Consider the following 57,013-nt stretch of genomic DNA (forward strand, 5'->3'; position numbering starts at 1 on the left):
AATAGATCCTGAAACCGTATGCGTACAAGCAGTGGGAGCCCACTTTGTTGGGTGACTGCGTACCTTTTGTATAATGGGTCAGCGACTTATTTTCAGTGGCGAGCTTAACCGAATAGGGGAGGCGTAGCGAAAGCGAGTCTTAATAGGGCGTCTAGTCGCTGGGAATAGACCCGAAACCGGGCGATCTATCCATGGGCAGGTTGAAGGTTGGGTAACACTAACTGGAGGACCGAACCGACTACCGTTGAAAAGTTAGCGGATGACCTGTGGATCGGAGTGAAAGGCTAATCAAGCTCGGAGATAGCTGGTTCTCCTCGAAAGCTATTTAGGTAGCGCCTCATGTATCACTGTAGGGGGTAGAGCACTGTTTCGGCTAGGGGGTCATCCCGACTTACCAAACCGATGCAAACTCCGAATACCTACAAGTGCCGAGCATGGGAGACACACGGCGGGTGCTAACGTCCGTCGTGAAAAGGGAAACAACCCAGACCGTCAGCTAAGGTCCCAAAGTCATGGTTAAGTGGGAAACGATGTGGGAAGGCTTAGACAGCTAGGAGGTTGGCTTAGAAGCAGCCACCCTTTAAAGAAAGCGTAATAGCTCACTAGTCGAGTCGGCCTGCGCGGAAGATGTAACGGGGCTCAAACCATGCACCGAAGCTACGGGTATCATCTTTTGATGATGCGGTAGAGGAGCGTTCTGTAAGCCTGTGAAGGTGAGTTGAGAAGCTTGCTGGAGGTATCAGAAGTGCGAATGCTGACATGAGTAACGACAATGGGTGTGAAAAACACCCACGCCGAAAGACCAAGGTTTCCTGCGCAACGTTAATCGACGCAGGGTTAGTCGGTCCCTAAGGCGAGGCTGAAAAGCGTAGTCGATGGAAAACAGGTTAATATTCCTGTACTTCTGGTTATTGCGATGGAGGGACGGAGAAGGCTAGGCCAGCCTGGCGTTGGTAGTCCAGGTTTAAGGTGGTAGGCTGAGATCTTAGGTAAATCCGGGATCTTAAGGCCGAGAGCTGATGACGAGTGTTCTTTTAGAACACGAAGTGGTTGATGCCATGCTTCCAAGAAAAGCTTCTAAGCTTCAGGTAACCAGGAACCGTACCCCAAACCGACACAGGTGGTTGGGTAGAGAATACCAAGGCGCTTGAGAGAACTCGGGTGAAGGAACTAGGCAAAATGGCACCGTAACTTCGGGAGAAGGTGCGCCGGTGGAGGTGAAGCATTTACTGCGTAAGCCCCTGCCGGTCGAAGATACCAGGCCGCTGCGACTGTTTATTAAAAACACAGCACTCTGCAAACACGAAAGTGGACGTATAGGGTGTGACGCCTGCCCGGTGCCGGAAGGTTAATTGATGGGGTTAGCGCAAGCGAAGCTCTTGATCGAAGCCCCGGTAAACGGCGGCCGTAACTATAACGGTCCTAAGGTAGCGAAATTCCTTGTCGGGTAAGTTCCGACCTGCACGAATGGCGTAACGATGGCGGCGCTGTCTCCACCCGAGACTCAGTGAAATTGAAATCGCTGTGAAGATGCAGTGTATCCGCGGCTAGACGGAAAGACCCCGTGAACCTTTACTATAGCTTTGCACTGGACTTTGAATTTGCTTGTGTAGGATAGGTGGGAGGCTTTGAAGCGTGGACGCCAGTTCGCGTGGAGCCAACCTTGAAATACCACCCTGGCAACTTTGAGGTTCTAACTCAGGTCCGTTATCCGGATCGAGGACAGTGTATGGTGGGTAGTTTGACTGGGGCGGTCTCCTCCTAAAGAGTAACGGAGGAGTACGAAGGTGCGCTCAGACCGGTCGGAAATCGGTCGTAGAGTATAAAGGCAAAAGCGCGCTTGACTGCGAGACAGACACGTCGAGCAGGTACGAAAGTAGGTCTTAGTGATCCGGTGGTTCTGTATGGAAGGGCCATCGCTCAACGGATAAAAGGTACTCCGGGGATAACAGGCTGATACCGCCCAAGAGTTCATATCGACGGCGGTGTTTGGCACCTCGATGTCGGCTCATCACATCCTGGGGCTGAAGCCGGTCCCAAGGGTATGGCTGTTCGCCATTTAAAGTGGTACGCGAGCTGGGTTTAGAACGTCGTGAGACAGTTCGGTTCCTATCTGCCGTGGACGTTTGAGATTTGAGAGGGGCTGCTCCTAGTACGAGAGGACCGGAGTGGACGAACCTCTGGTGTTCCGGTTGTCACGCCAGTGGCATTGCCGGGTAGCTATGTTCGGAAAAGATAACCGCTGAAAGCATCTAAGCGGGAAACTTGCCTCAAGATGAGATCTCACTGGAACCTTGAGTTCCCTAAAGGGCCGTCGAAGACTACGACGTTGATAGGTTGGGTGTGTAAGCGCTGTGAGGCGTTGAGCTAACCAATACTAATTGCCCGTGAGGCTTGACCATATAACACCCAAGCAATTTGCGTCGAATGACCAGATTGCGGTGACTGTGAAGACGACACGAACCGAAAGTTTGCGTCACGAACGACACCTGAATCGACCATCACATACCCGATTTGCTGAAGCGCGCCGCACGGCACGATTCGGTACCCGAATTTCTTGACGACCATAGAGCATTGGAACCACCTGATCCCATCCCGAACTCAGTAGTGAAACGATGTATCGCCGATGGTAGTGTGGGGTTTCCGCATGTGAGAGTAGGTCATCGTCAAGATTGAATTCCAGAAACCCTCTTCGCTTACGCGTTGAGGGTTTTTGTTTGTCTAGTGCCTGCAAAAACCAGCGTGAGAACACGTCATTCAACATGTACTTCCGATCGACAGGCACAAAAAAACCACCGGCAAGGTGGTTTTTTATTTTCAGGGCAATCAATCCCCGCGGTATTCACATCCGCTGGTGCACGTCTCGTGAATACGGACGGCCGACAGTTCCGGCAGCAGAGGTTTCAACTCATTCCAGATCCATTTCGCCAGGTTTTCGCTGGTTGGATTCTCCAGGCCCGGGATGTCATTCAGGTAGTTATGATCAAGGCGTTCGTACAGCGGTTTGAAAATCGCCTTGATCTCCGAAAAGTCCCGGATCCATCCGGTATGCGGATCAACCTTTCCGGCCAGATGAATGCCGACACGAAACGAATGGCCGTGCAGACGTCCACACTTGTGCCCCTCTGGAACGTGGGGGAGGCGGTGTGCTGACTCGAAGGTAAATTCTTTGAAAATTTCCACTGTGTATTGGCCCCGGAAAAATGGCGATCGCTGACGCGATAAATGCAATCTGCGAGTTTAACAGCAATGGCCTGAAACTCCATGCAAGGGTGAACCTGTCAGAGTGTTTGATGGCACTCGGCCAGATCTATTCAGTTTGAGTTAAGTTGTACCGGTTAAGGTGGGCGCCATAGAAGCACCGATCGTTATGGATACCCTCTATGAAAACGCTGACTACCCTGCTGGCGGCCCTCACATTGGTTTTGACGTCCTGTTTCATTCAGGCGTGCGGCGTCGACCCGCAGGAAGTGCTGCGCCTCAGTGATGCAGGTACGCTTCATTCGGCTGAGAAACTAGACGCCAAAGCGCTGAGCAAACACCCCGATGCCAGTATTATCGGCACGCAGTTCAAGAACATATACGGCAGGTACGTTTACAATGTCGAGCTGCGTGACAAACAGGGTATTGAGTGGGTCCTCGAAATAGACGCCGCCACGGGCCAGGTCTACAGGAATCATCAGGATAACTAATGAATGTCGACAAGCGTCTCTGTGTCATCCTTGGTTTGAGCCTGACCTGCTCTTTTGTGTATGCCAGAGATCTGAATCAGGATGAAGCGCTCAGTTTGCGTCAGCGCGGGGTCATCCTGCCTCTCGAACAGTTCATCGAGCGCGCGATGGGCCTTCATCCGGGCTCTCGTCTGCTCGAGGCCGAGCTAGAGGAAAAGAATAATGTGTACGTGTATGAGTTTGAATTGCTGACCCCTGAGGGCGTTGTCCGCGAGCTCAAGTTCGATGCGCGTGATAGCCGATTGCTGAAAGACGAGGACGATGACTGATGCGCCTGCTACTGGTTGAAGACCATGTTCCCCTTGCCGATGAGCTGCTCGCTGCGCTGGGGCGTCAAGGCTACGCGGTCGACTGGCTGGCCGACGGGCGCGATGCGGTTCATCAAGGCGCAAGCGAGCCGTATGACCTGATCGTTCTGGATCTGGGGCTGCCTGGCATGCCAGGGCTTGAGGTTCTCCAGCAGTGGCGCAGCAAAGGTCTGGCGACCCCCGTGTTGATTCTGACCGCGCGCGGCTCCTGGTCAGAGCGCATAGAAGGCTTGAAGGCAGGTGCCGATGATTACCTGACCAAGCCTTTTCATCCTGAAGAACTGCAACTGCGTATTCAGGCATTGCTGCGACGTTCGCACGGGCTGGCCAACCAGCCCACGCTGGAATCCGCCGGTCTTAATCTGGATGAAGGCCGTCAATGCGTCAGCCGGGACGGCGTGGATATCCAGCTCACCTCGGCAGAGTTTCGTCTGCTGCGTTATTTCATGTTGCACCCTGGACAGATTCTCTCGAAAAGCCATCTGTCAGAGCATTTGTACGATGGCGAAAACGAGCGTGATTCCAATGTCATCGAAGTCCATGTCAATCACCTGAGGCGCAAGTTGGGCCGCGCAGTCGTCGAGACACGCCGCGGTCAGGGCTATCTGTACGGCGGAGCCGGCGGTTGAAATCCATACAGCGACGTCTGAGTCTGGGGCTGATCGCCGTCATGGTCGTTGTCGGTCTGGTGATGGCGCAGACCAGTCTCTGGCTGTTCGAAGTGGGCCTGCAGCGCTACCTGGAGTCAGGTCTGCGCAACGAGAGTGAAAACCTGCTGGTAGCGCTGGTGCGAGGTCCTGCCGGGCTGCAACTGGATGACCATCGCTTGTCCGGTGCCTATCAGCGTCCACTGTCCGGCCATTACTTCCGTATGGACTTGCCGCAGGGGCACTGGCGCTCCCGTTCCCTGTGGGATTTCGAGTTGCCCCAGCCCGGGGTAGGTTTGCATGCCAATCTTGAGCTCGGCAAGACCGGGCAATCGCTGTTGATGCTGACCAGCGAATACCGCAAGTTCGGCAAAGAGGTTTCAATCACCGTCGCACAGGATTACACACCGGTCAGGGCGAGTTTTCGCCTCATGCAGCAGATCGGGCTGGGACTTGGGCTGGCCGCGCTGATCCTGGTGCTGGTATTGCAACGCATCACCGTGCGAAGAGCGCTTCGCCCGCTTGAAACCGTTCGCGAGCAGATTTTTCAGCTCCAGCAGGGCCAGCGTTCACAACTGGACAACCAGGTTCCCCTCGAACTCGAGCCGCTGGTGGCGCAGATCAACCACTTGCTTGCGCATACCGAGGACAGCCTGAAACGCTCACGTAACGCACTGGGTAATCTGGGACATGCCTTGAAGACACCGCTCGCGGTCTTGCTCAGCCTGGCCCTCAGCGGACAATTGGACGCCAACCCTGGATTGCGCAGGACCTTGCAGGAGCAGCTGGAAAATATCCGCCTGCGTCTGGAGCGCGAGCTCAATCGCGCACGTCTCTCCGGTGACGCTCTACCGGGAGCCCGCTTCGATTGTGACGCCGAACTGCCCGGGCTTTTCTCCACGCTGGGCATGATCCATGGTGCTCATCTCCAATTGATCAACGATGTGGAGGCGGGCACGTATCTGCCGTGGGATCGGGAGGACATTCTCGAGCTGCTCGGCAACCTGCTGGACAATGCCTGCAAATGGGCCGACAGCGAGGTGCGTCTGGACATTCTCAGTCAGGATCAGGGCTTCTGCCTGTTGGTGGATGACGATGGACCCGGTATTCCGGAGGCGCAACGCGCAGAAGTGTTCAGCCGTGGCGCTCGTCTTGACGAGCAGATTACCGGCCACGGGCTGGGGCTGGGTATCGTGCGCGATATCGTCGAGGCATGGGGCGGTCAACTGCAACTGCAGGAGAGCCCGGCAGGTGGGCTTCGGGTACGCATCGACCTGCCCGAGCGGACTGCCCCCTAGGGCGTCAGCCAGTATCGTTCAGCGTCTTCATACAAAAGGCACGACAGGTCTTAATGTCCATCGGAGAGTGCCGATAACCTGATTGGGCACCTCTGACTTATAAAAATAACCATAAGGCCAATCCTATGCGTCTCAGTCTGAAAGCCAAGGTTCTGTCGCTGGCAGTCCTGCCGGTTCTGATGTTTGCGCTGGTGATCAGCGCTACGACCGTATTCATGCTGCATCGGCAGGCCGAGCGAGAGGTCAGCGATACGCGAGAGCGCTTACTCAACGAGGCCAAGGCAACGTTGCAAAACTACGTTGCTATCGCCATGACCGCCATCAAACCACTTTACGATGCCGCCGCGCCCGGCGACGACGCTGCGCGTGCCAACGCTATCAAGCTGCTTTCCTCGGTCAGTTACGGCAAGGATGGTTACATCTTTGGCTACGACTCTCAGGTGATCCGGATTTTCAGAAGCAACAGCCCTGACGGTGTGGGCAAAAGTTTTGCTGATGCCCGTGATGCGAACGGCGTCTATATCAATCGCGAGTTGGTGGCGGTCGGCAAGGCGGGCACCCACTATGTAATGTACTCGTCGGCCCTGCCTGGCAAGACTGAACCGGTCCCCAAGATCGGCTATACGGATTATCTGCCGAAATGGGATCTGGTCATCGGCTCTGCCGTCAATATCGATGGCATCGATGCTCAGGTCGCCGTGGTCAGGCAGGGTGTCGAGGCACGCTTGAAGGAGATGCTCTACAGCATTCTCGGCATTACTGTTCTGGTCCTGGTCATTATCGGCATCATCGGAATAGTGCTGACAGGCACTTTGCTGCGCCCGCTCGGCCTGATGAAAAACAGTCTGGATGACATCGCGGCAGGTGAAGGCGACCTGACTCGTCGGCTGGTGATTACCAGCAATGACGAGCTCGGTGATCTGGCAGGCTCGTTCAACAGGTTTGTCGACAAGATTCATGGCATGGTTCGTCAAATCAGTGAAATGACCGGGCAGCTCAATGGCCTGGTCGGCGAAGTCAGCTCGCAGGCACAGCGCTCGGAAACGGCCATGGACCGGCAGCGTCACGAAACCGATCAGGTGGCTACTGCAATCAATCAGATGTCGGCTGCTGCTCAAGAGGTTGCCAAGAGCGCACAGGGTGCGTCCGTTGCTGCTCAGCAGACCGACGAGCAAGGGCGAGCCGCCAAGCGCGTGGTGGATGGCAGCATTCGGCAGATTCACGCGCTGGTCGATGACATCCGCAAAAGCGGCTCTTCACTGGACGTCTTGCAGAAGGATGTTTCTTCCATTGTCAGTGTGCTGGGCGTCATTCGCTCGATCGCCGAACAGACCAACCTGCTGGCACTCAATGCTGCCATCGAGGCCGCCAGGGCAGGGGAGGCAGGACGCGGTTTTGCCGTGGTCGCCGACGAAGTACGGGCACTGGCCAGCCGGACACAGCAGAGCACGCAGGAGATCCAGGGCATGATCGACCGCTTGCAGCAGGGCACTCAGGAGGCGGTGACAGCCATGCGCCGTTCCAGCGAAGCAGGCGACGGCACCTCGGCGCAGGCCAACGAAGCCGGTACATCGCTGGTGAGCATCGGCGAGCTGATCGCGACCATCAATTCGATGAACGCGCAGATCGCCAGTGCCGCAGAAGAGCAGACGGCGGTTGCCGAGGAAATCAATCGCAGCGTCCATCAGATCGCGGGTGCAGTCGAGAGTGTCGCCGATGAAACCCGGCAAAGCGCCCAGACATCACGCAGCCTGGCCGAACTCGGCGCACGCCTGGACGGTCTGGTCGGTCAGTTCAGGGTCTGATACCTCTCCGGCAGGGGTGTAAACCCCTGCCACAGCCTGTACCCGGCATCGCCGTCATATTGCCGTCATGGAAGATGGCACTCGTGCGCTCGTGTGCTGACTAAGCTCTAGACCGGGCGCGATGCGCGGTCTAATGACATGGACAGGACATGAACGAAACCACGCTGCAATACAAAACCCTCATTCTGCTACTGGTACTGGTGACCATTGCCTTCATATGGATTCTGCTGCCGTTTTATGGCGCAGTGTTCTGGGCGGTCATCCTCGGGATCATCTTCGCGCCTGTGCAGCGCAAGTTGCAGATCAAGTTCAACTGGTCACGCAATCTCACCTCCCTGTGCACCCTGACGATCTGTCTGGTCATCGCGATTCTGCCGGTGATCGTGATCAGTGCCTTGTTGGTTCAGGAGGGCACCACGCTGTACAAGAACGTCGAGACCGGGCAACTGGATATTGCCGGCTATCTGGCCGAGTTCAAGGACCTGCTGCCGCACTCCATTCAGGCGCTGCTTGATCGTCTGGGCATGGGCGACCTGGAAGGGTTGCGCGACAAAATCGCCAAGGGTGCGATGCAGGGCAGTCAGTACCTGGCGACGCAGGCATTCAGCTTTGGGCAGGGCACATTCGACTTTGTCGTCAGCGTCTTCATCATGCTCTACCTGCTGTACTTTTTTCTGCGCGACGGACAGGAACTGGTGCGCAAGATCCGCACGGCCTTCCCGTTGGGCGAACAGCAGAAGCGTCGTCTGCAGCTCAAGTTCACCCGAGTGGTACGTGCCACGGTCAAAGGCAACGTGGTGGTCGCGGTGACGCAAGGTGCGCTGGGTGGCTTCATCTTCTGGGTGCTGGACATCCCGAGTGCGCTGCTGTGGGCGGTGATCATGGCGTTCCTGTCGCTGTTGCCTGCGGTAGGGGCCGGGATTGTCTGGGCGCCAGTGGCGGTCTACTTCCTGCTCAGCGGCATGATCTGGCAAGGCGTGGTGCTGGGCTTGTTTGGCGTCTTCGTGATCGGTCTGGTGGATAACGTACTGCGCCCCATCCTGGTGGGCAAAGACACCAAAATGCCGGACTACCTGATCCTTATTTCCACGCTTGGCGGCATGTCGGTCTTTGGTCTGAACGGCTTTGTGATCGGACCCCTGGTGGCTGCGCTGTTCATCTCCAGTTGGGGATTGTTCAGCGGCTCCGGCTCCAAGAAACCCGTGAGACTGCCAGGCTGACATTGGCAGGTCGCGTGGTCGACACAGACCCGCGCATGAGAGCAGGTCTCATTCTGAGCTTTTTGCCGCGATCGCAGCCGAGTCCATGAAGGCGGCCAGATCGGTATTGAAGCGCGATGCTTCTTCCAAAAATGGCGCGTGGCCTGAGTTTTCGTACACCTTCGATTGAATTCGAGGATTGAGCTGCCGAGCGCGTGCGATGCTGGGCTGAAGGTTGACCAGTTCATCCTTGCCGCCATACAGCATCAATACCGGCACCTTTGCCTTGGGCAGGCCTTCGGCCACATCGACAGTCATTGCAGGCGTAGCACGGGTCATTGCCCACGATGCCATCGCAGCACTCGACACCAGCCGCTCGAAAGTCGGTGCGTCCGGTTGTGTGTGGAAGCACAGTCCGAGAAAGGTACGTACTGCATCAAGGTGGGTTTTCAGGTCCTCTGAACTCAGGCCGGCATATAGATGAGGGTGGGCTGTAATCAGGGCCGCGTTAAGCTCGATGACACCATCAACATACACAACGCCGCCGATCTTCGCGTCACCATAGGCGGCGAGGTAGTTGGACATGACCACGCCGCCCAATGACCAGCCGACCAATACCGGACGCTTGCTTGTAGTGGCTTCAAGTACCGCTGCCAGGTCGTCCGCATAGCGACGCCCGTTACGGTACGCCTCGACACTGTCGGGCTTGTCGGAAAGCCCGTGACCGCGCAGGTCATAGGTAATCATTCGGTAGCGCTGCAGTTGGGGACTGGCGATCTGCTTTTCCCAATTGAGGCGACTGCCCAGCAGACCGTGAATGAAAATCAGGGCCGGGCCGTTCGGATCGCCTGATTCCTGCACAGCGAGTTTGACGCCGTCAGGGGCTGTGACGGTGTAGTGTTTGTCTACTGCCAGGGCCAGTGACGATAGTCCGGTCAGCAGCGCAGCAAGCAAGGTATTGCGCAGCAGGTGAACGAAGCGAATGTGATTCATGAGGCTATTTCCACGCGGTAGAAGTGATGGGCGCACTGTAGGTCGATGACGCAGGACGGTCTATGACGTAAAATCCTGATAAATTGATTGATCGTCCTGAACTCGAAGTGGCCTCTCTCCATGCAAGCCCCGTCAAATGACCCCATCAGCGAGCTGCTGCTCGGTATGCGTCTTTTCGGCGTTCAATTCCGCAGGCTGGAAGTTGTGCCGCCTCTGGGTGTTGGCTTCACTAACGCAATCGGACGAGCGCAGTTTCATTTCGTCGGGCGTGGGCCGGTCTGGCTACGCAGCGCTGAGAGCGTTCTGTACAGGCTCGATACCGGCGACGCGGTTCTTATTCCGCGCGGTGGGCACCACGCTGTGTTGACGGCCGAAGACACGGCTGCAAGCGATGTACAGCTGTTTGATCCGTCTACCGGCATCAGCGATGGCGTTCACGATCGGGCTGATGCCGAGGAGGGCGGAGCGGTTGATCGGGCGATTATCTTCAGCTGTTGCATGGAGTTGGAACTGGGCGGCATGCAGCCGCTTGTTGCCGCCATGCCGGATGTCATGCAGGTCAGTACTCTGCTGGAAACGTGCCCCGAGCTGCGGCCCATGCTCGCGGCAATGGAGCGTGAAGCCTTGATGCTACAGGCCGGGCACGCAGGCATTCTGGCACGTCTTGCTGAAGTCGTGGCCGCGCTGCTGGTGCGTGGCTGGGTCGCGGGTGGCTGTGGGAATGCCACAGGCTGGCTCGGTGCTTTGCAAGACCCTCGGCTGAGTCGCGCCATCGTCATGATGCACCAGCGTCCAGGCAGACGCTGGACGGTGGCCACGCTTGCCCATGAGGCCAGGCATTCCCGCTCTGTGTTCGCACAGCGCTTTCTCGAGGCAACGGGTATGCCGCCATTGCAGTACCTGACGGAGCTGAGAATGCGCCTGGCGTTTCACCGCCTGAGCCGCGAACACTGTTCTCTGGAGGCTGTTGCCAGTCAACTGGGTTACGGTTCATTGGCCGCCTTCAGCCGTGCATTCAAAAGAACGGTGGGCCTATCCCCAGGCGCTGTGCGTTCCGCGAAAAGCGTTGCCGGGTAGCCGTTCCAGCCGTTTTCGGAGACAAAAAAAGCCCTGCTCAAGAGCAGGGCTTTGCGTTTGCGCAGGATCAGCCTGCTACGTGCAGACCGGCATTGACCACCAGATCGAGCAGCGGTTGCGGGTAAACACCCAGCACGAAGGTCAGGATCGCAACGGCCAGCAGCATCACACCACCTGTGCGCTGAGCCCAGTTGATGGCTGCGTCGTGGCGAGGAAGCTTGTTGTCGACCAGATACATGGTGACCATCACACGCAGGTAATAGAACACGCCGATGGCGCTACCGATGACCAACGCCCCGATCAGCCACCACAGCTGCGATTCGACACCGGTGGCGATGATATAGAACTTGCCGATGAAACCAGCGGTAAGCGGGATACCTGCCAGCGACAGCATCATCAGGGTCATGACTGCCGTCAGGTAAGGGCGACGCCAGAACAGACCGCGGTATTCGAACATCGCGTCGGCATCACGTCCGCTGTAAGGCGAAGACATCATGGTGATCACGCCGAAGCTGCCCAGCGAAGTGAGGACGTAAGTTGCCAGATAGACACCAATCGCCTCGACCGCCATGCCTTTGCTGGCCACCAGCGCAATCATCAGGTAACCGAAGTGAGCGATGGAGGAGTAGCCCAGCAGACGCTTGAGGTTGGTCTGAGTCAGCGCAAGCAGGTTGCCGACCAGGATCGACGCTACGGCGATGACTGCCAGTACGTCATGCAGGACACCGCTGCTGGCTGCCGGTGAAATCTGGAACAGACGCACCAGTACCGCAAATACCGCCACCTTGCTGGCGGTTGCCAGGAAGGCCGCGACCGGCGCAGGGGCGCCTTCGTAAACGTCCGGGGTCCACAGGTGGAAAGGTACCAGTGACAACTTGAAGGCCAGGCCGACTACCATCATGCCCAGACCCAGGCTGGCAATCGGGCTCGGCATACCGGTCGCTGCGATGGCCTTGCCGATACCGTCGAAGCTCAGCGAACCTGCCTCTGCGTACAGCAGCGCCATACCGAAGAGCAGGAACGCGGACCCTGCGGCCGACAGGACCATGTACTTGATGCCGCCTTCCAGCGAGCGCTTATTGAAGAAGGCATAAGCCACCAGCCCGTAGACCGGCACCGACAGCAGTTCCAGGCCGATGAACAGGCCCGCCAGATGCCGAGCACTGACCAGCACCAGCCCACCGGCCGCTGCCAGCAGGATCAGCAGGTAAAGCTCTTCGCGATTGCCCGGATACCCGGCCTTGCCGTCACCCAGATAGGCGTGCGCCATGGTCACGCAAGCGAGGGTAGAGGCGAGGATGATCGCCATGTACAGGCAGGCAAAGTTGTCGATATGCAGCAGTGGCGTCACGACCAGAGGGGCAACTTTCAGTGCTGGATAGATCGACAGCAGGGCCAGGTTGAGGCCTGCTACCGAAAGCAGGAACGTTTGCGAGTGATTGCGGCGCCATGCGATCGCCAGCATCACCACGACAATGGTGAGGCTGGTGATCAGCAGTGGCGCAAGCGCAATAAAGTGTTGAATCGTCAGGTCCATAGCGCTCTTACCGGGCCGAAGCGAGTTGAGTGAAGGCAGTGCCTAGCCATTGCTGCACGCCGTGCATGGTCGCTGCCGAAGTGTCGAGGAACGGCTGCGGGAACACCCCGAGCACGACCAGCAACACGGCAAGGCCCAGCACCATGATCATTTCCCGTCCGTCCATGCCCTTCAGAACCTCGTCGGACTTCGACGGGCCGAAGTAGGCGCGGTGGATCATGATCAGCGAGTAGACAGAACCAAATACCAGACCGGAGGTGGCGATCGCCGTGATCCATGGTGAGCTGGCGAAGCTGCCCAGCAGAATCAGGAACTCGCCGACGAAGTTGCCAGTGCCCGGCAGACCCAGAGAGGCGGCGGCAAAGAACAGGCTGATGGCCGGGATGTAAGCGATGCGTGACCACAGGCCGCCCATCTCACGCATGTCGCGGGTGTGCAGGCGCTCGTACAGCTGACCACTGAGAATGAACAGTGCCGCAGCCGAAAGACCGTGGGCGATCATCTGGATCAGTACGCCTTGCAGCGCTTGCTGGCTGCCCGAGTAGATACCGATCAGTACGAAGCCCATGTGCGAAACGCTGGAGAACGCGATCAGGCGCTTGATGTCAGTCTGGGCAAATGCCAGGAATGCGCCGTAGAAGATACCGACCAGCCCCAGCGTCATGGCAATCGGTGCGAACTCGGCCGATGCGTTGGGGAACAGCGGCAGGGCAAAGCGCAGCAGGCCGTAAGCCGCCGTCTTCAGCAGGATACCCGCCAGGTCGACGGAGCCTGCAGTCGGTGCCTGGGCATGCGCATCCGGCAGCCAGGAGTGCAACGGCACCACCGGCAGCTTGACGGCGAAGGCAATGAAGAAGCCCAGCATCAGGATGTACTCGGTGCCCGGTGCCAGTTTGGTCTTCAGCAGGTCGGCGTAGGCAAAGGTGATCACGCCGGTCTGATTGAAGTGCACCAGCACCAGACCCAGGATCGCCACCAGCATGATCAGGCCGCTGGCCTGAGTGAAGATGAAGAACTTGGTGGCTGCGTAGATACGGGTTTTCTTCCCATCCGAAGAACTGTGACCCCAGAGCGCGATGAGGAAATACATCGGCACCAGCATCATTTCCCAGAAGAAGAAGAACATGAACAGGTCGATGGCCAGGAACACGCCGACGACACCGCCCAGGATCCACATCAGGTTAAGGTAGAAGAAACCGACCTTGCGCTGGATTTCCTTCCACGAGCACAGCACCGACAGCACACCCAGAAGGCCGGTCAGCAGGATCATCAGCAGCGACAGGCCATCGAGTGCCAGATGCACGTCGCTGCCGAAGCGGGTGATCCACGGATGGTGGAATTCCAGGGTCCAGGTCGGATCGGCACCCGGCACCGGCGCGTAGCCGAAGTTGCCGGTAGCCCACAGCCAGAGGCCGAGAACCAGTTCCAGGGTCATTGTCAGCAACGCAATCCAGCGCGGCAGGGTAGAGCCGAAGCGCTCACCCAGCCAGCACAGCAGGCCGCCGATGAAGGGGATCAGGATTAGCCAGGGCAGAATCATGACGGGCTCAATTCCTTTCGCAAATTCGCAAGGTTCATATCAGATCGCAACCAGAACGACGGCACCGAGTACCAGAACGGCACCCACGGCGATCGAGGCAGCATACCAACGCAACTGGCCGGTCTCGGTGCGGCTCATGGTGTCATGACCGCCTTTGACCAGACGTGGGATCAAGCCGATGGTGCGGTCGAACGGATCACTACGCAGTACATGGCTGATTGCCAGATACGGCTTGACGAACAGCTTGTCGTAGATCCAGTCGAAGCCCCATGCCGCGAACCACCAGGCCGAGAGGAAACGGCCCGGAGCGCTGTTGGCGATAGCCGTCGCCAGGCGGCGCTTGCCGAGGAACAGCAATGCTGCCAGCAGGATACCGGCCAGCGCGATGGCGCCAGAGGCGATCTCCAGGCTGTGCTTGGCTTCGCCACCGGCATGGCCGACGCTCTGCGGCAGCACACCGGCCAGGGGCGGAGTGATCCACGCGCCGATGAACGTCGACAGTACGATCAGCACCGACAGTGGCAGCCAGTGAGCGATACCGTGACCTGCGTGTGCTTCGGTCTTGGCTTCACCGTGGAACGCGATGAAGATCAGACGGAAGGTGTACAGCGACGTCATGAACGCGCCCACCAGACCGGCATACAACAAGCCATTGTTACCGCTGGCAAATGCTTCCCAGAGAATTTCGTCCTTGGAGTAGAAGCCCGCCGTCAGCAGCGGCAGGGCGGAAAGAGCAGCGCCACCGACGATGAAGCTGGCGTAGGCCAATGGCAGTTTCTTCCACAGGCCGCCCATCTTGAAGATGTTCTGCTCGTGGTGGCAGGCAACGATCACCGCACCGGAAGCAAGGAACAGCAGCGCCTTGAAGAAGGCGTGGGTCATCAGGTGGAAGATCGCGCCTTCCCAGGCGCCAACGCCCAGTGCCAGGAACATGTAACCGATCTGGCTCATGGTCGAGTAGGCGAGGATACGCTTGATGTCGGTCTGCACCAGTGCGGCGAACCCCGCCAGAACCAGCGTGACGCCGCCGACAATGCCGACCAGATGCAGGATGTCAGGTGCCAGTGCGAACAGGCCATGAGTACGCGCAATCAGGTAGACGCCCGCCGTGACCATGGTCGCTGCGTGGATCAGCGCCGAAACAGGAGTAGGACCGGCCATCGCATCCGCCAGCCAGGTTTGCAGTGGCAGCTGTGCAGATTTACCGACCGCACCGCCCAACAGCATCAAGGTCGCCAGCACGATCCAGAAATCGCCGACCTTGAAGTGTTCCGGCGCCCGGACCAGCAGTTCCTGCACATTGAGCGTGCCCAATTGCTGGAACAGGATGAACAAGCCGATAGCCATGAACACGTCACCGATACGTGTGACGATGAACGCTTTGAGGGCTGCGTTGCCGTTGTTGCGGTTGCTGTAATAGAAACCGATCAACAGATAGCTGCACAGGCCCACGCCTTCCCAACCGAAGTAGATGAACAGCAGGTTGTCGCCCAGGATCAGGAACAGCATGCTGGCAATGAACAGGTTGGTGTAGGAGAAGAAGCGCGAGTAGCCCGCTTCACCGCGCATGTACCAGGACGCGAACAGGTGGATCAGGAAGCCGACACCAACCACGACGCCCAGCATCGTGACGGACAGCCCGTCCAGATACAGCGCGAAGTTGGGCTGGAAGCCATCGACGTCCATCCAGCGCCACAGCACCTGCGTGTAGTGACCGCCTTCAGGTGGTGCCACGTTGAACTGCCAGATGACCCAGGCCGTGACGATGGCTGACAGGCCGATGGAGCCGACACCGATCAGCGCAGCGAGGTTTTCCGAGATGCGTCCACGGGAGAACGACAGCAGCAGAAAACCGATGAGGGGGAATACGAAAGTCAGAAAGAGAAGGTTCATCCGCGCATCTCGCTGGCAGCATCGATATCGAGAGTGTGGAAGCGGCGATACAGTTGCATCAGGATCGCCAGGCCGATACTGGCCTCGGCTGCCGCAAGGCTGATCACCAGGATGAACATCACCTGCCCGTCCGGTTGCCCCCAACGGCTGCCGGCCACAACGAACGCCAGTGCAGCGGCGTTCATCATGATTTCCAGGCTCATCAACACGAAGAGAATGTTACGGCGCACCATCAGGCCGACCAGACCCAGGCAGAACAGGACCCCGGCGACCGCCAGACCGTGCTCAAGAGGGATAGCATTCATTGGCTTGGCTCCTTGGCCTCGTTGCGGCCCAGATGGAAGGCCGTGATGGCTGCTGCAAGCAACAGCATCGAGGCGAGTTCCACCACCAGCAGATAGGGCCCGAACAGGCTGATGCCGACTGCCTTGGCGTCGACCGTGGTGTGACCGACACCAGCGCCGGTCGGGTTGGCGAACAGCACATACAGCAACTCGGCCAGCAACAGCGCGCCGAGAATGACCGGGCCGATCCAGATGCCGGGTTTTAGCCAGGCACGTTCCTGCTGAACCGAGGCCGGGCCGAGGTTCAGCATCATCACCACAAACACGAACAGGACCATGATTGCGCCCGCGTAGGCAATGACTTCCAGCACGCCGGCGAACGGAGCGCCGAGGCTGAAGAACGTCATTGCTACGGCGATCAGCGAGATGATCAGGTAGAGCAGGGCGTGCACCGGATTCGTGTTGGTGATCACCCGCAGGGTGGACACAACAGCGATACCGGATGCGAAGTAGAAAGCGAATTCCATCTTTACTTCCTTAAGGCAGCAAGCTCTTGACGTTGATCGGCTCGGCTTCGTTCTGTGCGGAGCCCTTGGGCTTGCCGCCGATGGCCATACCGGCAACGCGATAGAAGTTGTAGTCAGGGTTCTTGCCGGGTCCGGAGATCAGCAGGTCTTCCTTCTCGTACACCAGATCCTGACGCTTGAAGTCGGCCATCTCGAAGTCCGGCGTGAGCTGGATCGCGGTTGTCGGGCAGGCTTCTTCGCACAGGCCGCAGAAGATGCAGCGCGAAAAGTTGATGCGGAAGAAGTCGGGGTACCAGCGTCCGTCCTCTGTTTCTGCCTTCTGCAGCGAAATGCAGCCGACGGGGCAGGCTACTGCACACAGGTTGCATGCCACGCAGCGCTCTTCACCATCGGGGTCGCGGGTCAGGACGATGCGGCCGCGATAGCGGGGCGGAAGATAAACCTGCTCTTCGGGGTATTGCAGGGTGTCGCGCTTGCGAAAGCCGTGGCCGAAGACCATGACCAGGCTGCGCAACTGGGTACCCGTACCCTTAACGATGTCACCAATATATTTGAACATGGGTCAAATCCTCACTGAACCGAGCCTGCCGGTGTGTTCAACAACACAATCGCAGCAGTCACCAGCAAATTGATCAGGGTCAGCGGCAAACAGAACTTCCAGCTGAAATCCATGACCTGGTCATAACGCGGGCGCGGGATGGAGGCGCGCAGCAGGATGAACAGCATGATGAAAAACGCGGTTTTCAAGGCGAACCAGAAGAATGCCAGCGATGGCAGAATGTCGAACGGGCCGTGCCAGCCACCGAAGAACAGCGTCACCAGCAGCGCCGAGATCAAGATGATCCCGATGTATTCGCCCACGAAGAACATGCCCCATTTCATGCCGGCATATTCAATGTGGTAGCCGTCAGCCAGTTCCTGCTCGGCTTCCGGTTGGTCGAACGGGTGGCGGTGAGTGACCGCGACGCCTGCGATGAAGAACGTACAGAAGCCGAAGAACTGCGGAATGATGAACCACAGGTTCTGCGCCTGATACTCAACAATGTCGCGCATGTTGAACGAGCCTACCTGAACCACGATGCCCATCAGCGCAAGGCCCATGAACACTTCGTAGGACACGGTTTGTGCCGAAGCACGCAGGCTGCCCAGCAGGGCGAACTTGTTGTTGCTCGACCAGCCGGCGAACAGCACCGCATACACGGACAGACCGGCCATGGCGAAGAAGAACAACAGACCGATGTTCAGATCCGCGACGCCCCAGGTCGGGGTGATCGGGATGACCGCAAAGGCGATCAGCAGGGCGCTCATGGCAACCACCGGCGCCAGGGTGAATATCACCTTGTCGGCGAACGGTGGGGTCCAGTCTTCCTTGAAGAACATCTTCAGCATGTCGGCTGCGATCTGGAACATGCCGAACGGACCCACACGGTTCGGACCATAACGGTCCTGCCACCAACCCAGCAGACGACGTTCGATGAAGCTCAGCAGGGCACCACAAACCACGACCGCCAGCAACACCACGATGGCCTTGACCACTGCAATGATTGCGTCGATCACATCAGGGGTAAACCAGGTCATTGCGCTGCCTCCTGCAGACCGTCAACGGATTTGCCGAAGAGTGCTGGCGGAATGCCAGGCAGTCCTGCCGGCAATGCCACAAGGCCTGCGCCCAGTTCTTCGCTGATGCGCAACGGCAAGGTCAGCGTTTCACCGCTGATGCTCAAGGAGAGCAGGGCACCGTTGTTGACGCCGAGACGATCGGCTTCGGACTTGGCCACTGCGACATAGGCCTGCGGGATGCGTTCCTGAACCGGCGCGGCCAGAGACGAGGTTTCGTCGCTGCCAAACAGGTGGAAGAACGGCACGACCTGCCAGGTGCCGCGCTCTGGAGAGAACGCACGTGGCACGCTGGAGAACCACGACAGACCATCGCCCTGGCTTTCGATCAGGCGAGTGCCCGGGTCGCCGGCGCGCAAGTGACCGCCGACTTCGTCCTGAAACTTGTTCCAGGCCTGCGGCGAGTTCCAGCCCGGCGACCAGGCGAATGGCACCTGCTGACGAGGCTCGGCCGAGCCCGAGTAGCCTTCCATGGAGAAGGAGAACGCTGTGTCGATGTCTTGCGAGGTGCGCGGCTCATGCACGCTGATATTGGCTCGCATCGCGGTACGGCCGCTATAACGCAGCGGTTCGCGAGCCAGTTTCAGGCCTTTGATGCGGAACGACGCAGACGGCGCGGCGTTGACGATACCCGCCAGTTGCGGGGTGCTGCTGGCGCAGGCCTCGGTGACGTGGTCGAGTTGCGTCCAGTCAACCGGCTTGTTCAGCAAGGTGGCACGCAGGGCATGCAACCAGCGCCAGCCTTCGTGGACCAGGATGCTGGCATCCAGATAGGTCGGATCGAAGACCTGGAAGAAGCGCTGGGCACGGCCTTCCTGGCTGACCAGTGTGCCGTCGCCTTCAGCGAAGCTGGCAGCTGGCAGGACCAGGTGGGCGCGGTCGCTGGTCGGGGTTTTCTGATGGTCAGCGACGATCACGACCTTCGCAGCGCTCAGTGCGGCGTCGACGATCTTGGCGTCCACACGACGATACAAATCGTTTTCCAGCACCACGATGGCGTCGGCCTTGCCGGAGATCACCGCTTGCAGCGCGGCATCTACGGACTCGCCGCCGAACATCGCCAAGCCCATGCTGTTGGCTTCAGGCACGATCAGGCTGATGGAACCCTGCTTGTCGCGCAGCTTCAAGGCCTTGGCGATGTTGGCAGCAGCTTCGATCAGCGCTGTCGAACCCAGCGAACTGCCGGAAATGATCAGCGGTCGTTTGGCAGCCAGCAGCGCATCGGCAATGCGTTGCGCCAGTTCCAGCGCCTCGCTGTCCAGACCATCGACGGCAGGTGCGCTGGCGTCCAGGGCATGAGCCACGGCAAAACCGATACGCGCCAGATCATCGGGCGCTGCATGTACGCATTCTTCTGCAACATCGTCGAGACGGGTTTCGGCGAGGCTGGCGATGAACAGCGGATTGAGCTCGTGCTGACCGATGTTCTTCACGGCCGCGTCGAGCCACGGCTGGACTTTCATCGCCGCAGCCATGTCTTCAGCCTTGCCTTTGACGGCCTGGCGCAAGCCCAGGGCCATACGTGCCGCCGTTTGGGTCAGGTCTTCGCCGAGGACGAAGATGGCATCGTGATCTTCGATATCGCGCAGGGTCGGGATCGGCAGCGGGCTGTCGTTCAGGACCTTGAGCATAAGTCTGATACGCTCCAGCTCACCGGCTTCGATACCGCTGTAGAAATGCTCGGCCCCCACCAGCTCACGCAGCGCATAGTTGCTTTCGAGGCTGGCGCGAGGAGAGCCGATACCGACGATGTTACGGCCGCGCAGCAGGTCCGCCGCCTTGTCCAGCGCCTCGTCCAGGCTCAGTTTGACCTGGCCGTCGACAAGCAATGGTTGGCGCGGGCGATCCTTGCGATTGACGTAGCCGTAGCCGAAACGTCCGCGGTCGCAGAGGAAGTACTGGTTGACCGAGCCGTTGTAACGGTTTTCGATGCGGCGCAATTCACCGTAGCGTTCACCCGGGCTGATGTTGCAGCCGCTGGAGCAACCGTGGCAGATGCTTGGTGAGAACTGCATGTCCCACTTGCGGTTGTAGCGCTCGGAGTGGGTCTTGTCCGTGAACACACCGGTCGGGCAGACCTCGGTGAGGTTGCCGGAGAACTCGCTTTCCAGCGTGCCGTCTTCAACGCGACCGAAGTACACGTTGTCATGGGCACCGTAGACGCCCAGGTCGGTGCCGCCCGCGTAGTCTTTATAAAAGCGTACACAGCGATAACAGGCGATGCAGCGGTTCATCTCGTGCGCGATGAAAGGCCCCAGCTCCTGATTCTGGTGGGTACGTTTGGTGAAGCGATAACGGCGCTCGTTGTGGCCGGTCATCACGGTCATGTCCTGCAGGTGGCAGTGACCGCCTTCCTCGCAGACCGGGCAGTCATGCGGGTGGTTGGTCATCAGCCATTCGACGACACTGGCCCGGAAGGCCTTGGACTCATCGTCTTCGATGGAAATCCAGGTGTTGTCGGTGGCTGGCGTCATGCAGGACATGACGATACGACCGCGTGTGTCGTTCTCGTCGGTGTACTGCTTGACCGCGCACTGGCGACAGGCGCCAACGCTGCCAAGGGCAGGGTGCCAGCAGAAATAAGGGATATCGAGGCCCAGCGACAGACATGCCTGTAACAGGTTGTCTGCACCATCGACTTCGAGCGCTTTGCCGTCTACGTGAATAGTAGCCATGGTTCAAAGGTCTTCGTTGGCCCGTTGTCAGCGGGCGTGGCTAATGGAATCTCGGTAGTACCCGTATCGTTCAGCCCGGAGGGCGTCAGCAGGTACGAGGACGGCAGCCCGAACAGCCGCCGACCGTTGTGTCTTGTTATGCGCCGACCACTGTCGGACTTTTGCCCGGAACGAGCGTGGCTGCGCTGGCTGGCGCGATACCGGCTTCGAACTCTGAACGGAAATACTTGATCGCACTGCCCAAGGGTTCAACGGCGCCCGGTGCATGGGCACAGAAGGTCTTGCCAGGGCCGAGGAAATTGACCAGACCCAGCAGGGTTTCGATATCACCCGGCTGACCCTGACCGTTCTCGATGGCGCGAAGCATTTTCACGCTCCATGGCAAACCGTCGCGGCATGGCGTGCAGAAGCCACAGGACTCCTGAGCGAAAAACTCTTCCATGTTGCGCAGCAGCGAGACCATGTTGACCGAATCGTCGACCGCCATCGCCAGACCCGTACCCATCCGGGTGCCGACCTTGGCGATACCGCCTGCATACATCTGGGCGTCCAGATGCTCAGGCAGCAGGAACCCCGTACCGGCGCCTCCGGGTTGCCAGCACTTGAGCTTGAAGCCATCGCGCATGCCGCCGGCGTAGTCTTCGAACAGTTCGCGAGCCTGTACGCCGAAAGGCAGCTCCCACAAACCGGGGCTTTTGACCTTGCCGGAGAAGCCCATCAGCTTGGTGCCGTGGTCTTCACTGCCTTCGCGAGCCAGCGACTTGTACCAGTCGTTGCCGTTGTTGACGATGGCAGGCACGTTGCACAGGGTCTCGACGTTGTTCACACAGGTCGGCTTGCCCCAAACGCCTACTGCAGCAGGGAAGGGCGGCTTGGAGCGCGGGTTGGCGCGGCGGCCTTCCAGCGAGTTGATCAGTGCGGTTTCTTCACCGCAAATGTAGCGACCGGCACCGGTGTGCACGAACAGTTCGAAGTCGAACCCGGTGCCGAGAATGTTCTTGCCCAGCAAACCGGCGGCCTTGGCTTCCGCCACTGCGCGATTGAGGTGCTTGGCCGCAGTGACGTATTCGCCGCGCAGGAAGATATAGCCGCGATAGGCTTTCAGCGCGCGGGCACTGATCAGCATGCCCTCGACCAGCAGATGGGGCAGTTGCTCCATCAGCATGCGGTCTTTCCAGGTGTTGGGCTCCATCTCGTCCGCGTTGCACAGCAAGTAGCGGATGTTCATGGATTCGTCTTTGGGCATCAGGCCCCATTTCACACCGGTGGGGAAGCCTGCGCCACCGCGGCCCTTGAGGCCCGAGTCCTTGACCGACTGGACGATATCGTCAGGCGCCTGTTGCGTCAGCGCCTTGCGCGCTGCGGCATAGCCGTCCTTGGCCTGGTACTCGTCGAGCCAGACCGGTTCGCCGTCGTCGCGCAGACGCCAGGTCAGCGGATGGGTTTCTGCCGTGCGCGCAATGCGGTTGGCAGGGCCGAAGGAAGTGATGGTCATAGGTAACCCTCCAGCATCTTGGCAACGCCAGCAGGCTGTACATCGCCGAAAGTGTCGTCGTCGACCATCACGGCCGGCGCCTTGTCACAGTTGCCGAGGCAGCAGACCGGCAGCAGTGTGAAACGACCGTCGGCGGTGGTCTGACCCAGGCCGATGCCCAGTGACCTCTTGATCTCGTCGACCACGTTTTCGTGGCCGCCGATGAAGCACACCATGCTGTTGCAGACGCGAATGATGTGATGCCCGACCGGCTGGCGAAAGATCTGGCTGTAGAAGGTGGCAACGCCTTCGACGTCGCTGGCGGGAATGCCCAGCAGGTCGCCGATCGCGTAAATCGCGCCGTCGGGCACCCAGCCACGTTCCTTCTGAACAATTTTCAGGGCTTCGATGGACGCCGCGCGCGGGTCCTCGTAGTGATGCATCTCATGCTCGATGGCCGAGCGCTCGGTTTCGCTCAGCGCGAAACGGTCTGTCTGGATTAGCGGGCTATTCATGCTTAGCGGTCCACGTCGGCCATAACGAAATCGATACTACCCAGGTACGCGATCAAGTCCGCGACCATGCTGCCTTTGATCACCGAAGGGATCTGCTGCAGGTGCGGGTAACTCGGGGTGCGGATCCGGGTACGGTAGCTCATGGTGCCGCCGTCGCTCGTCAGGTAATAGCTGTTGATACCCTTGGTCGCTTCGATCATCTGGAAGGACTCGTTGGCCGGCATGACCGGGCCCCACGAAACCTGCAGGAAGTGCGTGATCAGGGTTTCGATGTGCTGCAGGGTGCGCTCTTTCGGCGGCGGCGTGGTCAGCGGGTGATCCGCCTTGTACGGGCCTTCCGGCATGTTGCGCATGCACTGGTCGATGATCTTGATGCTCTGGCGCATCTCTTCGACGCGGACCATGCAGCGGTCATAGGCATCGCCATTGGCGGCCAGCGGCACTTCGAATTCGAAGTTCTCGTAGCCCGAGTAAGGGCGCGCCTTGCGCAGGTCGAAATCGCAACCGGTGGAGCGCAGGCCTGCACCGGTGACGCCCCATTCGAGGGCTTCCTTGGTGTTGTAGGCGGCGACGCCGACGGTACGACCCTTGAGAATGCTGTTCTGCAGGGCAGCCTTGGTGTATTCGTCCAGGCGCTTGGGCAGCCAGTCGACGAAGTCCTTGACCAGTTTTTCCCAGCCACGCGGCAGGTCGTGAGCGACCCCACCAATGCGGTACCAGGCAGGGTGCAGACGGAAGCCGGTAATCGCTTCGATCACGGTGTAGGCTTTCTGGCGGTCGGTGAACGTGAAGAACACCGGTGTCATGGCGCCCACGTCCTGAATGTAGGTACCCAGGAACAGCAGGTGACTGGTGATACGGAAGAACTCGGCCATCATGATGCGGATGACGTCGACCTTTTCCGGCACCTTGATGCCTGCCAGCTTCTCGACCGAGAGCACATAAGGCAGGTTGTTCATCACCCCGCCCAGGTAATCGATACGGTCGGTGTAGGGAATGAAGCTGTGCCATGACTGGCGTTCGGCCATTTTCTCGGCACCACGGTGGTGGTAGCCGATGTCCGGAACGCAGTCGACGATCTCTTCGCCGTCCAGTTGCAGAATGATACGGAACGCGCCGTGAGCAGAAGGGTGGTTCGGCCCCAGGTTGAGGAACATGTAGTCCTCGTTGGCACCAGAGCGTTTCATGCCCCAGTCTTCCGGACGGAAGCGTGCGGCTTCCTCTTCCAGTTGCTGTTTGGCGAGGGTCAGGCTGTACGGGTCGAATTCCGTTGCACGGGCAGGGAAGTCCTTGCGCAGCGGATGACCTTCCCAGGTCGGCGGCATCATGATGCGGCTCAGGTGCGGGTGGCCTGGGAAGTCGATGCCGAACATGTCCCACACTTCACGCTCGTACCAGTTGGCGTTCGGCCAGATGCTGGTAATCGTCGGTACGCTCAGGTCGCTTTCGGAAAGCGCTACCTTGATCATCACGTCGCTGTTTCGCTCGATCGACAGCAGGTGATAGAACACGGTGAAGTCTGCACCGGGCAGACCACGACGGTTTGTGCGCAGACGCTCGTCCACGCCATGCAGGTCATAGAGCATGGAGTAGGGCTTGGGCACGTTGCGCAGGAACGTCAGAATTTCAAACAGTCGGGCGCGCTCGACCCACAGCACGGGCATGCCGGTGCGAGTCGGCTGGGCAGTGAAAGCCTCGGCACCAAAACGGTTGTTCAGTTCAACGACGACATCTTGGTCGTCAGCCTTGTAAGGCGGGATGTACAGAGCGTTGTCTGCAGTCATAGGTCTCAATCACTTCGGTCAACGTACAGAATCAACCCCGGTTCTTGTCTTTTTTATAAGAAGAACGGGCTGGATCAGACTTCGTCGGGGCTGCGCAGGTTGGTCACCTGAATACGCTGTTCGCGGCGCTGTTCCTTTTGCGATGGCATCTCGGCGCGATACACGCCTTGATCGCCAACGACCCAGGAAAGAGGGCGACGCTCCTTGCCGATGGATTCCTGCAACAGCATCAAGCCTTGCAGAAACGCTTCGGGGCGGGGCGGGCAGCCGGGCACGTAGACATCCACGGGAAGGAATTTGTCCACCCCCTGGACCACTGAGTAGATGTCGTACATGCCACCGGAGTTGGCACACGAACCCATGGAAATGACCCACTTGGGTTCGAGCATTTGCTCGTAGAGACGCTGGATGATCGGCGCCATCTTGATGAAGCAGGTACCGGCAATGACCATGAAATCCGCCTGTCGTGGCGACGCCCGGATCACTTCAGCGCCAAAGCGCGCGATGTCGTGGGGTGCCGTGAAGGCGGTGGTCATTTCCACATAGCAGCACGACAGGCCGAAGTTGTAGGGCCACAGGGAGTTTTTACGTCCCCAGTTGACCGCACCGTTCAGCACGTCTTCCAGCTTGCCCATGTAGATGTTTTTGTGGACTTGATCTTCTAACGGATCGGAAACGGTTTCCCGTTTGCCGATGGGGTACTGCTCGTTAGGAGCGTCCGGGTCGATCCTGGTGAGATTATATTGCATCGCCAAAGCCTCATTGTTTCAGCTTCGCTTGCCGATTACGGCGACCTTCAGGAGCCCAGTCAAGAGCACCAACCCGCCATAGGTAGACAAGACCTGCCAACAGAATTGCTATGAAAACGAGAGCTTCGACGAATCCGGTCCAGCCGCTTTCGCGGACGGACACAGACCAGGCAAAGAGAAAGAGGGCTTCGATGTCAAAGATCACGAAAAGCATCGCGACCAGATAGAATTTTGCGGAGAGACGCAGGCGCGCACTGCCGGTAGGCAGCATGCCGGATTCGAAAGGTTCGTTCTTGCTGCGGCCCCAGGCCTTGCTTCCGAGCAGGCTGGAAAGACCGAGCATGAAGGCGCAAAGGCCGACAACACCCAAAAGGAAAATGGCGAAGCCCCAGTTATGGGCAATCAGACCTGTCGATTCGGGCATGCTGTCAGTCCTTGTTAGAGAGCAAAGGTCTCTGTGCTTGATAAAGAGTCGAGGCAGTGACGAAATGTCGCAGTGCGGTCAACGGATTGATTTTATGTGCAAACAGTTGGCAAGTAAATTTTCTACATCAAATTTATTTACGGAATTAATTGCCCAAGGCCTTTCAGGGAGGCTGCAGGGCCTGCCGGGCGGGCATCAGCGGGGATTTCGTTAATTATGTTTCTTGACCGAGAAAAGCAGGAAAACGCAATTTGAATGATAATTAATATCATTTGAAGCGGTCTTGATAGTTCAGCGTTCGGTAGTCGGCGCATAGTGGGTAACGGTACTGCTTATAAAGTACGCCTTTTGTAGCATTCGCCCGGCAACTGCATATTGTCCGAAATCAATACCGGCACCTTCTGACACAAAAGACAGACCGCCCTGACGGACGGCCTGTGTTTTCAACGCGTTGCGCGGTGTATCAGTGGAATTGCTCTTCTTCGGTCGAGCCGGTGAGTGCGGTTACCGACGATACGCCGCCCTGAATTACGGTCGTCATGTCGTCGAAATAGCCGGTACCCACTTCCTGCTGGTGAGCCACGAAGGTGTAACCCTTGGCAGCGTTGGCGAATTCCTGTTCCTGCAGCTTCACGTAGGCGGTCATGTCGTTGCGGGCGTAGTCATGCGCCAGATTGAACATGCTGTGCCACATGTTGTGAATGCCTGCCAGGGTAATGAACTGGTGCTTGTAGCCCATGGCCGAAAGCTCGCGCTGAAACTTGGCGATGGTTGCGTCGTCGAGGTTTTTCTTCCAGTTGAAGGACGGCGAGCAGTTGTAGGAAAGCAACTGGTCCGGGTACTCCTTCTTGATTGCTTCGGCGAAGCGGCGTGCCTCGTCCAGATCCGGCCTGGCGGTTTCGCACCAGATCAGATCGGCATAAGGCGCGTAGGCGAGGCCGCGCGAGATTGCCTGATCCAGACCAGCACGTACTTTGTAGAACCCCTCATGGGTACGTTCGCCGGTCACGAATGGCTTGTCGTACGGATCGCAATCGGATGTCAGCAAGTCGGCAGCGTTGGCATCAGTCCGGGCCAGAATGATGGTCGGTACACCGGCCACGTCGGCGGCCAGGCGTGCAGCGACCAGTTTCTGTATGGCTTCCTGAGTCGGGACCAGCACTTTGCCGCCCATGTGGCCACATTTCTTCACTGAAGCCAGTTGATCTTCGAAGTGCACCCCGGCGGCACCGGCCTCGATCATGCTTTTCATCAGCTCATAGGCATTGAGTACACCGCCGAATCCGGCTTCCGCGTCTGCCACGATCGGAGCGAAGTAGTCGATGTAGCCTTCGTCGCCCGGCGCCTTGCCGGCTTTCCACTGGATCTGATCGGCACGGCGGAACGAGTTGTTGATGCGCTTGACCACGGTAGGCACCGAGTCAACCGGGTACAGCGACTGATCCGGGTACATGGACTCGGCAGAGTTGTTGTCGGCGGCGACCTGCCAGCCGGAAAGGTAGATGGCCTGAATGCCGGCCTTGACCTGCTGCACAGCCTGGCCGCCCGTGAGGGCGCCCATGCAATTGACGAAATCCTTGTCCGGCCGAAAGAACGGTTTGGCACCCTGGGTCACCAAATTCCACAGCTTGTCCGCGCCCAGCCGTGCAAAGGTGTGTTCGGGTTGAACCGAGCCGCGCAGGCGGACCACATCTGCAGCGGAATAAGTACGGGTCACGTTTTTCCAGCGCGGATTTTCAGCCCAGTCTTTCTCGAGAGCCGCTATTTGTTGTTCGCGTGTCAGTGCCATGGTGATAAACCTCTAGAAGTAGGTCTCGTTGGAAAGTCCTGCTCCGCCAAAACGCCTCGTTTATCGAAGGCACGGTAGATGGCTGCTCGCTGATCCGGGGTTTTGCCTGAAGCCGCACGTTATGAGTGGCGCGACGGGTGAACGAGGTGCTCGAGGGGAGAGCGGGCGTCCGGACATGAGGCTGTCAGGTGGACAGTCGGGCCTGCAGTGGCGTTGTGCATCACCGTCGGCCTTGCCGGGTTACCGTTTACGCTTCCGTCCCTCGGGACAACTTCGTTCCAGTCGCAACCTCGTCAAACTGCCCTGTGGGCGATGCGGACACGAATCGGCTCTGCGGGTGTGTGAGAGCGGCGACTCGAAGGCTTTTTGCAAAGCCTCTGATTAGCGGGAGCGAGGCAATCATGCCTCGCACTTCAGGGGGCGTCAAACGTTTTGTAGTGCTTTTTTTAAATCACTACATGTTCGTGAAAAGTAGACCGGGCAGTCATCAAAAGGCCCGTAAGTATTGGGTTTTCAGCCCGTGCAGGCTATTCGAGGGTTTCGACCTTTACACGCAAAATCATATCGTCACGACCCTGTGTGGAATAGCGTTGCGCCAGGCCACTTTGATCCGCGACGGATTCATTGCTGTTGCTCGCCAGTGTGATCCATTCTCCCAGCCGTCCGCTGACCTGGCTGTCAGTACTCTGCACCTTGATAGCGTCGGGTCGCTCCTGGCTCATGCGGTCATGATTGGTGCTGATACTCAGGTGAACCGTGTCGCCGGTCACGCTGGCCGTGACGTAAAACCCTTGGGTTACATTGCGGTACTCGGTGTCGCTTCGGGAATATCCGTACGCGTCCGTGGATGAGGAGGTCAGCGGCACACTCTGGCCAACCTGTATGAGTGCAGGGGTGCCCTCGCTGGTCTGCACTTGTTGCACGCCGCCTTCACGGCTGGCGGTACCGTACTGAATAACCCGCGAGCCACTGCTGCTGCGGGTCGCGCTGTCGCTGGTGTCGACGCTGATCAGCAAGCGTTTCGGTGCCGTATCGAGCTGCGAGATCAAGGCGCGAAGTTCTTCGATCTTGCGTGACTCTGCATTCACGATCAGTTGATTGCCGTAGGCGCTGACGGTGCCTTCGTCCCCCAGAAAGGATTTGGCGACCGGCAACAGATCGGCACTGGTGCGGTAGTTGAGCGGGACGACTTCGGTCGCCGCGAAGACCTGAGCGCTGAAGACGATCAGCATCGAGGTGAGCGCTGCATTGAGCAAGTTGCGTACTGACATGTTCATTCTCCGCGGTGAGCGCGTAAAGCATGATTGTGCCACTGTGTCGGCTGCAGGCAATCAAGCTGAATGGTCAGGCATAAAAATGCCCTGCGGCTTTTCGCTTCGACCTTGAGGGGGCGAGCGAAAAAGAGCAGGGCGATCATCATGTAGTGCCGCTGCAAGCGCCTACATAACGGCGTTGATCACGCTTCGCGGAGCATATCAACGTGTGGCAGGCCGGCTTCGAGAAACTCGTCGCTGATAACCGAAAAGCCGAAGCGCTGATAAAACTCGACGGCCTGCACCTGAGCGCTCAGCTTGAGCGGCTTGAGCCCACGCTGTTCGGCTTCATGGATCACTGCACCCAGCAGAGCCTCGCCGACCTTCAGGCCACGCCAGTCTCTCAGGACTGACAGGCGACCGATCTCGCCATCGGGCAGCAGTCGGGCAGTGCCCACCGCATATTCACCCTCGTGCGCAAGAAAATGCACGGCACCTGCGTCTTCGGCATCCCACTCCAGTTCCGGCGGCACCGATTGTTCGGCAATGAATACCGAATCGCGTATGCGCCGGATATAGGCGTTGTTCTTCTGCCATTGGGCGACAGTTACAGTGACTTTATTCATCGGCAAATCCCAGGCTTCCTTGTTTTACGAGTTCGCAAAGCAAATTGCGCCCCTCGTCATCGGCCAACCATTGGCCAAGGTTTTCGCTGTGCAATGCATCGGCGGCACAGATCAGTTTGAGCAGGTCACGCAGGCTGCCCGGCAGCAGGCGGCTCTGGCCACTGGCAAACAGTAGCAGATCGTCATCGACTTCAGACCACGCCAGCCGTGCGCTCGGGTTACGAATCAGCACCGCCCCCTGCTCAAGGCTGTCGAGCAGGTCCTGTTCGTCGAGCTCTGGGCCGGTCACCAGTTCCGGGTAGCGCGGTTCGGTCATGAACTGGCCGAACCAGGTCAGCAGCAGGCGTTCGTCACTCATGTGCTCGGCCAGCAGCGTTTTCAGGCGATCAAGCGCTTCATGCTGGATCTGATGAGGATCGCTGACCGGCTGGGCGTCAGCATCGGTGTAGCGCTCTTCGTCCGGTATGAACTGGCTGAGGAAGTCGGTGAAGTGAGTCAGGACTTCGGCGGCGCTTGGTGCACGGAAACCGACCGAGTAGGTCAGGCAGTCGTCGACGGCGACGCCGCAGTGCGCCAGGCGCGGCGGTAGATAAAGCATGTCGCCCGGTTCCAGCGTCCACTCTTCGGTCTTCTCGAATTCGGCAAGGATGCGCAGGTCGGCATGCTGCAGCAGCGGGCTTTCCGCATCGCACATCTGGCCGATCTGCCAGTGGCGTTTGCCATGCCCCTGAAGCAGGAACACATCATAGTTGTCGAAGTGCGGACCGACGCTGCCGCCAGGGGCTGCGTAGCTGATCATCACATCGTCAATCCGCCAGCTGGGCAGAAAGCGGAAGTTTTCCAGCAACTCGCTGACTTCCGGAACGAATTGGTCCACGGCCTGGACCAGCAGCGTCCAGTCGCGCTCGGGCAGTTTGCTGAATTCGTCTTCAGCGAACGGGCCACGACGCAGCTCCCACGGGCGCTCGCCGTTTTCGATGACCAGGCGCGACTCCACTTCTTCTTCCAGGGCGAGGCCGGCAAGCTCGTCCGCGTCGATCGGGCTTTGAAAGTCCGGCAGAGCCTGGCGGATCAGCAGCGGTTTTTTCTGCCAGTAGTCACGCAGGAAAACGCGAGCAGTGATGCCGCCCAGAAGTTGTAGAGGAATATCAGGATTCATGTGTAAGCCCTTGAAATGAAAACGCCCGGCACAGCCGGGCGTGTGCAATTTTTTTGCGTGTCAGATGCGCTTGGCCTGAGCGGCTGCGTTACCGATGTAATTGGCAGGCGTGAGCTTCTTGAGCTCGGCCTTGGCTTCGGCAGGCATGTCCAGGCCGTCGATGAAAGTCTGCAGCGCTTCAGGGCCGATGCCCTTACCGCGTGTCAGCTCTTTCAGTTTTTCGTACGGGTTTTCGATGTTGTAACGACGCATGACGGTTTGAATCGGCTCTGCCAGAACTTCCCAGCAAGCGTCCAGATCGGCGGCAATGCGCTGCTCGTTCAGTTCCAGCTTGCTGATGCCCTTGAGGCTGGCTTCGTAGGCAATGACGCTATGGGCAAAGCCGACGCCCAGGTTGCGCAGTACGGTGGAGTCGGTCAGATCACGCTGCCAGCGGGACACAGGCAGCTTGCTCGCCAGATGCTGGAACAGTGCGTTGGCGATGCCCAGGTTGCCTTCGGAGTTTTCGAAGTCGATCGGGTTGACCTTGTGCGGCATGGTCGAGGAGCCGATTTCGCCAGCAATGGTGCGCTGCTTGAAATAGCCCAGCGAGATGTAGCCCCAGATGTCGCGGTCGAAGTCGATCAGGATGGTGTTGAAGCGGGCAATGGCATCGAACAGCTCGGCAATGTAGTCGTGCGGTTCGATCTGCGTGGTGTAGGGGTTGAAACCCAGGCCCAGCTCGTCTTCGATGAAGGCCCGCGCATTGGCTTCCCAGTCGATGTCTGCATAGGCAGAGAGGTGGGCATTGTAGTTGCCGACTGCGCCGTTGATTTTGCCGAGCAGCGGGACTGCTGCGATCTGACTGATCTGGCGCTCGAGGCGGTAAACGACGTTTGCCAACTCCTTGCCCAGTGTGGTCGGGGAGGCGGGCTGGCCGTGAGTGCGGGACAGCATCGGCACGTCTGCAAAGCGAATCGCCAGCTCGCGGATGGCGTCGGCGATCTGGCGCATCAGTGGCAGCACTACGGTGTCGCGACCCTCGCGCAGCATCAGTGCGTGAGACAGGTTGTTGATGTCTTCGCTGGTGCAGGCGAAGTGGATGAACTCGCTGACCTTTTCCAGCTCTGGCAATTTGGCAGCCTGCTCCTTGAGCAGATACTCCACAGCCTTCACGTCATGATTGGTGGTGCGCTCGATTTCCTTGACGCGCTCGGCATGTTCCACGGAGAAGTCTTCAGCCAGGGCATCCAGGATGGCATTGGCTTGCGCGGAGAAGGCCGGGACTTCGGTGATTTGCGGGTGAGCCGCAAGACGCTGGAGCCAGCGAACTTCAACCATCACGCGGAAACGGATCAGGCCGTATTCGCTGAAAATAGGGCGCAAGGCCTGGGTTTTGCCGGCGTAGCGGCCATCAACAGGGGAAACCGCAGTGAGCGAAGAAAGCTGCATGGGATGCTCTCGGACAGTCGGGCGACGAAAAGGGCGCATATCATACATGAAAAGTCAGTCGGACCGGAGCCCGCCGACCAGCGTAGACAGCGTCGTGCCTTGGGGTGGTGAAGGTCATTGGCGCGCGGCGGGTCAGCCGTGCAGCAATGGGTAGAGTTCTTTCAACAACTTGCGGCGGCTGAACACCAGTTGCCAGCGATGACCGCCAACTTGCCGCCACAGGCGGGCAGAGCGAATACCGGCCAGCAGAATGCCGCGAATCTTCGAGGCATTGTTCGGCTGCTGCAGGTTACGCATGTCGCCTTGTACCTGAATGCGCTGGCGCAAGGTACTCAGGGTGTCCTGGTACAGCGCGCCGGTCGCGGCAATCACGTTCTCGTGGGCGATGCCAAAATGCTCGACCTGGGACTGAATCACCGGAATGCGTTTGCCGATCACTTCAAGCAGGTCATCGCGCTTGGCCAGCTGGCGCTCGAGGCCGAGCATCGACAGGGCGTAGCGCAACGGTTCGCGTTGCAAGGTTGCCGGGTCACGTTCCAGGGCGCTGGCCATGGCGCGATAGCCTTCGTGCAGGTTGAGATCGTCGCCGCCGTAAACGTCCAGCGTATCCTTGGGGTCGACCACCAGCAGGCTGCCGAGCATGCAGCTCAGGGCTGCTTCGCTGATCTGACCGGTCTTGGCGATCCGGTCGACCAGCACGGCGGCCTGGAATACACCGCCCAGAGCGATCAGTTGTTCCTGAGTCGGGCTCATCAACGCTTGTCCTTGCTGGTCCAGGGTTCGGCAATTTCGATCACGCCGCCGCCCAGACAGATTTCGCCGTCGTAGAACACCACGGACTGGCCGGGGGTGACGGCGCGCTGCGGGTCATCGAATGTGGCGCGGTAACCGTCAGCGGTCTTTTCCAGCGTGCACGGCTGGTCGCCTTGACGATAACGGACCTTAGCGGTGAGCTTGCGCGGGCTGCTCAGGTCGATCGGGTTGACCCAATAGATTTCCGAAGAAACCAGCGCACGGGAAAACAGCCAGGGGTGATCATTGCCCTGACCGACAATCAGTTCATTGTTGTCCAGGTCCTTGACCAGCACGTACCACGGATCATCACTGGCGTCCTTGAGGCCGCCGATGCCCAGGCCCTGGCGCTGGCCGATGGTGTGGTACATCAGGCCGCTGTGACGACCGATGACTTCACCCTCGGTGGTCTTGATTTCGCCGGGCTGGGCGGGCAGGTACTGGCGCAGAAAATCAGTGAAGCGGCGCTCGCCAATGAAGCAGATTCCGGTGGAATCCTTCTTCTTGGCAGTGGCCAAGCCGTGTTTTTCGGCAATGGCCCGGACTTCCGGTTTTTCCAGTTCGCCAACCGGGAACAGCGTCCGGGCGATCTGCTCGCCGCCAACGGCGTGCAGGAAGTAGCTCTGGTCCTTGTTCGGGTCCAGGCCCTTGAGCAGCTCGGTACGTCCATCGATATCACGGCGGCGCACGTAATGGCCTGTAGCGATAAGGTCAGCGCCCAGCATCAGTGCGTAGTCGAGAAACGCCTTGAACTTGATTTCGCGGTTACACAGGATGTCCGGGTTAGGGGTGCGCCCGGCCTTGTACTCTTCAAGGAAGTGCTCGAAGACGTTGTCCCAGTACTCGGCCGCGAAGTTGGCCGTGTGCAGCTTGATGCCGATCTTGTCGCACACGGCCTGGGCGTCCGCCAGGTCTTCGCGGGCGGTGCAGTATTCCGTTCCGTCGTCTTCTTCCCAGTTCTTCATGAACAAGCCTTCCACCTGATAACCCTGCTCCATGAGCAGTACGGCGGAAACGGAAGAGTCCACGCCGCCGGACATGCCGACTATGACGCGCTTCATTTCTGAGTTCGAGGGGGCTGGATCACGCATGGGGGTTCAACGGCTGACCTGTAAAAGGACGCGATTCTATCAGGCTGAGGGCGTCGAGTCTCACGCCTTGTCGCGCAGCAGGTCGAGACTGAAATGTTCGCCATCTAGGTAGTCGTCCAGACAACGCAATACCAGCTCGCTGCGCCAGCGCTCCTGTTGGGCCACTAGCTCATCGCGAGTCAGCCAGACTGCGCCGACGATGCCTTCATCGAGTTGATACTCCGGGTGGTGGCGCAGGCCCTTGGCGGCAAAGCAGATTCGCTGGTAGGTCACGCCATTGCTCGGCGCGGTGTACAGGTAGATGCCCACCACGCTGGTCAATTCGACGTCCCAGCCGGTTTCTTCCAGGGTTTCACGCACGGCGGCACGTTGCAGGCTTTCGTTCGGGTCCAGGTGCCCGGCGGGTTGGTTGAGTACGGCGCGTCCGCCTTTGATTTCCTCAACGAAAAGAAAGCGGCCTTGATCTTCGACGATGGTGGCGACGGTAACGTGGGCTTGCCAGGTCATGGTAATGGTCTCTTTGCAGGGGATTGGGTCAGCCGTAACAGCTTATTGGTGCTCGAACTGCAGGTCATGCCTCAGGGCGCTGACGCAGAAGTCCACAAAGGCTCGCACTTTGGATGAGCGACGACGGCCCTCCAGGTAAACAACGTGAACCGGTTCCGGCGTTATTTCGAACGTCTCCAGAACACACTTGAGCCTGCCTTCCTGCAGGTGATCGCGTATCTGATAGTACGGCACCTGGGTCAGCCCCCAGCCTTGTAATGCTGCGCTGATCGCCGCCTGATAAGACGTCAGGCTGAGTCTTGAGGCGACATCGACCGAATAATTATTGTCATCGATCCGGAAAAGCCATTGAGGCGGGCGTTCGGCGGTGGTGGTTGAAACCGTCGAATGCTGTCGCAAATCGTCGGGATGCTGCGGAACTCCATGCTTTTCGAGATAGGCCGGGGATGCGCAAACCATGCGCCGCACGCTACCTGTCGGGATTGCGGTCAGAGACGAATCGGGCAGGGCACCGATCCTGACGGCCACGTCGACGCCCTCATCGAGCATGGACACTACCCGGTCGACCAGAATGGCACGGATGTCCACAGCCGGAAAACGCTCGAGAAAGCTCGTCATTACGGGCACGACATGTAGCGCGCCGAACATCTGGGGTGCGGTGATCGTCAGCAGGCCGCCTGGCACTGCATGCAAGCCGCCTGCCGCGCTTTCAGCCTCATCAAGGTCGGCAAGCAGTCGGCGGCAATCAGCGGCGAAGCGCTGGCCCGCCTCGGTGAGCCGCATGTTGCGAGTGGTGCGCACCACCAGCAGGATGCCCAGGCGGCTCTCCAGACTCGCGACAGCCCGGGTTACCGTGGCGGTCGACAGGCCAAAGTGGCGGGCTACCCCGGCAAAACTGGTTTGCTCGGCAAGTCCGGCAAAAAGCGTCATTTCCTGAATACGGTCCATAGGCAGCCTGCTTGCCACGAAAGATGCGAAATCGTATCAGCATTTCAGAAATTGAAAGGGTGAATTGATTTTTGCGGTAATTCTGCAGTCCAGTCGCAATGACTAGGATGGCGACTCATTCATCCAGCCCGGTCAGACTCTGCTATGAAAAATTCCGGTTCAGTCGACGCTGAAAATGCCGCATCCGGTGTCAGTCGGCGCAAGGTTTTACAAGCGTCAGCGTTAGGCGCTGCTTCTGCTCTCGGGGCGTCGTTGGTGAGCGCCGCTTCTGCAAGCAATAAACCTCTATCCAGGGAAAGTGCAATGAGCATTGATGATGCCTTCCGCGTGACGTTTCACACTCAGCAGGTAGGGGACGTCAATGTGTTCTATCGCGAAGTCGGAGCCAGGGACGCCCCGGTGCTGCTGTTGCTTCATGGTTTCCCGAGTGCCAGTCACATGTTTCGTGACCTGATGCCATTGTTGGCGAGTCAGTACCGTCTGATCGCTCCCGATCTGCCCGGATTCGGTAATACCAAAGCACCACCGCGCGGGCAGTTCGATTACACATTCGAAAACCTTTACAAGGTAATCGAGGGCTTCACCGAGGCGCTGGGCCTGAAGAAGTATGCGTTATACATATTCGACTATGGCGCACCGACAGGTTTGCGGCTCGCAGCGGCGAACCCGGAGAAGGTCACCGCAATCATCAGTCAGAACGGCAATGCCTACCTGGAAGGATTCAGCGATCAATGGGGCCCGTGGCAAGCCTATTGGCGCGAGCCTTCGGCAGCCAATCGCGAAGCCTGTCGCGGCTCGCTGTCACCGCAAGTCATCCGGGACTGGCAATACGGTACGGGAGCCGATCCTGAAAAGCTTTCTCCCGATGGCTGCAACCTCGACATTCTGTATATGGCGCGGCCGGGCGCAGAAGAGATCCAGCTTGATCTGATTCTCGACTACCGCAGTAACGTAGCGGCTTACCCCTCGTTTCAGGAGTACCTGCGCAAATATCAGCCACCCTTGCTGGCGGTCTGGGGCAAGCACGATCCTGCGTTCATACCTCCGGGCGCGCATGCTTTTCGCAAGGACGTTCCGGCTGCTGAAGTGCATCTGCTGGATGCAGGCCACTTTGCATTGGAAACGCACGCGCCGGAGGTCGCCGAATACATTCGCGACTTTCTTTCGCGCGCGCTGAAAAACTGAAGGGGGCAATCATGTTCTTGAGCAGGGATCTCCCAGGCTTGCGAGATCACACCTGTAACTGAAATTTTTCATGGATAAAAAAATCCCCGGCAACAGGCCGGGGATTTTTTTGCGAGGCGGTGCATTTTTATGCACCGCCTCGGATTGCCTCTTAAAGCGCGGCGATAGCCGCGTTGAGCGTGGCGCTCGGGCGCATGGCCTTGCTGGTGACTTCCGGGTTAGGGAAGTAGTAGCCGCCAATGTCTACCGGCTTGCCCTGAACCGCGTTCAGCTCGGCAACGATTTTTTCTTCGTTGTCGGTCAGGGTTTTCGCCAGAGGTGCGAACTGCGCCTTGAGGTCTGCATCGTCGTTCTGAGCCGCCAGTGCCTGAGCCCAGAACAGGGTCAGGTAGAAGTGGCTGCCGCGGTTATCGATACCGCCGACCTTGCGCGAAGGCGACTTGTTACGGTCCAGGAACTCGCCAGTGGCCTGGTCGAGGGTCTTGGACAGAACCAGTGCTTTCGGATTGTTGTAGGCATGGCCCAGATGCTCGAGGGACGCTGCCAGAGCCAGAAATTCACCCAGCGAATCCCAGCGCAGGAAGTTTTCCTCGACGAACTGTTGCACGTGCTTCGGAGCCGAACCACCTGCGCCGGTTTCGAACAGGCCGCCGCCGTTCATCAGTGGAACGATCGACAGCATCTTCGCGCTGGTGCCCAGTTCCATGATCGGGAACAGGTCGGTCAGGTAGTCGCGCAGTACGTTACCCGTGACCGAAATGGTGTCCTTGCCTGCGCGAGTGCGTTCCAGGGTCAGCTTCATCGCGTCGACAGGTGACAGGATCTGGATATCCAGGCCCGATGTGTCGTGGTCGCCCAGGTACTTGCGCACTTTTTCGATCATCACGCTGTCATGGGCGCGGGACGAATCCAGCCAGAAGATAGCCGGGGTATTGCTGGCGCGGGCACGATTGACGGCCAGTTTCACCCAGTCCTGAATCGGCGCGTCCTTGGCCTGGCACATGCGCCAGATATCGCCCGCTTCGACCTTCTGCTCCATCAGCAGGTTGCCCTGGCTGTCAGTTACACGAACAACGCCGTTGGTCTGAATGTGGAACGTCTTGTCGTGGGAGCCATACTCTTCGGCCTTCTGAGCCATCAGGCCGACGTTCGGTACGCTGCCCATGGTGGTCGGGTCGAATGCGCCATTTTTCTTGCAGTCTTCGATGACTGCCTGATAGATGGTGGCGTAGCAGCGATCCGGAATCACGGCCTTGGCATCGTGCAACTGACCGTCTGTGCCCCACATCTTGCCGGAGTCACGAATCATTGCCGGCATTGAGGCGTCGACGATGACGTCGCTCGGCACGTGCAGGTTGGTGATGCCCTTGTCGGAATTGACCATCGCCAGCTGTGGGCGAACGGCGTAGACCGCTTCGATATCAGCCTTGATTTCTGCCTGCTTGTCAGCGGGCAGGCTAGTGATGCGCTCGTACAGGTCGCCGATGCCATTGTTCAGGCTGAAGCCGATCTGCTTGAGCGTATCAGCGTGCTTGGTCAGCGCATCCTTGTAGAACTCGTCGACGATCTGGCCGAACATCATCGGGTCGGAGATCTTCATCATGGTCGCTTTCAAGTGCACCGAAAACAGCACGCCCTGCTTGCGGGCGTCTTCGATTTCGGCAGCAATGAAGCTGCGCAGGGCCTTGGCGCTCATGACCGAGCAGTCGACGACTTCGCCAGCCTTGACGGCGGTTTTTTCCTTCAGAACGGTGGTGGTGCCGTCCTGAGCGACGAGTTCGATCTTGACGGTATTGTCGGCCGCGATCTCGGCGGCTTTCTCGCTGCCGTAGAAGTCGCCGTTGCTCATGTGTGCAACGTGAGCCTTGGAGTCAGCTGACCAGGCGCCCATCTTGTGCGGGTGCTTGCGCGCGTAGTTCTTGACCGACAGCGGGGCGCGGCGATCAGAGTTGCCTTCGCGCAGAACCGGGTTCACGGCGCTGCCCTTGGTCTTGTCGTAGCGTGCGCGGGTTTCTTTTTCCGCGTCAGTGGCAGGATTTTCAGGGTAGTCAGGGATGTTGTAGCCCTGATTCTGAAGCTCCTTGATGGTCGCCTTCAATTGCGGGACCGAGGCGCTGATGTTAGGCAGCTTGATGATGTTGGCTTCTGGCGTGGTAGCCAGTTTGCCCAGCTCGGCGAGATGATCCGGCACTTTTTTGTCGGCAAGCAATTCCGGGAAGCTGGAAAGAACACGGCCCGCCAGAGAAATGTCGCGTGTTTCCACGTCGATATCGGAGGTCGCTGTGAACGCTTCGATAATAGGCAGCAGGGAGTAGGTGGCGAGGGCCGGAGCTTCGTCGGTGAAGGTGTAGATGATCTTCGAGCGGTTGGACATTCGTATTAACTCTCTTTTGCTGAGCATGCACAAAATCTCGATACGCGCATTCTAAGCGCGCTTGCCCACGGTTCGGCCATGAGCCAGGTCGAGGTTTATTCGCGGTGATGTTGGGTGCATCAGTCGAGCGTCAAGCTGTCGGGTCAGGTAGCAGCCCGACGCATAAGGAAGGCCGAGGGTCAGAATTCGGACGGGTCGGCCTTGATGACTCTGCGGTCACGGCGCGAGTATATCAAACCATTGGCACCAAGCATTAATGCTATGCGAGCTATCGAAAAATGAATATCCGCCGTTGGTCGAACGTGCGGTTTGCCAGACAGGCAATCGGAGTGGCTGGCGCATCGGCCCCAGCAGGCCTGAAGGTAGGGCGAATTCGATGGGAGAGGGGCGAACTTCCATTGTACGGGCTGGGCTGCGCAGGCCATATGAACGTCCTGGAGTCTGGGCATCCGCGGTGCAACAACCGCTAATTCGATACCCTGTGGAGCGCGACGGGTATAAAGCAGACCAACATAGCTGTCTCTTTATGTGTCCGGCAAAGCTCATTGCGTGCTTCTGGCAGTTCGGCTGCTCTGATGGCTGCCGTTATACATCAACTGACTTTTTCAACACGAGCATCAGGCGTCCGCGTGAGCGTGGTCCTGCTGAAGCAGCGGCTGCGTGTCCTTTGCCGGATCCAGCTTTTTCTCTTCCGAGCTGTTGATTTTTATTGCCTGCAGCCCTTTAGGGCCGTGGGCGACTTCAAATCTGACTTTCTGGCCAGCCTTGAGGGTTTTGTAACCTTCCATTTCGATAGCCGAGAAATGAACGAACAGGTCCTCGTCACTCTTGCCTTCAGCGTTTATGAACCCAAACCCTTTTGCATTGTTGAACCACTTGACTTTTCCTTCAATCATCACCATCTCCCTCTGCAAAGGACTCCGTCAGGAGTATCATCCACTTCAATCCGCTGCCCACCCAAAAAATTTTGGTTGACTGTGCGGACCCTTTTTACCCAATGTGGGCTCTATTGGTTGTAACACCGTTTAGCTGATAGTCAAGGTCATGTGGCAGCCCATTTAAAAACCGTTCAGACTGCGACTAAATTGCTCAATCCGCCCTCAAACGAACATTTCTTTCCATGCATGCATTCAGCAAGATTCGACTAACATTCAATCAGGATGATCCGCAGTCGCACGAGGACGACTCGGCGGGCATTGCGGTGCAGGACGCCAAGCCGACCCTGCAGGCGCCACCGATGTACAAGGTGGTTTTATTCAACGATGACTACACCCCGATGGATTTCGTCGTAGAAGTGCTCGAGGTGTTTTTTAACCTGAATCGTGAGCTGGCTACCAAAGTCATGCTGGCCGTCCATACAGAGGGACGGGCAGTCTGCGGATTGTTTACCCGCGACATCGCCGAGACCAAGGCAATGCAGGTCAATCAATACGCCAGGGAGAGCCAGTATCCGCTACTCTGTGAGATCGAGAAGGACGGTTAAACGCCGACCACTTGGGTATGAGGTGAAGCTATGTTAAACCGTGAGCTCGAAGTCACCCTCAATCTTGCCTTCAAGGAGGCACGTTCGAAGCGTCATGAGTTCATGACGGTCGAGCATCTCCTGCTGGCTCTATTGGACAATGAGGCTGCAGCCACTGTACTGCGTGCCTGCGGCGCAAACCTCGATAAACTCAAGCATGATCTGCAGGAGTTCATCGACTCCACCACTCCGCTGATCCCCGTTCATGACGAGGACCGCGAGACACAACCGACGCTCGGGTTTCAGCGCGTGCTGCAACGGGCAGTCTTCCACGTGCAGAGCTCCGGCAAGCGCGAAGTGACCGGTGCCAACGTGCTGGTTGCGATTTTCAGTGAGCAGGAAAGCCAGGCCGTATTTCTGCTCAAGCAGCAGAGCGTGGCCCGGATTGATGTCGTCAACTATATCGCCCACGGTATCTCCAAGGTTCCAGGGCATGGCGAACACTCTTCTGAAGGTGAACAGGATATGCAGGACGACGAGGGCGGTGAAGCATCTTCCTCAGGCAATCCTCTGGATGCCTATGCCAGCAATCTGAACGAGTTGGCGCGTCAGGGGCGCATCGATCCACTGGTCGGCCGCGAAAGCGAAGTCGAGCGGGTGGCACAGATTCTGGCTCGTCGCCGCAAGAACAATCCTTTGCTGGTCGGTGAAGCGGGTGTCGGTAAAACGGCCATCGCCGAAGGTCTGGCCAAGCGCATCGTCGACAATCAGGTGCCTGACCTGCTTGCCAACAGCGTCGTCTACTCGCTCGATCTGGGCGCGTTGCTGGCCGGGACGAAATACCGCGGCGATTTCGAGAAGCGCTTCAAGGCGTTGCTCAATGAACTGCGCAAGCGTCCTCAGGCGATCCTGTTCATTGACGAGATCCACACGATCATCGGTGCTGGCGCAGCGTCCGGCGGGGTAATGGATGCTTCCAACCTGCTCAAGCCACTGCTTTCTTCCGGCGAGATCCGTTGCATCGGTTCGACGACCTTTCAGGAATTTCGCGGGATTTTCGAGAAGGATCGTGCCTTGGCGCGTCGCTTCCAGAAAGTCGATGTGTCCGAGCCTTCGGTCGAGGACACCATCGGCATCCTGCGCGGCCTGAAAAGCCGTTTCGAGCAGCATCACAGCATCGAATACAGCGACGAAGCCCTGCGCGCCGCCGCCGAGCTCGCCTCGCGCTACATCAATGATCGTCATATGCCTGACAAGGCCATTGACGTGATCGATGAGGCGGGTGCCTATCAGCGTCTGCAGCCTGTCGAGCAGCGCGTCAAGCGCATCGATGTGCCTCAGGTCGAAGACATTGTCGCCAAGATCGCGCGCATTCCGCCAAAACACGTCAACAGCTCCGACAAGGAACTGCTGCGTAACCTGGAGCGTGATCTCAAGCTCACCGTCTTCGGGCAGGATGCGGCCATCGATTCGTTGTCGACTGCGATCAAGCTGTCCCGTGCAGGTCTTAAATCGCCTGACAAGCCGGTCGGTTCGTTCCTGTTTGCCGGTCCTACGGGCGTCGGCAAGACCGAGGCGGCGCGTCAGTTGGCCAAGGCACTGGGCGTCGAGTTGATTCGTTTCGACATGTCCGAGTACATGGAGCGGCATACCGTTTCCCGTCTGATCGGTGCGCCTCCGGGTTACGTCGGTTTCGACCAGGGCGGTCTGCTGACCGAGGCCATTACCCGCCAGCCACATTGTGTGCTGTTGCTCGATGAAATCGAAAAGGCTCACCCGGAAGTCTTTAATCTGCTTCTGCAGGTGATGGACCACGGTAGGCTGACCGACAACAACGGGCGCAAGGCGGACTTCCGCAATGTGATCGTGATCATGACCACCAACGCCGGGGCTGAGTCTGCTGCGCGCGCTTCGATCGGTTTCACGCATCAGGACCACTCGTCCGATGCGATGGAAGTGATCAAGAAGAGCTTCACGCCAGAGTTCCGCAACCGTCTGGATACCATCATTCAGTTCGGTCGCCTCAGCCACGAAGTCATCAAGAGCGTGGTCGACAAGTTCCTCACCGAGCTTCAGGCCCAGCTGGAAGACAAGCGCGTACTGCTCGAAGTGTCCGAGGCGGCGAGAAGCTGGCTGGCGCAGGGTGGTTACGATGCGGCAATGGGTGCCAGACCGATGGCTCGCCTGATTCAGGACAAGATCAAACGGCCTCTCGCCGAAGAGATCCTGTTCGGCGAACTGTCAGAGCATGGCGGCGTGGTTCACATCGATATCAAGGATGGCGAGATCACCTTCGATTTCGAAACCACGGCAGAAATGGCCTGATAGCCGACGCCTCGCCCCGCCTCATTGACGGATGCGGGGCAGGTCGAGGACATCGATTGTAAAAAACAGGCATACAAAAACGCCCGGCTTATGCCGGGCGTTTTCGTTAATACCTGTTTAGCGAGCGCGGTAGGTGATGCGCCCTTTGCTCAGGTCGTAAGGCGTCAGCTCTACACGCACTTTGTCACCGGTCAGAATACGGATGTAATTCTTGCGCATCTTGCCGGAGATATGCGCGGTTACGACGTGCCCGTTTTCCAACTCCACGCGAAACATGGTGTTGGGCAGGGTGTCGACGACAGTGCCTTCCATTTCGAAGCTGTCTTCTTTCGACATGCAGTAAAGCCCTCGGTATACAAATGAGTGGCCCGGTGCAAGTGGCGCCAGGCAAAAGCGGCGTGCATTGTGCCCGAAAAAACCAGTTTAAGCCAAGGGGTTCAATACAGAGTGACCCATCTTTGATTGGTGAGCAGCTCGATGGGGCGATATTGAGTCTTGTAATTCATCTTTTTGCAGTTCTTGATCCAGTAGCCGAGGTACACCGCCTGCAGTTGCAGCCTGGCCGCTTCGGCGATCTGCCACAAAATGGCGTAACGGCCCAGACTGCGGCGTTCTTCATCGGGTTCGTAGAACGTATAGACCGCCGAAAGCCCGTTGGGCAGCAGGTCGGTGACGGCAACTGCCAGCAGACGTTGATCGACACGAAATTCGTAAAAGCGCGAGAAAGGCAGGTCGCGAACCAGAAATGTCGAAAATTGCTCCCGGCTCGGCGGAAACATGTCGCCGTCAGCGTGCCGTTGTTCAATATAACGCTGATAAAGATCGAAGTATTCCTGAGTGAAAACAGGTTTGGCGCTTTGCACCTGAATGTCGGCATTGCGTTTCAGAATACGTTTTTGCTGACGGTCGGGAACGAAGAGGTTTACCGGAATGCGTGCGGGTACACAGGCGCTGCAGTTCTGGCAGTGCGGGCGATAAAGGTGATCACCGCTGCGGCGAAAACCCATGTCCGACAGGTCGGCATAGACCTGTACATCCATCGGCTGGCTGGGGTCCAGAAACAGGGTCGTCGCCTGCTCTTCGGGCAGGTAACTGCAGGTGTGCGGTTGAGTGGCATAAAACTTCAGCCTCGCCAGCTCTGTCATGGTCGTCGCCTAATGGTGAATCCTTACCCATGAGTGTATGCCAGCCTGTCAAACTCGCCTAGCTGACCAGTCAGCGTCGGTCGGCTGATCAAGATGGCGGGACAGGTAATCGGCGAAAGTCTGCCGAGGAATGGCGCGCGCGCCGAAGCTGTGCAGATGCTGAGTGGGCATCTGGCAGTCGATCAACACAAATCCCCATTCAGTCAAATGCTCTACCAGGGTGGCAAAGCCGACCTTGGAGGCGTTATCTGCCCGGCTGAACATAGATTCGCCGAAAAACAGCTGCCCCATTGCCAGGCCATAAAGCCCACCGACCAGCTCATCCTGATCCCAGACCTCGACGCTGTGCGCATGTCCACGGCGGTGCAGCTCGATATAGGCCTCCTGCATCGAGCCGGTTATCCAGGTTTCGTTGGCATAACTGCGAGGGGCGGCGCAGGCCGTGATCACGCTGGCGAAGTCCTGATCGAAGGTCACCCGATAGCGCGACTGGCGCAGAACCTTGCCAAGACTTCGCGAGACGTGCAGTTCTTCGGGAAATAACACAGTGCGCGGATCGGGGGACCACCAGAGAATCGGCTGACCGTCCTGAAACCAGGGAAAGCAGCCGTGTCGATAGGCGCTGATCAGGCGATCGGCCGACAAGTCTCCGCCTGCGGCAAGCAAGCCGTTGGGTTCGCGGAGGGCTTTTTCCAGTGGCGGAAAATCGAGGCTGTTGCGGTTCAACCAGGTCAGCATGGCATCACAACTTTGCGGAAGGGGAGGGCGCACCTGTCTGTAAGTGCAACTCTGTGCGACAGGCGTGGTCACAAGCGGTTGTCATTATGGCGCGTACCTTGTGCATGCGGTAGGGCGCGAGTCTCGCAGCGGTCGTATGGTCGTTCAAGTTGCGGGCCGTTGATAGAAACACTCCATAAGCCTTTGTCACAAAACGTAATGCATGCTCAAATTGAACATCATCAGTGAAGGTGAAAGCATGTTGTGTCTTGCGGAACCGTCTGAAGTGGAGATGGTGTGTTTTCGTACAGACTCAAGTGGCTGTAAAGCCGTACAATGCCTGTTTTGGGCGTTATCATTCAAGCGTCTGTCGACAGGCTTTCCCGCTGTCTGCACTCCCTGTCCATTCGGGAGCCGTCAGTGCCGTCCGACAGCCGTTTCTGGTCAATCAACGAGATGTTCGCGCTACCGCGCAGGAAATAAAGCGTTTTGAAGAAATCCACCCCCGCACCCAGCGCTGTCCCGCTTTGGCGGCAGCAATTGCACTACCGGCTCAAGGAAGGGGCCCTGATCGCCTTCGGCGCACTGTGCCTGTATCTGATGATGGCCTTGCTGACCTACGATCAGAGCGATCCCGGCTGGAGCCACACCAGCAGCAATGCGGCGCAGGTTCAGAATGCCGCAGGGCGTGCAGGTGCGTTCTGTGCCGATATTCTGTTCATGGTTCTGGGCTACTTCGCCTACATCTTCCCACTGTTGCTGGCGATCAAGGCCTGGCAGGTGTTTCGCCATCGCCATGAGCCTTGGCAATGGAGCGGCTGGCTGTTTTCCTGGCGCCTGATCGGGCTGGTGTTCCTGATCCTCGCGGGTGCTGCGCTGGCGCATATTCACTTCCATTTTTCGGCCGGTTTCCCGGGTTCGGCAGGCGGTGTGCTGGGCGAAGTGCTCGGCGATCTGGCCAAGAAAGCCCTGAATATTCAAGGCAGCACCTTGCTGTTCATTGCCCTGTTTCTGTTCGGCCTGACGGTGTTTACCGACCTGTCCTGGTTCAAGGTGATGGATGTCACCGGCAAGATCACCCTCGATCTGTTCGAACTGTTTCAAGGCGCTGCGAACCGCTGGTGGACCGCCCGTGCCGAGCGCAAGCAGATGGTTGCGCAGTTGCGTGAGGTGGACATGCGTGTCAACGATGTGGTGGCGCCTGTGGCGCCCGATCGTCGCGAGCAGGCCAAGGCCAGAGAGCGCCTGGTGGAGCGTGAAGCGTCGTTGAGCAAACACATGACCGAGCGCGAAAAGCACGTGCCTGCGGTCATCGCGCCAGCGCCTTCGAAGCCTGTAGAGCCCAGCAAGCGCGTCATGAAGGAAAAGCAGGCCCCGCTGTTCGTGGACAGCGCAGTGGAAGGCACGCTGCCGCCGATTTCCATCCTCGACCCGGCAGAGAAGAAGCAGCTCAACTATTCCCCGGAGTCTCTGGCGGCCATCGGTCATTTGCTGGAAATCAAGCTCAAGGAATTCGGTGTGGAGGTGTCGGTAGACTCCATCCATCCCGGTCCGGTGATTACTCGCTACGAGATCCAGCCAGCTGCCGGCGTCAAGGTCAGCCGCATTTCCAACCTCGCCAAGGACCTTGCGCGCTCGCTCGCCGTGACCAGCGTTCGTGTGGTCGAGGTGATTCCGGGCAAGACCACCGTCGGTATCGAGATCCCTAACGAAGACCGCCAGATCGTGCGTTTCTCCGAGGTGTTGTCCACACCTGAATACGATAACGCCAAGTCGCCCGTCACCCTGGCGCTGGGCCACGATATCGGCGGCAAGCCGGTGATTACCGATCTGGCGAAGATGCCCCACCTGCTGGTGGCCGGTACGACCGGTTCCGGTAAATCGGTGGGTGTGAACGCCATGATCCTGTCGATCCTGTTCAAGTCCGGCCCGGAAGACGCCAAGCTGATCATGATCGACCCGAAAATGCTCGAGCTGTCCATCTACGAAGGTATTCCGCACCTGTTGTGTCCGGTGGTCACCGACATGAAGGACGCCGCCAACGCCTTGCGCTGGAGCGTTGCCGAGATGGAGCGCCGCTACAAGCTGATGGCGAAGATGGGCGTACGTAACCTGTCCGGCTTCAATCAGAAGGTCAAGGAAGCTCAGGATGCCGGCGAGCCGCTTGCCGATCCGCTGTACAAGCGCGAAAGCATTCATGACGAAGCGCCGCTGCTGAGCAAACTGCCGACCATCGTCGTGGTGGTGGACGAGTTCGCCGACATGATGATGATCGTCGGCAAGAAGGTCGAAGAGCTGATCGCGCGTATCGCCCAGAAGGCGCGTGCGGCGGGGATTCACCTGATCCTCGCGACCCAGCGTCCGTCGGTGGATGTGATCACCGGTCTGATCAAGGCCAACATTCCGACGCGTATGGCGTTCCAGGTGTCGAGCAAGATCGATTCGCGGACCATCATCGACCAGGGTGGCGCCGAACAACTGTTGGGCCACGGTGACATGCTGTACATGCCGCCGGGCACCAGCCTGCCGATCCGTGTGCATGGCGCGTTCGTTTCCGATGAAGAAGTGCATCGCGTGGTAGAAGCCTGGAAGCTGCGTGGTTCTCCGGACTACAACGACGATATTCTCGCTGGCGTCGAAGAGCCCGGCAGTGGCTTTGATGGCGGTGGCGGCGAAGGCAGTGAAGACAGCGAAAGCGACGCGCTTTACGATGAGGCCGTCAAGTTTGTGCTGGAAAGCCGTCGCGCCTCGATTTCTGCCGTACAGCGCAAGTTGAAGATCGGCTATAACCGCGCAGCGCGCATGATCGAAGCGATGGAAATGGCAGGGGTCGTGACCTCCATGAATACCAACGGTTCGCGCGAAGTCCTGGCCCCCGGGCCGGTGCGCGACTGATTTTTATCACCCCGTATTGCGGCGACGGCGTGCACGTCACGCTGTCGCATCATCATCGACTTCAAAGAGGAATCCAATGCGCCTTATCCGCATGCTGTTGGCCACCGCACTGACCTTCTCCATGATCCCCGCCCATGCCGACAGCAAAGACGTGGCGCGCCTGACTCAGTTGCTGGAGAAATCCCAGACCCTGACCGCTCGTTTCTCGCAACTGACGCTGGACGGTGGCGGTACCCAGTTGCAGGAAACCACCGGCGAAATGGCGCTGCAACGCCCAGGCCTGTTCAACTGGCATACCGATGCGCCACAGGAACAGTTGATGGTCTCGGACGGCAAGAAAGTCTCGCTGTGGGACCCTGATCTGGAGCAGGTCACGATCAAGAAGCTCGACCAGCGCCTGACCCAGACTCCAGCCTTGCTGTTGTCCGGTGATGTGTCGAAGATCAGCGAAAGCTTCGACATCACCGCGAAAGAGGCGGGTGGCGTGATCGATTTCGTGCTCAAGCCCAAGACCAAGGACACGCTGTTCGACAGTCTGCGCCTGTCGTTTCGCAACGGTATCATCAACGACATGCAGTTGATCGATAGCGTGGGTCAGCGCACCAATATCCTGTTCACCGGGGTCAAGGCCAACGAGTCGATCGCAGCCAGCAAGTTTCAGTTTCAGATTCCCAAGGGCGCTGATGTCATTCAAGAATAAAAGGGCCGATTTCTGACCATGGATCTGTTCAGCCGCGAACCGATAGCTCAGCCTCTGGCTGCACGTTTGCGTGCTACCAACCTGGATGAATATGTCGGTCAGGAACATGTGCTTGCCCACGGCAAGCCCCTGCGTGAGGCGCTGGAGCAGGGCGCACTGCACTCGATGATTTTCTGGGGCCCGCCCGGCGTCGGTAAAACCACCCTGGCGAAGCTTCTGGCCAAGGTGTCGGACGCGCACTTCGAGACGGTTTCGGCAGTGCTCGCCGGGGTCAAGGAAATCCGCCAGGCCGTCGAAGTCGCCCGTCAACAGGCCGGACAGTACGGCAAGCGTACTATCCTGTTCGTCGACGAAGTGCACCGCTTCAACAAGTCACAGCAGGATGCCTTCCTGCCTTACGTCGAGGACGGCACGCTGATCTTTATCGGCGCGACCACCGAAAACCCGTCGTTCGAACTCAACAACGCCCTGTTGTCCCGGGCGCGTGTCTACGTGCTCAAAAGCCTGGACGAGGCGGCGCTGCGCAAGCTGGTCAATCGTGCCCTGACCGAAGAGCGCGGGCTGGGCAAGCGGCAGCTGACCCTGAGCGATGAGGGGTTTGCGATTCTGATGTCCGCCGCCGATGGCGACGGTCGGCGCATGCTCAACCTGCTGGAGAACGCCTCGGATCTGGCCGAAGACGGCAGCGAAATCGATGTCGGGCTGCTGCAGAGCCTGTTGGGTGACAGTCGACGCCGCTTCGACAAGGGCGGCGAGGCGTTCTACGACCAGATATCGGCGCTGCACAAGTCGATTCGCGGTTCCAATCCCGATGCGGCCCTGTACTGGTTTGCGCGGATGATCGACGGCGGCTGTGATCCGCTGTATCTGGCGCGCCGCGTGGTGCGCATGGCCAGTGAAGACATCGGTAATGCCGATCCTCGCGCGCTGCCGTTGTGCATGTCCGCCTGGGATGTACAGGAACGCCTCGGCAGTCCCGAGGGCGAACTGGCGGTCGCGCAGGCCATTGTCTATCTCGCCTGCGCGCCGAAAAGCAACGCGGTCTACATGGCGTTCAAGGCGGCCATGCGTGAAGCGGGCGAGCACGGTTCGCTGGAGGTTCCGCTGCACTTGCGCAATGCGCCTACCAAGCTGATGAAGCAGCTCGGTTACGGTGAAGAATATCGCTATGCCCATGACGAGCCCGATGCTTATGCGGCTGGCGAAGACTACTTTCCAGACGAGCTGGAGCCACGGCAGTATTACCAGCCTGTACCTCGCGGTCTGGAACTCAAGATCGGCGAAAAGCTCAGGCATCTGAACGCATTGGACGATGCCAGCCCTCGTAAGCGGAGAAAGTGATGATTCAGACTATTCTTGCGGTGTCGATTGCCGGGATCGCTGGTACATTATTGCGCTTTGCGACTGGCACCTGGGTCAGCGCCAACTGGCCACGTTATTTTTACGCGGCGACGCTGGCGGTCAACATCGTCGGGTGCCTGATCATCGGTGTACTGTACGGACTGTTTCTGCTGCGTCCGGAAGTGCCCATCGAAATTCGTGCCGGCTTGCTTGTCGGCTTTGTAGGCGGTCTGACGACCTTTTCATCCTTTTCACTGGATACGCTGCGCCTGCTGGAAAGCGGGCAGGTACCGCTGGCCCTCGGCTATGCCGGTATCAGCGTATTCGGCGGGCTGCTCGCAACCTGGGCTGGCCTGTCCCTGACCAGACTTTGATAGACGAGAGAACGATATGCTCGATTCCAAACTGTTACGTACTCAACTTCAGGACGTAGCGGATCGCCTGGCTTCCCGTGGTTTCACACTGGATGTGGCGCGCATTGAATCGCTGGAAGCTCAGCGCAAGGTGGTGCAGACCCGCACCGAACAGCTGCAGGCCGAGCGCAATGCACGTTCCAAATCCATTGGTCAGGCCAAGCAGCGCGGCGAAGATATTGCGCCGTTGATGGCTGATGTCGAGCGCATGGGCAACGAGCTGAGCGAAGGCAAGGTCGAGCTGGACGGCATTCAGGCCGAGCTGGATGCGCTGGTGCTGAGCATCCCGAACCTGCCTCACGAATCCGTGCCGGTCGGTGCCGACGAAGAGGGCAACGTCGAAGTGCGTCGCTGGGGTACGCCGACGCATTTCGATTTCGAGGTCAAGGATCACGTTGCGCTGGGCGAGAAGTTCGGCTGGCTGGATTTCGAGACTGCCGCCAAGCTGTCCGGCGCGCGCTTTGCGCTGCTGCGTGGCCCGATCGCGCGTCTGCACCGTGCCCTGGCACAGTTCATGATCAATCTGCACATCAACGAGCACGGCTACGAAGAGACCTACACGCCCTATCTGGTGCAGGCTCCAGCGTTGCAGGGCACAGGTCAGTTGCCCAAGTTCGAGGAAGACCTGTTCAAGATCTCCCGCGAAGGCGAAGCCGATCTGTACCTGATCCCGACTGCCGAAGTATCGCTGACCAATATCGTGTCGGGTGAAATTCTCGATGCCAAACAGCTGCCTCTCAAGTTTGTTGCCCACACCCCTTGCTTCCGTAGTGAAGCGGGCGCGTCCGGGCGTGATACCCGCGGCATGATTCGCCAGCACCAGTTCGACAAGGTCGAGATGGTCCAGATCGTTGCGCCTGACGACTCCATGGCCGCGCTTGAGTCGCTGACCGGCAACGCCGAACGCGTGCTGCAACTGCTTGAACTGCCTTATCGCACGCTGGCGCTGTGCACCGGCGATATGGGTTTCAGTGCGGTGAAGACCTACGACCTGGAAGTCTGGATTCCGAGCCAGGACAAATATCGCGAAATCTCTTCCTGCTCCAACTGCGGTGATTTCCAGGCGCGTCGCATGCAGGCTCGCTGGCGCAACCCGGAAACCGGCAAGCCGGAGCTGGTCCATACCCTCAACGGGTCGGGCCTGGCGGTAGGTCGCACACTGGTGGCAGTGCTGGAGAACTATCAGCAGGCGGACGGTTCGATTCGTGTGCCTGAAGTGCTCAAGCCGTACATGGGCGGCCTTGAGGTCATCGGTTAAATGGAATTTCTGCCGCTGTTCCATAACCTGCGTGGCAGCCGGGTGCTGGTGGTTGGCGGCGGTGAAATTGCCCTGCGCAAATCACGCCTGATTGCCGACGCCGGTGCAGTGCTGCGCGTGGTTGCGCCGGAAGTCGAGGCACAACTGAGCGAACTGGTTGTCCAGAGCGGCGGTGAGATGATCCTGCGCGGATACAGCGAGTGCGACCTCGATGGTTGCGTGCTGATCATTGCGGCGACGGACGATGAGCCGCTCAATGCTCAGGTGTCCCGCGATGCCCGCTTGCGTTGCGTTCCGGTCAACGTAGTCGACGCCCCGGCGTTGTGTACGGTGATCTTCCCGGCCATCGTCGACCGCTCGCCGCTGGTGATCGCCGTGTCCAGTGGCGGCGATGCGCCGGTGCTGGCACGTTTGATTCGCGCCAAGCTGGAAACCTGGATTCCCTCCAGCTACGGGCAGCTCGCCGGACTGGCTGCGCGCTTTCGCAATCAGGTCAAAGGCCTGTTTCCGAATGTGCAGCAGCGCCGAGCGTTCTGGGAGGATGTTTTTCAGGGCGCCATTGCCGACCGCCAGCTGGCCGGGCAGGGTGCTGAAGCCGAACGTATGCTGATCGCCAAGATTGCCGGCGAGCCGCCTTCTGAGACCGGTGAGGTCTATCTGGTGGGTGCGGGTCCCGGTGATCCGGATTTGCTGACTTTTCGCGCCTTGCGCCTGATGCAGCAGGCGGATGTGGTGCTGTATGACCGCCTGGTCGCGCCAACGATTCTTGACCTGTGCCGTCGTGATGCCGAGCGTGTTTACGTTGGCAAACGCCGTGCGGAGCATGCCGTTCCGCAGGAGCAGATCAACCAGCAACTCGTGGCACTGGCAAAACAGGGCAAGCGAGTGGTGCGTCTGAAGGGCGGGGATCCGTTTATCTTCGGCCGTGGCGGCGAGGAAATCGAAGAGCTGGCGGCGCATGGCATTCCGTTTCAGGTGGTGCCTGGCATCACCGCTGCCAGCGGTTGCGCGGCGTATGCGGGTATACCGTTGACGCACCGTGATCATGCGCAATCGGTGCGCTTCATCACCGGGCACTTGAAAAACGGTACGACAGATCTGCCCTGGTCAGACCTTGTAGCGCCTGCGCAAACACTGGTGTTTTACATGGGGCTGATCGGTTTGCCGGTTATCTGTGAGCAATTGATCCGGCACGGTCGCTCTGCCGACACGCCTGCTGCGCTGGTTGAGCAGGGCACCACCGTCAATCAGCGTGTGTTCACGGGTACCTTGGCAAACTTGCCGCAACTGGTCGCCGAGCATGATGTTCATGCGCCGACGCTGGTGATCATTGGTGAGGTGGTCAAATTGCGTGAAAAGCTGGCGTGGTTCGAGGGCGCTCAGGCGACTCTCTAATGCCATTGGTGGGTAGCCCGTCCGGGCTATCCACCACTTCTCCGGCTACTTCAGTTGCTCCATACACCTTCACCGGAAAGTCGCTCACGATCGTGATCTGCCTGCAGATCGAGTGCTGGCCCCTTCGGTATGATGCCGGTCGGGTTGATGGTGCGATGGCTCCCGTAGTAATGCCCTTTGATGTGCTCGAAACTCACTGTCTCTGCGATTCCCGGCCACTGATAAAGCTCGCGTAGCCAGTTGCTGAGATTGGGGTAGTCCGCGATGCGCCGCAGGTTGCATTTGAAGTGGCTGTAATACACTGAATCGAAGCGCACGATGGTGGTGAACAGGCGTATGTCGGCTTCAGTGAGGTGTTTGCCTGTCAGGTAGCGCTTTTCGCCGAGCAGGTTTTCCAGCACGTCCAGTTCAGCGAACACATCGTCGAACGCCTCCTCATACGCGCCCTGCGAGGTGGCGAAACCAGCCCGGTAAACGCCGTTGTTGACCTTCGGGTAGATCTGCTCGTTGAGTTCGTCAATGCTCGCGCGTAACGCTTGCGGGTAGAAATCCAGCGTATTGCCGGTCAGCTCGTCGAATGCGGAGTTGAACATGCGGATGATTTCCGCAGATTCGTTGCTGACGATGCATTGCTGCTGCTTGTCCCACAGCACCGGAACGGTGACGCGGCCGGTGTATCGAGGGTCGTCGGCGGTGTAGCGCTGGTGAAGGAACTGCAGGTCATCCAGTGCATCGCCGCTGGAGCCTTTCTGCTGATCGAAGGTCCAGCCGTTTTCCAGCATCAGCCAACTGACCACCGAAACATCGATCAGGCTTTCCAGGCCCTTGAGCTTGCGCAAAATAAGCGTGCGGTGTGCCCACGGGCAAGCCAGAGACACGTAGAGGTGATAGCGGCCCGCCTGCGCAGCAAACCCGCCTGCACCTGACGGTCCCGGCTGTCCATCGGGGGTGACCCAACTGCGTCGCTGAGCATTTTCGCGCTGAAATGCGCCATCTTTGCTGCTTTCGTACCACTGGTCTTGCCAGTGTCCTTCGACCAGAAGGCCCATGTCTGACTCCCATTTCCAGGTTATAGAGCTTGGAGGTCAGCGCAGGTGCATCGGTTCGACTGGATTATGGCCTTTCATTGCCGAAAGGCCGACGGGTCATAGATTCGTGTCGCGGCGATCCCAGAACACCTGCGCTTTGGCGAAGGCTTCGTCACGATCAGCGCCCAGGCCGCGCAAGGCGAGCGCCATGGTCGATATCAATGCCAATTGCGGGTAACTGTCTTCGATCTCTCCTCGCCACAAGGCCAGCAGTTGCTGCGGGTCGAGCGTCGCCGGTTTTACGTGGCGGCGCGGTGAGAGCGCTGGCCATTCTTCATCCCACGGCTGACCGCCGGTGGTGCCGTACAGGTGGCTGATGGTGTCAGGGTTGATCTCGATTTCGCCGCCATCACCTTTGACCACGATGGCGTTGTCACCGAGCAGGCTGCTGGCATCGCGATGTACGCTTTGATAGCCCGGGTGAAAAATGCTTTGCAGGCCGCAGCGCGCCTGCAGCGGATTAAGAATGCGTGCCAGCGAATGAATGGGCGAGCGTAGCCCCAGCGTGTTGCGCAGATCGATCATGCGTTGCAACTGCGGTGCCCAGTCGGCGAGCGGAATGAACGCCAGATGTTCTTGCTCAAGCGAGGTCTTGACCGCTGACCAGTTGCGGCACAGCGGGATCTTCAATAGGTCCAGCAACTGCTCGGTGTACAGGCGCCCTGCGGTATGCGCGCCGCCGCCGTGCAGGAGGATCCTGACGCCGTTTTGCGCCAGGCATTTGGCTGCCAGCAGATACCAGGGCAGATGACGTTTTTTCCCGGCGTAGGTCGGCCAGTCGATGTCGACCTGCATGGCGGGAGCGTTGAGACGTTCACGCACCGCTTCGGTAAACCCCGCCAGTTCCTCGGGACTTTCTTCCTTGTGGCGCAGCAGCATCAGAAAAGCCCCGAGCTGGGTGTCCTCGACTTTTTCATCGAGCAGCATGCCCATGGCTTCCCGTGCTTCCTCGCGAGTCAGGTTGCGCGCGCCACGTTTGCCTTTGCCCAGAATGCGAACGAAGGTCGCAAAAGGATGTTCTTCAGGTGTTTCAGTGACAAGCGCAGCGTAATCATTCATATGCAATTGGTCGGTTTTGGCAGGCCCGCCAGCTTGGCGGCGAGTTTGGCGGGAGTGCCGTTGAACAGGCGGTTGAGGTGCATGCTGTTGCCTTTTTCCGCACCCAGCTTCAGCGCGGTGTATTTGATCAGCGGCCGCGTTGCGGGCGAAAGCTGGAACTCGGCGTAAAAGCCGCGCAGCAGTTCGAGGATTTCAAGGTGCTCGGCACTTAGCTCGATACCTTCCTCGGCGGACAAGGCGTGAGCGACGTCCAGCGACCAGTCGCTGAGGTCTTGCAGAAAACCATCCTTGTCCAGTTCGATGCTGCGCCCGTCAATGTTCAACTGTTTCATAACCAGGTATTGACCTTGTCGAAGCGAAGAGACAGTTCCACGAACGCCGGATAATCGAGGCTGTTGACTCCGGCGGGGAGGGGCAGATTGCGTGCGCTGAGATCTTCGTCGAGGGCGAACAGTTGCGATGAGTCGACCAACGACTGAAGGGCTTTGAGTTGCGTGCTGGACGGCATCAGCGCATAGGTGGCATCGCCACAGAGCAGTACGCCATCCTGATTGCCCAGCAAGCGCAGGCAACTGTCCAGCCGGGTGTCGGCAAACGGCGAGTGAGAGAGAACGTGCAAAGTAGCCATCAGATCGTGATCACCTCGTCGTACCGGTCAAAAAGCGCTGACAATTCCGCGCGCGTGGTCAGTTGGCTCATCTCTTCGCTCAATACGCCAGGAGAGATGCCGCGCTCGGCCAGGCTCTGTCCGCAGACGTAAAGGTCTTCGACACCGAACATCGGCAGGGCCTTCAGGTTTGCGGTCAGGTCTTTCTGTTGCAGGGCGTTGGGCGACTGCTGTGGCGACAACTGAAAAACCCCGTCGTCCAGAAACAGCAGGCCTACCGACAGATCGAATGCCCCGCCCGCCAGTACGATATCCAGTGCTTCGCGGGCACCTGGACCGGACCACGGCGACTGACGGCTGACAACCAATAGTGATCTGGGCATCTCATGGCCCTCCGAAGCAGATCAGGCGATCAGCCGATTGCATGGCATCGTGCAACTGGCCCAGCCCGGACAATTCCCATGGCTCGCGCAGGTTTGCCGCCGGCCGCTGATAACGCTCGGCCTCTTGCGTGTCGAGCACACCGCGGCGCAACGCGGCGGCAATGCACACCACGCCGTCCAGCTTGTGCTCGACGATGAAGTCACGCCACTGCCGTGCCATATCCTGCTCGTCCTGCGGCGTTACGACGTTGGCCGACGCGCTGTGTACGCCGTCTTGGTAAAAGAACAACCGGACAATTTCATGCCCGCCTGCCAGCACCGCCCTGGCGAACTGCAAGGCTCGCCGAGAGGACGGCGCGTGGGCGGCGGAAAAAAGGGAGATGGCGAATTTCATGATCGGCTCTGCCAACAAAACATGCGCAATGATAAAGAATTCAAGGGCTGGCGTGTGAGTTTGGCGCGTGTTGACCTGCAAGCGCTGGGCCGGGATGCAACGGTTTACGCCTGGATTGATGTCCATTAGGCATCAATCGATGAAAACATAGCACTTATCGTTTCAAAGTGTGTCCGGCAGACTCCTTCCTCACAAGCGCTTACAACACTCTAATAAGATCGCTGGAGAACACTGATGCACGGCTCATCCTCATTACGAAAAGAATCCTCCCGGTCGAAGGCAGGCGCGGTATTTCGGGTTACCTCCGGTAATTTCCTCGAGCAATTCGACTTCTTCCTGTTCGGCTTCTACGCCACCCAGATCGCCTCCGCCTTTTTTCCGGCCAGCAGTGAGTTTGCTTCGCTGATGATGACCTTCGCGGTCTTTGGTGCGGGCTTCCTGATGCGTCCGTTGGGTGCCGTTATTCTGGGCGCTTACATCGATGACGTCGGTCGGCGCAAAGGCTTGATTGTGACGCTGTCGATCATGGCCAGTGGCACGTTGCTGATCGTTCTGGTGCCCGGTTACGCAAGCATCGGCCTGTGGGCGCCTGCACTGGT

At 58.7% G+C, this 57,013-nt stretch carries 52 protein-coding genes, 2 rRNA genes and 1 pseudogene (2 of these 55 running past the window's edge); 20 read left to right on the forward strand and 35 right to left on the reverse strand.

Annotated features, from left to right (window positions below; genetic code table 11):
• Together PCPL58_RS12870 and rrf are read left to right on the forward strand one after the other, a co-directional pair.
• Positions 1-2,402: ribosomal RNA gene (locus PCPL58_RS12870) — 23S ribosomal RNA — on the forward strand (it extends 492 nt beyond the left edge of the window).
• A gap of 154 nt (positions 2,403-2,556) precedes the next feature.
• Positions 2,557-2,672, forward strand: a 5S ribosomal RNA gene (rrf, locus tag PCPL58_RS12875).
• 154 nt (positions 2,673-2,826) lie between these two features.
• Here rrf and queD read toward each other — a convergent pair.
• Entirely contained in the window at positions 2,827-3,183 is a 357-nt protein-coding gene (gene queD / locus PCPL58_RS12880; RefSeq protein WP_003317991.1) for a 6-carboxytetrahydropterin synthase QueD, read from the reverse strand.
• A 200-nt stretch (positions 3,184-3,383) separates the two neighbouring features.
• Between queD and PCPL58_RS12885 the strand changes: the two genes are divergently transcribed.
• From PCPL58_RS12885 to PCPL58_RS12910, 7 genes and pseudogenes are all read left to right on the forward strand, one after another.
• Positions 3,384-3,692, forward strand: a complete 309-nt coding sequence (locus PCPL58_RS12885; protein ID WP_065349559.1) for a PepSY domain-containing protein — start codon at positions 3,384-3,386, stop codon at positions 3,690-3,692.
• The gene (locus tag PCPL58_RS12890) at positions 3,692-4,000 is read left to right on the forward strand and encodes a PepSY domain-containing protein (RefSeq protein WP_003317989.1); all 309 of its coding nucleotides are present in this window, start codon (positions 3,692-3,694) and stop codon (positions 3,998-4,000) included. Before PCPL58_RS12885 ends, PCPL58_RS12890 begins: the two co-directional genes overlap by 1 nt.
• Positions 4,000-4,668: a response regulator transcription factor gene (locus tag PCPL58_RS12895; protein WP_003349419.1), complete on the forward strand. Its 669-nt coding sequence runs from the start codon at positions 4,000-4,002 to the stop codon at positions 4,666-4,668. The genes PCPL58_RS12890 and PCPL58_RS12895 overlap by 1 nt, the downstream gene beginning before the upstream one ends.
• Positions 4,665-5,984, forward strand: coding sequence for a sensor histidine kinase (locus PCPL58_RS12900; RefSeq protein ID WP_058417271.1), 1,320 nt, complete (start codon positions 4,665-4,667; stop codon positions 5,982-5,984). The genes PCPL58_RS12895 and PCPL58_RS12900 overlap by 4 nt, the downstream gene beginning before the upstream one ends.
• 215 nt (positions 5,985-6,199) lie before the next feature.
• Positions 6,200-6,931 (forward strand): annotated as a pseudogene (locus tag PCPL58_RS32630) (cache domain-containing protein); the annotation flags it as partial.
• A gap of 102 nt (positions 6,932-7,033) precedes the next feature.
• Positions 7,034-7,789: a methyl-accepting chemotaxis protein gene (locus PCPL58_RS32635; protein WP_371914162.1), complete on the forward strand. Its 756-nt coding sequence runs from the start codon at positions 7,034-7,036 to the stop codon at positions 7,787-7,789.
• 149 nt (positions 7,790-7,938) lie between these two features.
• Positions 7,939-9,009, forward strand: coding sequence for an AI-2E family transporter (locus tag PCPL58_RS12910; protein ID WP_003371712.1), 1,071 nt, complete (start codon positions 7,939-7,941; stop codon positions 9,007-9,009).
• A 48-nt stretch (positions 9,010-9,057) separates the two neighbouring features.
• Here PCPL58_RS12910 and PCPL58_RS12915 read toward each other — a convergent pair whose 3' ends face one another.
• Complete coding sequence (locus PCPL58_RS12915) at positions 9,058-9,981, reverse strand: alpha/beta fold hydrolase (RefSeq protein ID WP_065349560.1); 924 nt, start codon at positions 9,979-9,981, stop codon at positions 9,058-9,060.
• 120 nt (positions 9,982-10,101) lie between these two features.
• Here PCPL58_RS12915 and PCPL58_RS12920 point away from each other — a divergent pair, with 120 nt between their 5' ends.
• On the forward strand, positions 10,102-11,058 hold the full coding sequence (locus tag PCPL58_RS12920) for an AraC family transcriptional regulator (RefSeq protein ID WP_065349561.1): 957 nt from the start codon (positions 10,102-10,104) through the stop codon (positions 11,056-11,058).
• Positions 11,059-11,125: 67 nt separating this feature from the next.
• Here the strand turns inward: PCPL58_RS12920 and nuoN are convergent, their stop codons facing one another.
• From nuoN to PCPL58_RS13030, 22 genes are all read right to left on the reverse strand, one after another.
• Entirely contained in the window at positions 11,126-12,595 is a 1,470-nt protein-coding gene (nuoN, locus tag PCPL58_RS12925; protein WP_065349562.1) for an NADH-quinone oxidoreductase subunit NuoN, read from the reverse strand.
• Between the two features lie 7 nt (positions 12,596-12,602).
• Entirely contained in the window at positions 12,603-14,135 is a 1,533-nt protein-coding gene (gene nuoM / locus PCPL58_RS12930) for an NADH-quinone oxidoreductase subunit M (RefSeq protein ID WP_065349563.1), read from the reverse strand.
• Between the two features lie 39 nt (positions 14,136-14,174).
• Positions 14,175-16,028, reverse strand: a complete 1,854-nt coding sequence (nuoL, locus tag PCPL58_RS12935) for an NADH-quinone oxidoreductase subunit L (RefSeq protein ID WP_024663375.1) — start codon at positions 16,026-16,028, stop codon at positions 14,175-14,177.
• On the reverse strand, positions 16,025-16,333 hold the full coding sequence (gene nuoK, locus PCPL58_RS12940; protein ID WP_003317980.1) for an NADH-quinone oxidoreductase subunit NuoK: 309 nt from the start codon (positions 16,331-16,333) through the stop codon (positions 16,025-16,027). The genes nuoL and nuoK overlap by 4 nt, the downstream gene beginning before the upstream one ends.
• A complete protein-coding gene (gene nuoJ, locus PCPL58_RS12945) occupies positions 16,330-16,839 on the reverse strand; it encodes an NADH-quinone oxidoreductase subunit J (RefSeq protein WP_003317979.1) in 510 nt (169 codons plus the stop codon). Before nuoJ ends, nuoK begins: the two co-directional genes overlap by 4 nt.
• A gap of 10 nt (positions 16,840-16,849) precedes the next feature.
• Positions 16,850-17,398, reverse strand: coding sequence for an NADH-quinone oxidoreductase subunit NuoI (gene nuoI / locus PCPL58_RS12950; protein WP_002554018.1), 549 nt, complete (start codon positions 17,396-17,398; stop codon positions 16,850-16,852).
• A gap of 11 nt (positions 17,399-17,409) precedes the next feature.
• Entirely contained in the window at positions 17,410-18,417 is a 1,008-nt protein-coding gene (nuoH, locus tag PCPL58_RS12955) for an NADH-quinone oxidoreductase subunit NuoH (RefSeq protein ID WP_003371726.1), read from the reverse strand.
• Complete coding sequence (gene nuoG / locus PCPL58_RS12960) at positions 18,414-21,131, reverse strand: NADH-quinone oxidoreductase subunit NuoG (protein WP_065349564.1); 2,718 nt, start codon at positions 21,129-21,131, stop codon at positions 18,414-18,416. Before nuoG ends, nuoH begins: the two co-directional genes overlap by 4 nt.
• Before the next feature lie 136 nt (positions 21,132-21,267).
• Positions 21,268-22,626, reverse strand: coding sequence for an NADH-quinone oxidoreductase subunit NuoF (gene nuoF / locus PCPL58_RS12965; RefSeq protein ID WP_065349565.1), 1,359 nt, complete (start codon positions 22,624-22,626; stop codon positions 21,268-21,270).
• On the reverse strand, positions 22,623-23,120 hold the full coding sequence (gene nuoE / locus PCPL58_RS12970; protein ID WP_065349566.1) for an NADH-quinone oxidoreductase subunit NuoE: 498 nt from the start codon (positions 23,118-23,120) through the stop codon (positions 22,623-22,625). The genes nuoF and nuoE overlap by 4 nt, the downstream gene beginning before the upstream one ends.
• A 2-nt stretch (positions 23,121-23,122) precedes the next feature.
• Positions 23,123-24,904 carry an NADH-quinone oxidoreductase subunit C/D gene (nuoC, locus tag PCPL58_RS12975; RefSeq protein WP_002554013.1) on the reverse strand — a complete coding sequence of 594 codons (1,782 nt, stop codon included), beginning with the start codon at positions 24,902-24,904 and terminating at the stop codon, positions 23,123-23,125.
• A gap of 74 nt (positions 24,905-24,978) precedes the next feature.
• Entirely contained in the window at positions 24,979-25,653 is a 675-nt protein-coding gene (locus tag PCPL58_RS12980) for a NuoB/complex I 20 kDa subunit family protein (protein ID WP_002554012.1), read from the reverse strand.
• A 10-nt stretch (positions 25,654-25,663) separates the two neighbouring features.
• On the reverse strand, positions 25,664-26,077 hold the full coding sequence (locus tag PCPL58_RS12985; protein ID WP_002554011.1) for an NADH-quinone oxidoreductase subunit A: 414 nt from the start codon (positions 26,075-26,077) through the stop codon (positions 25,664-25,666).
• A gap of 463 nt (positions 26,078-26,540) precedes the next feature.
• Positions 26,541-27,866: an isocitrate lyase gene (gene aceA, locus PCPL58_RS12990; protein ID WP_065349567.1), complete on the reverse strand. Its 1,326-nt coding sequence runs from the start codon at positions 27,864-27,866 to the stop codon at positions 26,541-26,543.
• Positions 27,867-28,393: 527 nt separating this feature from the next.
• The gene (locus tag PCPL58_RS12995; protein ID WP_003436018.1) at positions 28,394-29,137 is read right to left on the reverse strand and encodes a secretin N-terminal domain-containing protein; all 744 of its coding nucleotides are present in this window, start codon (positions 29,135-29,137) and stop codon (positions 28,394-28,396) included.
• 185 nt (positions 29,138-29,322) lie between these two features.
• Positions 29,323-29,745, reverse strand: coding sequence for a GNAT family N-acetyltransferase (locus PCPL58_RS13000; RefSeq protein ID WP_065349568.1), 423 nt, complete (start codon positions 29,743-29,745; stop codon positions 29,323-29,325).
• Positions 29,738-30,904, reverse strand: coding sequence for a ribosomal protein uL16 3-hydroxylase (locus tag PCPL58_RS13005; protein WP_065349569.1), 1,167 nt, complete (start codon positions 30,902-30,904; stop codon positions 29,738-29,740). The genes PCPL58_RS13000 and PCPL58_RS13005 overlap by 8 nt, the downstream gene beginning before the upstream one ends.
• 60 nt (positions 30,905-30,964) lie before the next feature.
• On the reverse strand, positions 30,965-32,335 hold the full coding sequence (purB, locus tag PCPL58_RS13010; protein WP_003371741.1) for an adenylosuccinate lyase: 1,371 nt from the start codon (positions 32,333-32,335) through the stop codon (positions 30,965-30,967).
• 132 nt (positions 32,336-32,467) lie between these two features.
• Positions 32,468-33,088 (reverse strand): high frequency lysogenization protein HflD, encoded by a 621-nt coding sequence (gene hflD, locus PCPL58_RS13015; RefSeq protein WP_003405097.1) that lies wholly within the window; start codon positions 33,086-33,088, stop codon positions 32,468-32,470.
• On the reverse strand, positions 33,088-34,218 hold the full coding sequence (gene mnmA / locus PCPL58_RS13020) for a tRNA 2-thiouridine(34) synthase MnmA (protein WP_011168961.1): 1,131 nt from the start codon (positions 34,216-34,218) through the stop codon (positions 33,088-33,090). The genes hflD and mnmA overlap by 1 nt, the downstream gene beginning before the upstream one ends.
• Positions 34,219-34,278: 60 nt before the next feature.
• Entirely contained in the window at positions 34,279-34,725 is a 447-nt protein-coding gene (locus PCPL58_RS13025; protein WP_003350322.1) for an NUDIX hydrolase, read from the reverse strand.
• Positions 34,726-34,767: 42 nt separating this feature from the next.
• On the reverse strand, positions 34,768-35,673 hold the full coding sequence (locus PCPL58_RS13030) for a LysR family transcriptional regulator (RefSeq protein ID WP_024663379.1): 906 nt from the start codon (positions 35,671-35,673) through the stop codon (positions 34,768-34,770).
• Positions 35,674-35,976: 303 nt separating this feature from the next.
• Between PCPL58_RS13030 and PCPL58_RS13035 the strand changes: the two genes are divergently transcribed.
• Positions 35,977-36,858, forward strand: coding sequence for an alpha/beta fold hydrolase (locus PCPL58_RS13035; RefSeq protein WP_065349570.1), 882 nt, complete (start codon positions 35,977-35,979; stop codon positions 36,856-36,858).
• Between the two features lie 151 nt (positions 36,859-37,009).
• On the opposite strand, the gene PCPL58_RS13040 is transcribed toward PCPL58_RS13035, so the two are convergent.
• Entirely contained in the window at positions 37,010-39,232 is a 2,223-nt protein-coding gene (locus tag PCPL58_RS13040) for an NADP-dependent isocitrate dehydrogenase (protein ID WP_065349571.1), read from the reverse strand.
• Between the two features lie 617 nt (positions 39,233-39,849).
• On the reverse strand, positions 39,850-40,134 hold the full coding sequence (locus tag PCPL58_RS13045) for a cold shock domain-containing protein (protein WP_032609879.1): 285 nt from the start codon (positions 40,132-40,134) through the stop codon (positions 39,850-39,852).
• A 218-nt stretch (positions 40,135-40,352) separates the two neighbouring features.
• Here PCPL58_RS13045 and clpS point away from each other — a divergent pair, with 218 nt between their 5' ends.
• Together clpS and clpA are read left to right on the forward strand one after the other, a co-directional pair.
• The gene (gene clpS, locus PCPL58_RS13050) at positions 40,353-40,715 is read left to right on the forward strand and encodes an ATP-dependent Clp protease adapter ClpS (RefSeq protein ID WP_065349572.1); all 363 of its coding nucleotides are present in this window, start codon (positions 40,353-40,355) and stop codon (positions 40,713-40,715) included.
• Between the two features lie 30 nt (positions 40,716-40,745).
• Positions 40,746-43,019, forward strand: a complete 2,274-nt coding sequence (gene clpA, locus PCPL58_RS13055; protein ID WP_065349573.1) for an ATP-dependent Clp protease ATP-binding subunit ClpA — start codon at positions 40,746-40,748, stop codon at positions 43,017-43,019.
• A 117-nt stretch (positions 43,020-43,136) separates the two neighbouring features.
• Here the strand turns inward: clpA and infA are convergent, their stop codons facing one another.
• The 3 genes from infA to aat all read right to left on the reverse strand — a co-directional run bounded on the left by infA (position 43,137) and on the right by aat (position 44,902).
• A complete protein-coding gene (gene infA / locus PCPL58_RS13060; RefSeq protein WP_002553999.1) occupies positions 43,137-43,355 on the reverse strand; it encodes a translation initiation factor IF-1 in 219 nt (72 codons plus the stop codon).
• Positions 43,356-43,456: 101 nt separating this feature from the next.
• Positions 43,457-44,164, reverse strand: a complete 708-nt coding sequence (locus tag PCPL58_RS13065; protein WP_065349574.1) for an arginyltransferase — start codon at positions 44,162-44,164, stop codon at positions 43,457-43,459.
• Positions 44,165-44,212: 48 nt separating this feature from the next.
• On the reverse strand, positions 44,213-44,902 hold the full coding sequence (gene aat, locus PCPL58_RS13070; RefSeq protein ID WP_044308822.1) for a leucyl/phenylalanyl-tRNA--protein transferase: 690 nt from the start codon (positions 44,900-44,902) through the stop codon (positions 44,213-44,215).
• A gap of 468 nt (positions 44,903-45,370) precedes the next feature.
• Here aat and ftsK point away from each other — a divergent pair, with 468 nt between their 5' ends.
• The 6 genes from ftsK (at position 45,371) to cysG (ending at position 52,883) form a co-directional block, all read left to right on the forward strand.
• Positions 45,371-47,776, forward strand: a complete 2,406-nt coding sequence (ftsK, locus tag PCPL58_RS13075; protein ID WP_003371765.1) for a DNA translocase FtsK — start codon at positions 45,371-45,373, stop codon at positions 47,774-47,776.
• Positions 47,777-47,852: 76 nt separating this feature from the next.
• Complete coding sequence (gene lolA / locus PCPL58_RS13080) at positions 47,853-48,476, forward strand: outer membrane lipoprotein periplasmic chaperone LolA (RefSeq protein ID WP_003371767.1); 624 nt, start codon at positions 47,853-47,855, stop codon at positions 48,474-48,476.
• Positions 48,477-48,494: 18 nt separating this feature from the next.
• A complete protein-coding gene (locus PCPL58_RS13085; RefSeq protein WP_003405078.1) occupies positions 48,495-49,817 on the forward strand; it encodes a replication-associated recombination protein A in 1,323 nt (440 codons plus the stop codon).
• Entirely contained in the window at positions 49,817-50,191 is a 375-nt protein-coding gene (gene crcB, locus PCPL58_RS13090; protein ID WP_003317947.1) for a fluoride efflux transporter CrcB, read from the forward strand. The genes PCPL58_RS13085 and crcB overlap by 1 nt, the downstream gene beginning before the upstream one ends.
• Before the next feature lie 16 nt (positions 50,192-50,207).
• Positions 50,208-51,488, forward strand: a complete 1,281-nt coding sequence (gene serS, locus PCPL58_RS13095; RefSeq protein WP_003436002.1) for a serine--tRNA ligase — start codon at positions 50,208-50,210, stop codon at positions 51,486-51,488.
• Positions 51,489-52,883 carry a siroheme synthase CysG gene (cysG, locus tag PCPL58_RS13100; protein ID WP_003436001.1) on the forward strand — a complete coding sequence of 465 codons (1,395 nt, stop codon included), beginning with the start codon at positions 51,489-51,491 and terminating at the stop codon, positions 52,881-52,883.
• A gap of 50 nt (positions 52,884-52,933) precedes the next feature.
• Here the strand turns inward: cysG and PCPL58_RS13105 are convergent, their stop codons facing one another.
• The 6 genes from PCPL58_RS13105 to tusD all read right to left on the reverse strand — a co-directional run bounded on the left by PCPL58_RS13105 (position 52,934) and on the right by tusD (position 56,414).
• On the reverse strand, positions 52,934-53,932 hold the full coding sequence (locus PCPL58_RS13105; protein WP_058417280.1) for a glutathione S-transferase family protein: 999 nt from the start codon (positions 53,930-53,932) through the stop codon (positions 52,934-52,936).
• 96 nt (positions 53,933-54,028) lie between these two features.
• A complete protein-coding gene (locus PCPL58_RS13110) occupies positions 54,029-55,030 on the reverse strand; it encodes a glycosyl transferase family protein (RefSeq protein WP_058417281.1) in 1,002 nt (333 codons plus the stop codon).
• Complete coding sequence (locus tag PCPL58_RS13115) at positions 55,027-55,362, reverse strand: TusE/DsrC/DsvC family sulfur relay protein (RefSeq protein ID WP_003317943.1); 336 nt, start codon at positions 55,360-55,362, stop codon at positions 55,027-55,029. Before PCPL58_RS13115 ends, PCPL58_RS13110 begins: the two co-directional genes overlap by 4 nt.
• Positions 55,359-55,658, reverse strand: coding sequence for a sulfurtransferase complex subunit TusB (tusB, locus tag PCPL58_RS13120; RefSeq protein WP_065349575.1), 300 nt, complete (start codon positions 55,656-55,658; stop codon positions 55,359-55,361). The genes PCPL58_RS13115 and tusB overlap by 4 nt, the downstream gene beginning before the upstream one ends.
• Positions 55,658-56,020, reverse strand: a complete 363-nt coding sequence (gene tusC / locus PCPL58_RS13125) for a sulfurtransferase complex subunit TusC (RefSeq protein WP_065349576.1) — start codon at positions 56,018-56,020, stop codon at positions 55,658-55,660. The genes tusB and tusC overlap by 1 nt, the downstream gene beginning before the upstream one ends.
• A 1-nt stretch (position 56,021) precedes the next feature.
• On the reverse strand, positions 56,022-56,414 hold the full coding sequence (tusD, locus tag PCPL58_RS13130; protein ID WP_065351043.1) for a sulfurtransferase complex subunit TusD: 393 nt from the start codon (positions 56,412-56,414) through the stop codon (positions 56,022-56,024).
• A gap of 234 nt (positions 56,415-56,648) precedes the next feature.
• Between tusD and tcuC the strand changes: the two genes are divergently transcribed.
• Positions 56,649-57,013, forward strand: partial view of an MFS transporter gene (gene tcuC, locus PCPL58_RS13135; protein ID WP_003435999.1) — the 5' end (the start) only. Its footprint extends 937 nt past the window's final position; 365 of the gene's 1,302 nt are visible here — the first part of the coding sequence; it begins with the start codon at positions 56,649-56,651; its stop codon lies beyond the right edge, outside the window.

Source organism: Pseudomonas cerasi (genome assembly GCF_900074915.1).
In the GTDB taxonomy this organism is placed as follows: Bacteria; Pseudomonadota; Gammaproteobacteria; order Pseudomonadales; family Pseudomonadaceae; genus Aquipseudomonas; species Aquipseudomonas cerasi.

Excerpts from the sequence above, each read along its gene's own strand:
- serS (WP_003436002.1), top strand. The coding sequence starts at position 50,208 with ATGCTCGATTCCAAACTGTTACGTACTCAACTTCAGGACGTAGCGGAT.
- PCPL58_RS13000 (WP_065349568.1), bottom strand. The coding sequence starts at position 29,745 with ATGAATAAAGTCACTGTAACTGTCGCCCAATGGCAGAAGAACAACGCC.
- nuoL (WP_024663375.1), bottom strand. The coding sequence starts at position 16,028 with ATGAACCTTCTCTTTCTGACTTTCGTATTCCCCCTCATCGGTTTTCTG.
- PCPL58_RS12885 (WP_065349559.1), top strand. The coding sequence starts at position 3,384 with ATGAAAACGCTGACTACCCTGCTGGCGGCCCTCACATTGGTTTTGACG.
- PCPL58_RS12985 (WP_002554011.1), bottom strand. The coding sequence starts at position 26,077 with ATGCCCGAATCGACAGGTCTGATTGCCCATAACTGGGGCTTCGCCATT.
- crcB (WP_003317947.1), top strand. The coding sequence starts at position 49,817 with ATGATTCAGACTATTCTTGCGGTGTCGATTGCCGGGATCGCTGGTACA.
- tusD (WP_065351043.1), bottom strand. The coding sequence starts at position 56,414 with ATGAAATTCGCCATCTCCCTTTTTTCCGCCGCCCACGCGCCGTCCTCT.
- PCPL58_RS13030 (WP_024663379.1), bottom strand. The coding sequence starts at position 35,673 with ATGGACCGTATTCAGGAAATGACGCTTTTTGCCGGACTTGCCGAGCAA.
- PCPL58_RS13040 (WP_065349571.1), bottom strand. The coding sequence starts at position 39,232 with ATGTCCAACCGCTCGAAGATCATCTACACCTTCACCGACGAAGCTCCG.
- PCPL58_RS13005 (WP_065349569.1), bottom strand. The coding sequence starts at position 30,904 with ATGAATCCTGATATTCCTCTACAACTTCTGGGCGGCATCACTGCTCGC.
- PCPL58_RS13025 (WP_003350322.1), bottom strand. The coding sequence starts at position 34,725 with ATGACCTGGCAAGCCCACGTTACCGTCGCCACCATCGTCGAAGATCAA.
- PCPL58_RS32635 (WP_371914162.1), top strand. The coding sequence starts at position 7,034 with ATGGACCGGCAGCGTCACGAAACCGATCAGGTGGCTACTGCAATCAAT.
- nuoH (WP_003371726.1), bottom strand. The coding sequence starts at position 18,417 with ATGACCTGGTTTACCCCTGATGTGATCGACGCAATCATTGCAGTGGTC.
- hflD (WP_003405097.1), bottom strand. The coding sequence starts at position 33,088 with ATGAGCCCGACTCAGGAACAACTGATCGCTCTGGGCGGTGTATTCCAG.
- PCPL58_RS12995 (WP_003436018.1), bottom strand. The coding sequence starts at position 29,137 with ATGTCAGTACGCAACTTGCTCAATGCAGCGCTCACCTCGATGCTGATC.
- PCPL58_RS12915 (WP_065349560.1), bottom strand. The coding sequence starts at position 9,981 with ATGAATCACATTCGCTTCGTTCACCTGCTGCGCAATACCTTGCTTGCT.
- PCPL58_RS13085 (WP_003405078.1), top strand. The coding sequence starts at position 48,495 with ATGGATCTGTTCAGCCGCGAACCGATAGCTCAGCCTCTGGCTGCACGT.
- nuoN (WP_065349562.1), bottom strand. The coding sequence starts at position 12,595 with ATGGACCTGACGATTCAACACTTTATTGCGCTTGCGCCACTGCTGATC.
- nuoG (WP_065349564.1), bottom strand. The coding sequence starts at position 21,131 with ATGGCTACTATTCACGTAGACGGCAAAGCGCTCGAAGTCGATGGTGCA.
- PCPL58_RS12910 (WP_003371712.1), top strand. The coding sequence starts at position 7,939 with ATGAACGAAACCACGCTGCAATACAAAACCCTCATTCTGCTACTGGTA.
- PCPL58_RS12920 (WP_065349561.1), top strand. The coding sequence starts at position 10,102 with ATGCAAGCCCCGTCAAATGACCCCATCAGCGAGCTGCTGCTCGGTATG.
- aat (WP_044308822.1), bottom strand. The coding sequence starts at position 44,902 with ATGCTGACCTGGTTGAACCGCAACAGCCTCGATTTTCCGCCACTGGAA.
- PCPL58_RS13105 (WP_058417280.1), bottom strand. The coding sequence starts at position 53,932 with ATGGGCCTTCTGGTCGAAGGACACTGGCAAGACCAGTGGTACGAAAGC.
- PCPL58_RS12895 (WP_003349419.1), top strand. The coding sequence starts at position 4,000 with ATGCGCCTGCTACTGGTTGAAGACCATGTTCCCCTTGCCGATGAGCTG.
- PCPL58_RS13110 (WP_058417281.1), bottom strand. The coding sequence starts at position 55,030 with ATGAATGATTACGCTGCGCTTGTCACTGAAACACCTGAAGAACATCCT.
- PCPL58_RS12980 (WP_002554012.1), bottom strand. The coding sequence starts at position 25,653 with ATGCAATATAATCTCACCAGGATCGACCCGGACGCTCCTAACGAGCAG.
- infA (WP_002553999.1), bottom strand. The coding sequence starts at position 43,355 with ATGTCGAAAGAAGACAGCTTCGAAATGGAAGGCACTGTCGTCGACACC.
- nuoJ (WP_003317979.1), bottom strand. The coding sequence starts at position 16,839 with ATGGAATTCGCTTTCTACTTCGCATCCGGTATCGCTGTTGTGTCCACC.
- tusC (WP_065349576.1), bottom strand. The coding sequence starts at position 56,020 with ATGCCCAGATCACTATTGGTTGTCAGCCGTCAGTCGCCGTGGTCCGGT.
- tusB (WP_065349575.1), bottom strand. The coding sequence starts at position 55,658 with ATGGCTACTTTGCACGTTCTCTCTCACTCGCCGTTTGCCGACACCCGG.
- PCPL58_RS12890 (WP_003317989.1), top strand. The coding sequence starts at position 3,692 with ATGAATGTCGACAAGCGTCTCTGTGTCATCCTTGGTTTGAGCCTGACC.
- cysG (WP_003436001.1), top strand. The coding sequence starts at position 51,489 with ATGGAATTTCTGCCGCTGTTCCATAACCTGCGTGGCAGCCGGGTGCTG.
- aceA (WP_065349567.1), bottom strand. The coding sequence starts at position 27,866 with ATGGCACTGACACGCGAACAACAAATAGCGGCTCTCGAGAAAGACTGG.
- nuoM (WP_065349563.1), bottom strand. The coding sequence starts at position 14,135 with ATGATTCTGCCCTGGCTAATCCTGATCCCCTTCATCGGCGGCCTGCTG.
- PCPL58_RS13035 (WP_065349570.1), top strand. The coding sequence starts at position 35,977 with ATGAGCATTGATGATGCCTTCCGCGTGACGTTTCACACTCAGCAGGTA.
- PCPL58_RS13065 (WP_065349574.1), bottom strand. The coding sequence starts at position 44,164 with ATGACAGAGCTGGCGAGGCTGAAGTTTTATGCCACTCAACCGCACACC.
- PCPL58_RS13045 (WP_032609879.1), bottom strand. The coding sequence starts at position 40,134 with ATGGTGATGATTGAAGGAAAAGTCAAGTGGTTCAACAATGCAAAAGGG.
- clpS (WP_065349572.1), top strand. The coding sequence starts at position 40,353 with ATGCATGCATTCAGCAAGATTCGACTAACATTCAATCAGGATGATCCG.
- clpA (WP_065349573.1), top strand. The coding sequence starts at position 40,746 with ATGTTAAACCGTGAGCTCGAAGTCACCCTCAATCTTGCCTTCAAGGAG.
- nuoI (WP_002554018.1), bottom strand. The coding sequence starts at position 17,398 with ATGTTCAAATATATTGGTGACATCGTTAAGGGTACGGGTACCCAGTTG.
- lolA (WP_003371767.1), top strand. The coding sequence starts at position 47,853 with ATGCGCCTTATCCGCATGCTGTTGGCCACCGCACTGACCTTCTCCATG.
- PCPL58_RS13115 (WP_003317943.1), bottom strand. The coding sequence starts at position 55,362 with ATGAAACAGTTGAACATTGACGGGCGCAGCATCGAACTGGACAAGGAT.
- nuoC (WP_002554013.1), bottom strand. The coding sequence starts at position 24,904 with ATGACTGCAGACAACGCTCTGTACATCCCGCCTTACAAGGCTGACGAC.
- nuoE (WP_065349566.1), bottom strand. The coding sequence starts at position 23,120 with ATGAATAGCCCGCTAATCCAGACAGACCGTTTCGCGCTGAGCGAAACC.
- purB (WP_003371741.1), bottom strand. The coding sequence starts at position 32,335 with ATGCAGCTTTCTTCGCTCACTGCGGTTTCCCCTGTTGATGGCCGCTAC.
- mnmA (WP_011168961.1), bottom strand. The coding sequence starts at position 34,218 with ATGCGTGATCCAGCCCCCTCGAACTCAGAAATGAAGCGCGTCATAGTC.
- nuoK (WP_003317980.1), bottom strand. The coding sequence starts at position 16,333 with ATGAATGCTATCCCTCTTGAGCACGGTCTGGCGGTCGCCGGGGTCCTG.
- nuoF (WP_065349565.1), bottom strand. The coding sequence starts at position 22,626 with ATGACCATCACTTCCTTCGGCCCTGCCAACCGCATTGCGCGCACGGCA.